This window comes from Tenacibaculum sp. Bg11-29 (assembly GCF_002836595.1).
In the GTDB taxonomy this organism is placed as follows: Bacteria; Bacteroidota; Bacteroidia; order Flavobacteriales; family Flavobacteriaceae; genus Polaribacter.
In genome coordinates this window covers 4,425,515-4,483,185 of record NZ_PJBB01000003.1, presented here as the reverse complement: position 1 = coordinate 4,483,185, position 57,671 = coordinate 4,425,515, and the positions used below count along the sequence as shown (strand labels likewise).

Genomic DNA, 57,671 nt, shown 5'->3' with positions numbered 1-57,671 from the left:
GAAGGTAATGGGTGTAGTGTTTCACCTAAGTTTGCCGAAGTTTTAGGAATAATAATTCCGGTTACCACCCAAAATATTAAGAGTGTTAAAAGAGCGCTTCTTGAGTTAGAAGATTTAAGAGATATCCACACAGAAAAATTTGTAAAAGTCCATAAATATCCAATATAAACAAGAAATAGGAGTACGATGCGAAGTTCCATATCTCTTATCACTGAATTAGTTGTTTCATTTATTCCTACGAAATAAAGTGCTGTAAAAAACGGGACTATTATTATTGAAATAATTATAAAGTAAGCCAAAACCTTACCTAAATAAATAGTTCTTATTGAAACACCTTGACTAACCAATAGCTTAAAAGTTCCTGTTTCCCTTTCTTTGGTGAAAGTTTGAAAAGTTATAAATATAATAAGGAGTGGTAATAATAATTGAAGTACCAATGCAGCGCTTAATTCACCAAAACGAATCATATTTCCGTATCCCTGTACAGGTCTGAACATGAATTCGTGAGGATAGTGAGCTTCTAAGTAAACAGAAGTTCCTGTGTATGTATCTAAACCAAAATCGAAAAGACTAAGAAGTGTTTTTTGTTTAAAAACAAAGGTTCCATAGTGTGCGGCAATATGAGGATGTTTATTTCCTTGATCTAACCATTCAGCCCTTCTCTCTTCTTGAGCAGTTTCTACCATGGTAATTTGATGTTTATAGGCAATATGACCTCCATATACAGCAAACCCCAATAGAATTATAATTATGGTAAACAAAATTTTTAAGGAACTTTGTCTGATTACACCTTTAAGTTCTTTTTTAGCAATTAAAAAGATTTGACTCTTCATTTATTTAAATTTTATTTTTTATTGGTAAGATGTAATTCTCTATATAAATATGTTGGTTAGTCTCCATGTTTTTTAGCGTGTTTTAGACTATGTATGCATATGTTTTAAGTATTTTTTTTCTAAATCTTGAAAAGAAACTTGATCAGACTCCATTAAATCAACCAAAACACCTTCTTTCATAATTCCTATATGAGTACCTGTGTCTTTGGCACGAAAAAGATCATGAGTAGCCATTAAAGTGGCAACTTTTTGTTCTTTCATTTCAAGTAAAAGTTGAGAAAATTCATTACTAGCCTTAGGATCTAAACCAGATGTAGGTTCGTCTAAAAGTAAAATTTTAGCCCCTTTTGCTCTTGCTAAAGCAATACCTACTTTTTGTCGCATTCCTTTAGAGTAACTACTAACTCTTTTTAATATGAAATCTTCTTGTAGTCCTGATTGTGAAAGTAAAAAGGCTAATTCATCCTTTTTTTGATTTCCACCTTGAAGACCACAAAAAAAATGAAGATTTTCAAGTCCTGTCATATCTTGGTACAATTGAAGATTTTCGGGAATATAGGATAGCCACTGTTTTGTTTTTTTGGGGTGTTTCTCTACATCAAAACCATTAACAAAAGCATTTCCTGAAGAAGGTGCTATAAAATTTAAAAATAAGTTTATAGTGGTAGATTTTCCTGCACCATTTGCGCCGAGCAGGCAAAAAATATCGCCTGCTCTTATTTTTAAATTCAATGAATCTAGTGCGGTAAAATCACCATATTTTTTTGTAAGATTTTCAGCTTTTAACATGTTTTTTTATTAGTTGTTTAAGTCTTCTAATCCTGTGATGAAGCCTCCGTTAGAAGTAAATAATTTACTAGATGTGTTTGAGGTAGTGTCAAAGCTGAATACGGCATTTTCATCATTCGTAGCTGTTGTAAATAGTAATTTATTATCCTTATAAGGAAGTATTATCATTCTTCGAGAACCATAGGTTGTTGGAAGCCCAGGTACAGCTCCTAAACTTGATTTATTTTGAAGGTCTAACTCAAAATATTTAAACTGTGGCTGGTTGGTTTTAAATTCATAAAAATCAGTTGCGTCTTCAACCTTTGCGGTAAAGCTTCTTCCATTGGGCATTTGGTAGATTCCGTAGCACACGTTTCCTGTAGCGTTTTGCATATCCATAAAATAGTCTGGATCAAAAGAAGTTTGTCCATTACTTATTTTTAAGAGTCCACTAGGGCTGTTACCTCCACTTAATTTAGTTCCTAAACCTTGTACATAGATGTCGCCATTAGTAGTTTTAATCATTCCTGCATTAGCTGCTTGTCCTCCAAAAACCATCCCTGTTCTCTTGTCAGATATAATTTTTTCTACCACTTTTTGGTTTAAATCAATTACGGCAACATAAGCAGAATCGTTTAAAGGTGCGAAATTGTTTTCGTAATGCAAGCCCATAAATAATTTACTATCTCGTGCAATCATATCTAAATAATAGGTACGAGTAGCTTCAGGAAACCTCTTGGTAATTGATGTTAATGCAACTTCTCCTGTAATACGCATTGTAGTAGGGTTAAAAATGATAAGCTTTGAAATACCACCAGCAACAGAAGCATAGGCAACGCTTTCGTTTTCAAAATAAACTGTAGAAAAAGTATTTGCTCCAGGAACAACAATTCGTTCCTCTTCAACAGTGTCTCCATTATCATTAAATGAGTATTTAACTAATGTAGCAGGAGCACCAAAAGGTGATGCGTACAATGCTTTGTTGTAAGAAACCGTACCTGCATTTCCATTTAACTCTAAAGCTTTCTCATTTCCTAAGGTAGAAAAAGTTAAGTCTTCAGCACCTTGTATGTAAGAGGTTTGATTAGGCCATGCACCACTTACGGTAGTAATACCAAAGTTTAAGGTAATTGGATTCGGGTCATCTTTTTTAGAAGGGGTATCATCGCTGCATCCTATCATTGTTATAGTTAATGCGACGTAAAATAATAGTGTTGTGATTTTCTTAAAAAATTGTTTTTTCATTTTTCTACTGTGTTTAATCTCTCGTTTTTTCGAGTTTAAGGGTTAATTTATTTAATAAAGGTTCTGAGTGTTATGCTAAATGCCCTTCCTGGACGTTGTGCACTAAAATTGTCGAATACTTTTTTGTCGAAAATATTGGTGATTTCTGAGGAAATCGCCCAATGATTAGAAGGGTGTGAAATAGTTACCCCTATATTCTGCGTAAATTGAGAAGGGATTGTATTTTTGAAATCTTTGTTTCCGTCTACTGCCCAATAAAGATAAAATTCATTAACATAATTGGCAGACCACCAAACTGAAATATTATTTTTTGTACTTAGAAATTTTTTTCTATGATATCGAATCTCTCCATTTCCAAATAAATAAGGAATATTAGGAAGCCTTGCGTTAAAATAACGATTGTTTACAGCTCCTGTAATACTTTTAGGAGAACGGTTTCTTAAATCTTGATAAGTCGCATTTACTTTTATATCAAGTGTTTTGAATGGGCGATAGCGTACTTCTGTATCTACACCAAGAGTACGTGATTTTAGTAAGTTTTGATATTGGGCGTAAAATTTTGATGTACGTAGCCAAATAACATTATCTGTATTGCGATAAAAAAGATTGGTATCCCAATTAATTTTTTTTGAGTTTAACTGAAAACCTAAGTTTAGATTATGACTTTGCTCTGGTTTTAAAAAAGGGTTCGGTTTTACTAATGTGAAATTACCAAAAAGCTCTATTTCATCTGGAAGTCTAGTAGCATATTCGTAAGAAGATTTTATCAGAAATTTTTTAGAAAAACGATATCTGATGGATTGTAGAAACCCGAAATTTGTTGCTTTTTGTTTGTTTGGAATGTATTTTAGGTTTTGAATTGCATAGCCGTTGGCATTCATCCAAAAATGTTTGATACCTGTATAGGTTGTTAAATTTCTTGAAAAATTATGTTCATATGCCAAACCAGTAGCATTTTTTAAAAGACGGGTAGGGTTCGCAAAAAAGTCTTCTCCATAAAATTCGGCAGCAATTGGGTCTTTACCTATTCTCTTAGACAAAGCTGAAAACATATTTAAGGTGAAATTACCTTTTAACCAAGGGCTATATTTTACATTAACTCTGTTTAGTAAGTTTTGTGAAGTGAGTTTTAAATTATTTCGCGAAGTAGAGATTTCGCCACCATCTGTTCGTTGACCAAAAACTTTACCATCCCAGGTATATATGTTTAAAGAGGTATCTATAAAATTACTTTTAGTATTGTTATAAGCTGTATACCATTTGATATCGGTATTATTTAGAATATCCTTTTTTTCATACTCTAAAGATGCTCCTAAAGTAGCTTCGTCATAAGTAACTTTTCCGTAGGGTTGCGCCATAATTGCATTATGTTGAACATCATCTTCTAGTCCCGAATAACGTATGTTAAATACGAAGCGATCAGCATAAGTTTTATCATAAACTCCTGTATAAAAATTTAATAGGTAATTTGAGAACTTATCATGAAAACGCTTAACAGTTACAGGTTTTGGATTTCCAAATTCATCAGGAATTTCAACATCTACTTTATAGTCGTTATCAGAATGGTTATAAAATGAGTGTACTCCAAACATCCAGTTTTTATTGGTGTTTATGAATTGACCATTAACATTTACTTTATGACTATTAAATGAGCCAGCTGAGTAAGAGGCATCGAAGTAATCGGAATATGATTTTCGAGTAAGAATATTTACTCCACCACCAAGGGCATCAGCACCCAGATTAACAGGAACAACACCTTTGTAAACTTCTATTTGATCTATTAAGCTTGCTGGTAATGCGTTTAAGCCTAAACCTGATCCAAAATAAGATAGTGGAATACCATCTATAAAAAAAGGTATAGATTTACCAGTCATTCCGTTTACGTAAATTTTTGCATTACTTCCAAAACCACCTGTTTGCCTAATGTTTACTCCAGGAATTTGTTTAACAATATCGCTAGTATTTGTATTCCTCTCTCGAAATTTTTTCATTTTTACTATTGATACATTAGCGGTACTTTCTCTTTTTTGTTGAGTTTTTGATTTACTTGTAATGGCTATTTCGTTGAGTTGATTTTGCTCTTGAGTTAAGCTAATCTTTACCTTAGTTACTTTAGATGTATTTACAGTTGTGTAGTTAGTTTCAAAACCTATATGAGAAACCTCTAGTGTGTAATTATCTTCTGATAATTTATTTAATTTGAAAGCACCGTTTTTATTGGTAATGGTTCCTTTGTTTGCTTTTAGTATTTGTACATGAACTCCTGCAAGAGGTATTTGTTTATGATCTGTAATTACTCCTGTAATACTCTTATTTTGAGAATACGCGTAATTACTTATTAATAGGCAGAGTAGTAGTTTTAGAACTTTCATTAAATTTTTAATATTTAGAACTTCTGTAAATTATAGAGGTTCTGTTGTTATAATTTTATTTGTTTAATGAGTCCTTGTTCTTGCATTTCTTTCAATACATCATTTTCTTTTTCAGATAGACTATCTTTATTTAGTAATCCATCAGATTTATCCCATAAGTATTTAGCTTCAGGTGAAAGCCAAAAAGCTTCATCATCATCTTTTTTTAGTAAACAATCCGATCCGTTTTTTTTATTTATAGATAGTATTTCTTGGTTTCTAATTAAAAAACTATTTGTTTCTTCTGTTAAATTAAGTGTTTCACGTTCTTCATTATAAAGTAAAAAGACTTTACCTTGATGTATTAAAATGGGTTTTGTTTCTTCGGGGTTCATTTCAAAAGCTTCAATTTCGGTTTTCATAAGTCCCTTTAAATCAATAGCCGTTCTTACGATTTTTACAGGGGTCGGTTCTTTTGAATGGTTATGAATTAAAGCTGTTTTTTCTGCTCCCTTTCCTGTAGTAGAGATAAGAGAAACCTCTTCTACCCAAAAATGATCATCAAGAGCCGTTTTAGAGTATTTTATATTTCCGTTATTGTGAATTTCAGAAATAAGAGTATATTTTCCTAAAGGACCATTTTTAGGAACGTTATAGGTAAAATAGTAATGACGTCCAGATTGTATATTTGTTAGTATTTCTACGAGTTTTTCTCGTTTGCAAGGGCCTTGAAGGTAATCTGCGATTACTAATAGGGGGATATTTTTATTTAAATATTTTGGTTTTTTAATAGATTCTATATCTTCTTTGTCTTCGGTAGAATTAGGAAAAGCAATAACATGGTTATCAAAAAGCATGGTAATATTCCCTTTAGGGTCTTTAACTCCTATTTTAACTAAAGGTGATAAGTGTGTGTCTTTTAGATGAGAGGTATTAAAATTCCAGTGTATAGTGATAGTGCTACCTGGTATGGTTCTTTTTGGAAAGATACTCATTACTTATTTTTTCAATTTTTTAATATTTTCTTTACTGTATTTTTTTGGATATACTTCAAACCATTTTTCTACTGTTTCTTCTCCTAAATAATCATAGGTTGTTGATAGGAGAAACTCTAGTTTTTCTAAATATTTTTCTCGTGATAAATCATGAGAATTTTTTAATTCTTGTTTTTTTTGATCTTTTTCGGTTTTTGTAGCAGGAAGATGATGAAAGTAAGGGGTGTTCATGTATTCTGTACTAAATTTATGATACAGAGGTGTAAATAAAATTAGGTTATGCCACATTTCATCTATAATTAGTAGATCATCAGGTATGAAGATTCCAGGGATTTGACTTATGTATAAAAATTTTAGCGTCTCTGATAAAATATCTTTTACTTCAGCTTCAGGAACATCATACATATCCATAAACCTTGATATAACATTTACGTCTTTGAACTTTAATAGATTTGTTAATTGGCTTTCAGTTAATTTCGTCATGTTTTTGTTATTTTTTTAACACTATTTTAAAAAACGGTAGAATTGCTTCTACCGCTTTAATTTTAAAACTATAGCGTGTGAAAACAGTGTCCGCAATTACTACAGTGCATACTTCCACTAGCTTGTTTTGCTTTATTAGCTAGGATTCTAGAAATTATTGATTTCTTATTTTTCATAATTATGATATTTTAAGTTGTACCTACTCTATTAATAATAACAAGGTTTTCGGTATCCCCTTTGAACCTAATGTTATAAGGTGTGAAAACAGTGTCCGCAATTACTACAGTGCATACTTCCGCTAGCTTGTTTTGCTTTGTTTGCTAATATTCTAGAAATTATTGATTTCTTGTTTTTCATGATTATAATATTTATAAGTTATATATGCCTACTCTATTAATAAGGTTTTCGGCTTCCCCTTAAAGTGCTATAAAGTATGGAAACAATGTCCGCAATTGCTACAGTGCATACTTCCGCTAGCTTGTTTTGCTTTGTTAGCTAAAATTTTAGAAATAATTGATTTCTTAGTTTTCATGACTACAATATTTAAAAAGTTATACCTACTCTATGTTATAGGGTTTTCGGCCTCCCCCTTTCGTTGCAACGTTTTTTATGCATATGAAAAATAGATAAGTACAGACCACCTAATGTTAGGTTTGTTGTTAACTTTCTTATTTTTAATATGATGTGAGTAGTGTGGTTATTAAAATAAACAATAGCGTAGCTAGCTATTTTAAATAAATTGTTTCCTTTAAATATTTATTTAAAATGTGGTGTAGCAGCTGTTTTAGCTTATTTCTAATATTTAGATAGGTTGAAAATCATTACGTGTTAACCTGTGTAAATTTTTACAATGTGGTTAGATTATAAGTGAAATTCTTGTAATAAAGAGGGAGGAGGGCGAGAAAATAATTGAGCTGAAGTAAGAGTACTTGAATTAAGAAAACTATAGTTTTTTACTTTTTCTACCTGAGTAATATATTTAATTTCTTTAAATGTATAATCTATAGCGTTAAATGGAAGTGTAGGAGTTAGGTTATGTGAAATAACATAATCGCAAGTAGTACAATCTAATGTATGGTCTTTGTCGTCTATATGAGATAGCATATGAAGTCCTGCCATTTTCATAGAAATGAAAATTACAAGAAGCAAACAAGTTATGCTATTTTTTAAACGACTATTTTTCATTAATTAATGATAATTATTATTTAGTTTTAGTCAAAAGTAGGTAATTATATTACTTAACGCAACTAAATAGCGATAAACTATTGCTATTTAGTTGCGTTATGGTTCTAAGTGCCTTGTTAATAGGTGTTTTTATGCGGTTTTATAAATTAATGTAGAATGTAAAAAAACAATTATTAAATAATATTAAGAGGTATTTACTTGAAAATAAGCATGTTTTAGTTTAATTGTGTGTTGTGAAAATACGCTTTGTAGTGAGAGTAAAATCCCTATATACAGGGGGCACTATATTTATGTATAAATGTATTTTTACGAATAGAAATAAGCAATTATAGCTTATCAATATTTAAAAATAATTTTCATGAAAAATTTTAAAAAATATTTCACTTTAGAAAAAGAAGGAATAACGCACTATTTTTTAATAACTCTTAAAAAAAAATATAACATTCTTGTTAGTGGTGTATTAGGGCAATCTCCCATCATAGAAATAAATGATTTTGAGAATAAAGAAATAGCGAAGGAAAAAGTAGATGCTATTATTCTAACGAAATTAGAAGAGGATTATAAAGAAGTAGAAGTATCAAATGAATTTTCTGTTTTTTCAATTGCAATGGAGCAATTAAAGACTGAGGATGTAGCGCAGTTTGAAAAAGGAATACTTATTTTAAAAAAGCTAGTAACTATTTATTATAATAGCGATAAACACCCTTTTGTTAAATTCTTAGGGGTTAAAATGAAAGATGAAAGTTTAGTTACTGTTTCAATACTAGATGAGTACCTTAAAAAACACATAGATAAACTATCATCTTCTTCGTTGGTTTCTATCTTTAAAATGACATTACAAAATATTTATTTTAATTTTGAAGCAACTAGTTTTGTCGTAGAAGAAATTATAAAAAGGAAAGATTTAAAAGCTCAGCTTGCTGTTGTAAAACAATTTTATAAAGCTTGTGAGTATTATGATGCAGGTCATCGATTTTGGAGTTCAACTAATCAAGATGAATTAATAGATTCTCACTTTCCTAAATTTGAATCACAGGCGTTACTTGAATTATTAGCAAAAGCTTCTGGAGATATGCTTAATAATGACGGGGGAGATGGTATGGAAGAACTTTTTACACCTGCATTATGTAATACTGAAGATATAGTTATTCAGCAAAAAATATTAGACGTTTTAGAAATTTATAAAAAAGAATATGAGGAAGAAGAATATGTTGATGAGGAGTATTTTGATGATTTATTAGGGAATATTTTAGAATTGGCTTCTGTTAATGTTGAAAAAGGTATTGAGAAAATAAATGAAAGAAAGGAGAGTAGAGCGTTTTTTTTAGAAGCGATAGAAGAAGTCAATCTATTAAAAATACAGGAATTCTTAGAGAAAGGGATAATTCCTGATAAAGGGCTTGTTAAAAAGATTATCGAAATATCATTAGAAAGCAAGAATTTATCTATTCTTAAATTATGCAAAGAAAAAGGAGTGCAGTTTAATATTGAAGATTTATTTAATAATCCAACTGAAAATGTTGAGGTATTAAAAGAATGTATTGAGTCAGATGTAGTAGATGTTATTTATATAAGTGAAAAATCAAATAAGAATCTATTATTTTTTGTTTCCGAAAATAAAATTCTTTTAGAAGCTTTACTTAAGAAAGAGGTTGATGTAAATCATCTTGATGAAGATGGCAAAACTATTTTAATGCGTATATGTTCTTATGCTAGAGGAGATAAAGAGGTGTATATAGAAGATGTAAATTTACTATTAGCTTATGAAGCAAATCCTAATGTAAGTGTAACTAGTGAAGGATGGGAAAAAGGAACAACAGCTTTACATTATGCGATAGAAAATAAAGCAGTTGAAATTACTAAATTATTAATTAACGCTTCTGCTGATGTAAACGCTATACGTGATAATGGAAATAATCCTTTAATGCTGGCGCACAAGGCAAACAATAGTGAATTGATTGATTTGTTGGTTAAGGTAGGAGCAACTGCCCCTGAAGAGGAACTTCTAAAAATTGAATTCTTAAGATGTGCTTCTCAGAAACAATGGGATAGAATTTTAGAATTAGAAAGGGATATTATTTTAGCATACCCAGAAGATTTCACTGTTGTTTTACGTTTAGCTGAAGCGCATTATTTTTCAAGATCAAATTATGAGCAAGCTGCTATTTACGCAAAAAATGCTTTACAATTAGAAGCTAATAATAGCTCTCTAAATATTTTTTTTATGAGCTCAATTAGGCTTGGGAAAATTCAAGAAACTATTGATGTGTTTTTAGCGCATAAGAAACAATTTAGCCCTGAAAGAATTTTAGCAGATAACATAATTGCAAATCTTGTTGTTGCTTATTGTGCAAGTAATCAGTTAAAAGAAGGTGTTGAAGTCTTAAGTCCTTATTTTAGTAAGGTTGAAGAATCTAGAAAGGTAAGAGGAGTTATGAGTTTTAACATAGCTTGTATGTATGCGTTGGTAAATGATACTCACGAGATGTTACCTTATGTAATAAATGCATTAGAAAGAGAGTATACTAAAGATGATTTTCTTAACGAAGGTGATTTTGCTAATTATCATACTAATGAACTGTTTTTATTTATTTTAAATCAAAACCATAAAGAAAATATAGAATTAGAGGAATGTATAGAAGATAGTGAGGCGAATACATTTAAGAAACTAAGCGTAAAAGCTTTTTATAATACTGGAACGTTCTCGTTTGAAAATGATGATCATGAGTTTACATATACAACTGGTGTTGTTGGAGAAAAAGAAAAGGTAACTAGGCGATTATATATTTCTAAAGCACAGGCTTTAACAGTGTATTTTAATAAGCTTAAAAAAATGCCTAATGAAGATAAAAACATGTATTTCTTATTAAAAGAAGATGATTCGGTACAAAATAAGGTTCTTTTAGAGTTGCCTAATCAGTTAGATTTTTTATCAGGAAATAAAATTACAGCATCGGTAGATACGCCTATCGTATTTACAACTAATGCAAAATCAGGAGATGCTTTACTTGATTTTAATGAAGGTGAAATACCAGTGATGTCTAAAAGGTTTGTTGATTTATTAAAAGAAGCTGGAGTAGATTCATTGCAAACTTTTCCTGTGTCAATAAAGAGTAAAAAGGACGAAACTGTGTGGGGAGATTATTTTGCAGTAAACTTTTTAGATGTAATAGCATGTGGTGCTTTTCCTGCATCTTTATTTAAGAAAAACAAACCTAAACACGGTGTTCGTTGTGAGTTGGCTATTGATACCGAGAAAGTTGATGACACATTATTGTTTCGTTTAAAAGAAGAATTGTCTACGATTGTTTTGCATCGTAGTGTTGCTAAATATCTTATAGATAATGATCCAGATGAGGTTGTGAAATGGGAGTTTAAAGGTGTTATTCACTAGGTTTTTATAGTGTTGTTTCTTATGAAGTTACAGCGTTTATTGTTGCAATTACTTATAGTATGAATACTCAATAAAATAAGATTAATCATTTAGGTAATTGCAACAATATTTTTATCAATAAATATTTTATAGCGGATATGTTTGTCTGTTATAAAAATATCCTCTAAATTTGCACTATAATAATAAAAGAATGTTTTCAAAATCATGTGAATATGGACTTCGGGCAGTAATATATATTGCACAACAGAGCGCACAAGATCTAAAAGTCAGTTTATCTACTATATCTGAAGCTATAAATTCTCCACAAGCATTTACAGCTAAAGTATTGCAACAACTCACAAGAAACAATATTGTTAAATCTATAAAAGGACCTTATGGAGGTTTTATTATAGAAAATGGTAAAATGGAAACGATTAAACTTAGTGATGTTGTTAAGGTGTTAGATGGAGATGCTATTTATACGAGTTGTGGTTTGGGCTTAAGTGAATGTAATGCAAAATCACCTTGTCCACTTCATTTTCAATTTGTTGAGGTTAGAAACAAATTGAAATCAATGTTAAATAACACAACGTTATTAATGCTTGTTAACGATATGAGTATTGATACATTTTTTTTAAAAAGATAAAAAAAATAAATTTAAAACGGATAAAAAGATCCGTGTATACGTTATGAAAAAAACAATCATTATAACCTTTATTTGGATTGGTTTTGTAGGTGCTATAAGTTTTATGGAATCATGGTTGAAATTTCAAGCGCCAGGTATAACAACTAAGCTTGGCTTAGGAATTGGAAGGCTTGTTTTTAAAGCTTTAAATATAATGGAGATCGTTTTTTCAATAACCATTATTGCAAGTTTGGTAATGCCTTTAAGAAAACAAAAACTACAATTTTCATATACTTTTCTCATTGTAATTTTTATAGTAATACTACAAACATTTTGGTTGTTACCTATTTTAAATGAACAAGCAGAATTAATTATTCAAGACATAGAAATAAAGAAAGGTAATTTTCATTTTGTGTTTGTTTTATTGGAGGTAATAAAAATAATATGTCTTTTCTTTTTTGGATTTAACCAGTTAAAAAAGTTAACATATAAAGTAGAATGAAAAGAAGTTTCAAGCAATAACTACTGATTACCCTGAATATTTAAGCGAATATATATGGAATCGCCCTATAAAGAATATTTAAGACTTAAATAAAACCACTGAAAAATATTTATGATATAAACATCCTGAATAGTCATTTAGCACGATGCTAAATGAAAAAATGAACTATATAACTTTTAAAATCAATCAACACTAAATAATGAATATTAATAATAAAACATTAGTAAGCAATATTGTTGCAGAAAATTATAAGTCTGCTAACATTTTTAAATCTTATGGAATAGATTTTTGCTGTAACGGAAATAGAAGTATAGAAACTGTGTGTAATTCAAATAATGTTAAGGAAAACATACTAATTAAGCAATTATCAAATTGCTTTAACACAGAAATAGATACTAACAACTATCAATCTTGGGATATTGATTTTCTTTCAGATTATATTTATAATAAGCATCATAAATATATTGAAAAGAAGGTGCCTGAAATTAAGCAATATCTAGATAAGCTATGCAAAGTACACGGTGTAGGGCATCCAGAATTATTTGAAATATATAAGTTGTTTACTGAAAGTGCGAACGATTTAACAACACATATGAAAAAAGAAGAATTTATACTGTTCCCTTATTTTAAAAAGTTGGTTGAAGCTAGTAAAAATAATACCGTAGTTTCTAGTTCACAATTTGATAGTGTTACAAGCCCAATTGCAATGATGCATGAAGAGCATGATAACGAGGGGCATCGGTTTAGAAAAATATCAGAATTAAGTAACAATTACGCACCTCCTGTAGATGCATGTACTACATACAAAGTTGCCTATCTTTTATTACAAGAATTTGAAAACGATTTACACAAGCACATTCATTTAGAAAATAATATTTTATTTAAAAAAGGAGTTGAATTAGAAAAAACTCTACAAAACTAGAAGGAAACATGAGAAAAACATGGATAGCATTTATTAGCGTTGTAACTCTTTCGTTTATAGCACTAATTTGGGTAGGAACTGAAGTATATCAAACACAACCACCTATACCTGATAAGGTTGTTGTAAAAGGATCTGGAGATATTGTTTATACAAAAGAAGATATTCAAATAGGTCAGAATGTTTGGGAATCTATTGGAGGTATGGAAGTAGGTTCTATATGGGGGCATGGAAGTTATGTAGCTCCTGACTGGACAGCAGATTGGATACATAAAGAAGCGATATTTTTACTAAAACATTGGTCTAATACTGATTTTAATACTTCGTATGATAATTTAGATGTAGAAAATAAAGCGGCGATAAAAGCTCGTTTGATTAATGATATTAAGACGAATACATTTAATAGTACTACAAAAACAGTTACAATATCAAAAGAAAGATTGGCTGCTATTAAAGCGAATGTAAAGCATTATACCTCTATTTTTTCTGATGGAAAAGAAGAGTACGCGATTCCTAAAGGTGCTTTAACAGATGTTGTTAAGTTAGAACAATTAAATGCCTTTTTATTTTGGACTTCTTGGGCAGCAAGTACTAATAGACCTAATGAAGATTACACGTACACCTCTAATTGGCCACACGAACCTTTAATTGATAATCTTATAACCAAAGATTCTCTTATATGGTCTGGATTGTCAATAGTTTTACTACTTCTTTTTATTGGTATTTTAACTTTTTATTATTTAAAGAACCATGAAAAAGGAGATATTATAACGCAGCCTGAAAAAGACCCTTTGGTAGGAATGAAATTAGTAGGTTCACAAAAAGCTGTTCTAAAATATTTTATTGTTATTTCACTTTTAATTGGGCTACAAGTAGTTCTTGGTATTATAACAGTACATTATACAGTAGAAGGGCAAGCTTTTTTTGGCTTTGACTTAGCAAGCTATTTACCTTATTCTATTACTAGAACTTGGCATACGCAATTAGCAGTATTTTGGATTGCAGCAACTTGGTTAGCTACTGGTTTATTTTTGGCGCCAATGATTTCTGGGAGGGAATTTAAATATCAAAATTTTGGAATCAATTTCTTATTTGTAGCATTACTTATTATAGTATTAGGGTCTATGCTTGGAGAATGGCTTGGAGTACACCAATTTTTAGATTTAACAACCAACTTTTTCTTTGGACATCAAGGATATGAGTATATGGATTTAGGAAGGTTTTGGCAAATATTTCTTGGTATAGGCTTAATATTATGGGTGTTTATGGTTGGAAGACATATTATTTATGCTATTAGAAAAAATGATGAATCTAAACAGTTGTTAATTATTTTATTAATATCTGTAGTGGCAATTGGTATGTTCTTTTTCTCTGGATTAATGTATGGTGAAAATAGTAGTTTACCTGTTATTAATTATTGGAGATGGTGGTTAGTTCATTTATGGGTTGAAGGATTTTTTGAAGTTTTTGCAACTGTAGTAATTGCGTTTATTTTCTCTAAAATGGAAATAATATCTGCTAGAACTGCGGGGAGAGTTTCTGTTGCGTCTGCAACCATATTTTTAGCAGGAGGTATTATAGGAACTTTACACCATTTATACTATTCAGGAACTCCAGTTCAAGCCATAGCTTTGGGTGCCACTTTTAGTGCATTAGAAGTTGTTCCTTTAACATTAATGGGGTTTGAAATTAAAGAAAGTTGGACTCTTTTAAAAAGTAAACCATGGATGCAAAGATATAAATGGCCAATCTTTTTCTTTATTGCTGTGTCGTTTTGGAATTTTATAGGAGCTGGTGTATTCGGATTTTTGATTAATCCACCAATTGCCTTATACTACATACAAGGGTTAAATACTACAGCAGTTCATGCACATACAGCCTTGTTTGGTGTATATGGAATGTTGGGGATGGGCTTCATTCTTATTTGTTTACGCTTTTATTCTAATAGAGTATGGGAAAGTAAAAAATTAAAAAGAGCTTTCTGGCTGTTAAATATAGGCTTAGTAGCCATGGTGTTATTTAGTTTATTGCCAATAGGTATAATTCAAGCATATACTTCAATTACAAAAGGATATTCTTTTGCTAGAGATGCTGAACTATTATATTCACCTGTAGTACAAACTTTAAAATGGCTTCGAATGATTGGAGATATTATCTTTTCAGGAGGGATATATTACTTCTGTTGGTTTACTATTTCTGAAACAATTTATAGCTATAAAATTAAAAATAATGTAAATTAATTTATAGGTTGTAATCAATAAGTAGTTTTGTAACTATAATAAATTTTAAACAAACCATTGCTCAGATATTAATCTGAGTGATGGTTTTTATGTTTAAACTAGGTTGTTCATTTTTTTAATTAGTGTAAGCTATAAAAACAGCTAGTCTAATAGGAGTATGACTAAACTAAAGTTAGTACTTTAAAGAGTGTCAAAAAAGTGTAAAAGAAATGTAAATAGTTACAAAAAGTCATGAAAATGTATGTTATTTACTGGTATTATGAATAAAACAAAGATTTACATATACAGTGGCTTGGCTTTTTTTCTTTTTTTAGGGCTACTACTTTCTTCATTCAATAAAAAAAACAAAGACTTTTCAGAGAAAGTTAAAATTTCTTTACGCGATGTCGGTAATCAATTATTACTCATTAATAAAGATTCTACCTCATTGGTTTTACCTGTGGTTGAATTAGCTGATTTTAAGTATGGATTGTCGTTTAAGAGTAAGCTTTCTTTTGATCCTGGTAAATTAGTTACGCTTGTTAAAGAGAGTTTAAAAAAAGTAGCATTGTCTGAATCTTATAGCGTAGAAGTTTTACAATGTTCAGATAACGAAGTTGCGTATAGCTATCAAATGAGTTTTTTAGTAGAAGATGTAATTACACCATGTGCAGGAAGACTTCTGCCCGAAAACTGTTATAATATTCAAGTTAAATTTATTAAAGAAGAAACTACTATTGTTAGTAGTCTATTATTTTTAATAGGATTGTTTCTTTTAATAATTGTTTTTGTAATAGATTTTATCTTTTTTAAAAATAAGAAAGTAGTAAATGTTGAATCTGAAGTTAAAAAACACACAGATATAGGGAGTTTTCAGTTTTATCCAGACCAAAATAAATTAGTAAAACAAGCGGTAGAAATATGTCTTTCTAAAAAAGAATGTGAGCTATTGGCTATTTTCGTGGCAAACCCGAATCAAATTATAAAAAGAGAAGAGTTAACAAAGAAGGTTTGGGAAGATAAAGGTGTTTTTGTAGGGCGTAGCTTAGATACTTACATCTCTAAATTACGAAAAAAATTAAAAGAAGATAAAACTATTAAGTTGGTAAATATTCATGGTGTTGGTTATAAATTAGAAGTGAGTTGATTAATTTACTTTAAGATTTTAAATATTTTTTTGTAAACATTTTACTGTTAGTAAGTTTTTAATTGATTGTTTGTTAGGTTGTTGTGTTTTGTTTCTGTTTACTTTATGATATAAGTCATCTTTTTTATTTTTATTTTTTTTAACTTAGAGCTATTAAGTTTAAAGTTAAATTCTCTGAGAAAAACAATGAAACCTACAATAAAAGTTACCTCTAAAACGACATATACAAGGGAAGAAGCATTAACAGCAGCATTAAATTATTTTAAAAATGATGATTTAGCGGCAAGCGTTTGGTTAAATAAATATGCACTGAAAGATTCTGACGGAAATATTTATGAACGTACTCCCAATGACATGCATGAAAGGATTGCAAAAGAAATTGCAAGAGTTGAGAAGAAGTATAAAAACCCGTTAACAGCATCAGAAATATTTGAAGTAATTAAAGATTTTAAATATATTGTTCCGCAAGGAAGTCCTATGGCAGGAATAGGAAATACGTTTCAAGTAGGCTCACTATCTAATTGCTTTGTAATTGGTAATGATGGAGATTCTGATTCTTACGGAGGAATTATGAAAATTGATCAAGAGCAAGTGCAGTTAATGAAAAGGCGTGGAGGTGTTGGTCATGATTTATCACATATCAGACCTAAAGGATCACCTGTAAAGAACTCCGCACTAACATCAACAGGAATTGTTCCTTTTATGGAGCGGTATTCAAATTCTACAAGAGAAGTAGCACAAGATGGTCGTCGTGGAGCATTAATGTTATCCGTTTCTATAAATCATCCAGATTCTGAAGATTTTATCGATGCAAAATTAGCGCAAGGAAAAGTTACAGGAGCCAATGTATCAGTTAGAATTGATGATGCATTTATGAAAGCTGTAAAAAAGGAGGAAGATTATATACAGAAATACCCGGTTTTTAGCACAACTCCAAAAGTTTCAAAGACAGTGCCTGCAAAAAAGTTGTGGAAAAAAATAGTGCATAATGCATGGAAATCTGCTGAACCAGGAATTTTATTTTGGGATACAATTATTAACGAATCGGTGCCAGATTGTTATGCCGATTTAGGATACAAAACAGTATCTACGAACCCATGTGGAGAAATACCTTTATGTCCGTACGATTCATGTCGCTTATTAGCAATTAACTTATTTTCATATGTAGAAAATCCGTTTACAGAAAAAGCTGCATTTAACTTCGAGTTATTTAAAAAGCATATTGTAATTGCTCAAAGAATGATGGATGATATTATTGATTTAGAGTTAGAGAAGATTGATAAGATATTAGAGAAGATTGAAGCAGATCCAGAATTAGACAATGTAAAAGCTACCGAAAAAAACCTTTGGTTAAATATTCGAAAAAAAGCGGATGAAGGTAGAAGAACTGGTATTGGAATTACTGCCGAAGGAGATATGTTAGCAGCTTTAGGTATAAGGTATGGAAGTGATGAGGGGAATGACTTCTCTGAGAAAGTACATAAAGTATTAGGAATAGAAACTTATAGAGCCTCTGTAAATTTAGCGAAAGAGCGAGGTGCTTTTTCAATATATAATTCAGAAAGAGAAAAAGAGAATCCGTTTATTCTACGTTTAAAAGAAGCAGATAGCAAGCTGTATTATGAAATGTTAGAACACGGTCGTAGAAACATTGCTTTGTTAACAATTGCACCAACAGGAACAACAAGTTTAATGACACAAACTTCGTCGGGTATAGAACCTGTTTTTATGCCAGTTTATAAGAGAAGAAAAAAAGTAAACCCTAATGATAAAGGTTCTCGGGTAGATTTTGTTGATGAGGTTGGAGATTCGTGGGAAGAATATGTAGTTTTTCATCATCGATTTAAACAGTGGATGGAAGTAAATAATATTGATTCTTCTAAAAATTTCTCACAAGAAGAATTAGATGTTTTAATAAAAAAATCACCGTATTATAAGGCAACCTCTAATGATGTTGATTGGTTGAGTAAAGTAACCATGCAAGGAGCAGTACAAAAATGGGTAGATCATTCTATTAGTGTAACTATAAATTTACCAAACGATGTTAGTGAAGATTTGGTAGGCGATTTGTATTTAAAAGCTTGGGAAGTTGGTTGTAAAGGAGTAACAGTTTATAGAGATGGTTCTCGTTCGGGAGTCTTAATTTCTAATGATGAAAAAAAGGAAGAAAAGAAAGGCAATGTGTTAACTTCAGTCCCGATTAAACGCCCAGAAGTGTTAGAGGCAGATGTTGTTCGTTTTCAGAATAAAAAAGAAAAATGGATTGCTTTTATTGGTTTGGTTGATGGTAATCCGTACGAGATTTTTACAGGTTTAATTGATGATGAAGATGGAATTTTAATACCGCGTTCGGTAGAGAATGGTTTAATCTTAAAAAATAGAAATGATGACGGAACTTCGCGTTATGATTTTCAGTATAAAAACAAAAGAGGATATAAAACAACAATTGAGGGCTTGTCACACAAGTTTAATCCTGAGTTTTGGAATTATGCAAAGCTGTTTTCAGGAACATTACGTCATGGGATGCCAATTGATAAAATTGTTGAATTGATTCAGAGTTTACAATTAGATAGTGAATCTATTAATACATGGAAAAATGGTGTTGTACGTGCATTGAAGCGTTATGTTGAAGATGGTACAGAAGCAAAAGGTCAGGCTTGTGATAATTGTAATTCTAATAATTTAATTTACCAAGAAGGTTGTTTAACTTGTAACGATTGTGGATCTTCTAAGTGTGGATAAAGCGTACCTACTACTAAGTGTGTTCAATAAAACAATATAAAAGTGTAGTTAAAAACAAAAGCATTTAGGAATTGACATTATGCCTAAGCATCCATTTGTATAAACGGTAATACAATGTTTGAAGTCTGGAGTAATTTGAGATAAAGGTATTGAAACAAAAGCTGTGATTAATAAGAAAGCTGTCAGTTTGGTAAAAAAAGAAGTCTTTCTTGGCTCCACAAATCCGATGTTAAGTTGGTCATAGTTGTATTCCATAAAGTAAAAATAGTAAAAACAAAATTAATTAAAAGTGTAGGTATCTCGATACCTTTAAAAACGGAAAAGATCATTGATATAATTTTGGTAAGTATAACTAGCCGTATATTAATAGCATAATATACGGTTAGCTAATAAATATTATAACGTTTTAATTTGTGTTCACTAAGTTAGAAAGTTATTAAACTTAGAGGAGTTGTTGGGGTTTAAAATGTTTCACAGCTTAAAATTAATTAGTATGTTTGAAAGAGATAGATATAAGTGTGTCTATATAATAAAAATAAACACACCAGTGTGTTTATCTATACGTCATAGCCAATAAAAAAATGAAGCAACATTACTTAAATCTTAACCTCTACTATTGGTTACCTATATGGGAATATAGAGTTCCATTACTTTTTTCAAAAATGGAAGGTTGGATTGATGAACCTTATTATTGGTTCAGTAAGTCAGATGACGAAAAACATATAACTGCATGCGTAGAGCCTAGTGGATTATGTTTTGAGGCTCTTATGGAGGAAAAAGAATGGCAAGAATGGATTGTTAATTTTAAGGAAATTGCTCAGAAAATATTAGGTTTCAAGGTTGGTGAAATAGAATTAGGAGAAGTAGGACACGAACCTGAATGGTTGAATTCGAAATTAAGGGTTTTAGAAGATATCAGATTAATTTTAGACTCAAATAGTTCATCAGAAGCTTGGAAATATTTGGAAGAAGTCAACAAAAACGAACTAACGGAAATTGAAGAACTTGAAATTGATAAACAATTTTTCAGAGGAAATTGGCATGAAATACACGATCAACTTGCCAGTGGTTTCCAATGGTCCAAACACCCATCTCTAAGTGAGTTTTTATACAAGCAAATAACCTCTAATAAAATTCCTGAATTTGATTACAAACCTGTATCAAGAAAAGCAGTTTGGGCTCTTGCTGATATAGGAACAGTACAATCAAAAAAATACTTAGATGAACTTGCAATAATAAACAATCCTGTAATTAAAGAATTTGCTCTAAAAAGAATTACTAATTGGGAAAAAGAAAAAGAAAGAAAGGGAAGAATGATTCCAAGTCAATTAAGTTTTTCGAAAAGAATTCGACTTGAGAACTATCAGGATTATGTAAATAGAATCCCTAAGAACGGAACTAATATTATTGCTTATCAAACAGATGAACATATTGTTCTTTATCAAGCTTATAAAAATTCAATTGCTAGGTACGCTGTTGAAAATCAGAAATTAGGTGGTACATCTTTTAGTTATGATCGCATGTCATGGCTAAAACCGAACTATTTATGGATGATGTATCGTAGTGGATGGGCAACAAAAGAAAATCAAGAAAGGATATTGGCTATTCGAATTCTCAAATCAGATTGGGAATTAATTCTTGAAAAAGCTGTATTATCTAATTTCAATAAAAATCTATACGATAATCATGAGGGATGGAAAACTGAGTTGAATCAAAGTGAAGTCAGAATTCAATGGGATCCAGATCATGATCCGTATGGAAACAAACTTGACAGAAGAGCAATACAAATAGGAATAAAAGGAGAAACTCTGAAGCTATTTGGCCAAGGAATGATTAAAAGTATTGAAGATATTACACCTTTTGTGAGAAAACAAAAATTATATGTTGACTTAGATGACTTAGAAAATTTAGAATTACCTAGAGAAGAAATCTATAAGGTCAATAATGAAAATATTAACATTGGAATAGAATAAAAAAAGGCTATAACAATTTGTATAATGCATATGCACCCTGTGGAATGCAAACGTACCATACAAAAAACGTTAGGTATAAGCTAAAAAGAATATAAATAAGTTCGCTAATTATGAAAAAAGACTCTTTTAGTGATCTTTCATGGATTACAGACGAAATGAAAGATGAAGTGGGTAAGCGAGATAAAATTGTAAGTGATGAAGATATAGAGGGGCTATTTTTATTAAATGACAATTCTGATTTTTCCATTGCGCTACATGAGATACTTGTAAATAGAAATGATGAAAATCAGGATTCTTTAAATCAAACCCAATTGAATTTATTTCTAAGCATGCATTTGGAAAATGCAAGTCAAGCAGATAGCATACTGACTTTTTTACAAGAATGGTTTCCTGATAAAGAAAAACAAATAATAAAATCATTAAATGAAATTGGAGCAATTAAGTCATCAGAAATAATAAAACAAGCTATTGATTTATTACCTCAAGATAGAAGTTGGTTTTATGAAAGTTCAGACGAAAATTCTGAAAAACTAATGGATAAACTTGATAGAGAATTTTCAGATTACCCAGATGGCTCAATGAGTTATCTATATCGTAAATACGCTGAGAAGAATAGAAGATATATTTGAAACAAATAAAAGCTTATCTACAATATTATATATAGTAAATAGGGCGATTAGTGTTTATTAAAAAGATCTTTGTCTATTTGCAAAGTCGCCAAATCTTTTGATTTGGCTTTAGAAAAAAAGATAAAACAAAATAAAAAGTTTTGGATACGTGCTTAATCGGAAATTAAATAATTTTAATTCCTGTACTAATCATAGCTGAGACTGTTGTATTTAATTTGAAGAAATAATGAATAAACAAGTAAAACGATTAATAATATTTAACATTACCCTTTTAGCAGTTGGGTGCTTTTTTAGTTTTACCAAAAATGAAAATAATTCTATTGAGTGTTCAAATAACGAATGCCAAGGACAATATGTCGGTATTGAATTTATTAATGGCTCTGATATCGCACATCAATTTTCTAACAAAATGTCTGTGAAAGTAGGCGATAAACTTAAAAAACTATTTAATAAGGGGGAGTATTCTCAAGTTGACTTTGATAATATAGAAATGACAACAAAAGGAATGGGTAGCGGAAATGTTATTTATTATTTAAAAATCCCTTTTATACGTGTTAATTCAAAATGTGAAGCTTACACATCATTTGATCATGTTGGTGGATGGAATCATAAACCTGCATTAAAAGCGAGAAAGCAACAGCTTGAAAAAGCTTTGATGAAAAATCATAAATTGTATATAAGTGAATTAAAAACAACACCTGAAGGATTAGAGGAATATTGGATTCAGTGGAAGAACAAAATAACTCAATCAATATGTAAGTAAACAAAGTACAACAAAACCTAAACTGTATTAAAACGCAGTTTAGCCAAAACGTTGCCATATTTCAGGATTATATATTAAGAAAAAATTAAATTATTAAGAATCTAATACAAAAAAGAGTCGATGATTTTAGTGCAATACAAATGATTAAACCATTAAAAATAATATTTATAATAATTCTCTTCCTTTTTGGTTGTAAAACCATTAAAGTAAGACAAAACAGTTTAAATAATTTAATTACTGGAAAATGAGATTTCATTAAAGCTATTGATAGTTTTGGAATTGAACATAATACTATTAGAGAAGGTAATTGGGGACCTCATTCCTATAAAGTAATAGGCTCAAATGTTGAATTCAAACCGAACAATATTTGTATAAGAGATTATGGGAAAAATAATTTTACAATTTGTAAATGGAAAATAAAAAATGATTCTATGTTCCAGTATGGAGGACAGTTTGATTCTATTTCCTATAATAAAAAATTTGAAGATTTTACTCAGAAAATAAATAAACTAAGTACAGATATTTTAATTTTAGAATTGAAACCTAATATGCTTTTTGAATATAAGAAAGAAAAACCGAAACTAATAAAATAAACCAAATAGTAATAAAAGTTATAATTGACTTTAAGTTTAATGTATTTTTATAGTGTCCACCAAATATTTTGATTTGGTTTTACAACAAAAAAGATAAAACAAAATAAAAAGTTTTGGCTAAGTGCTTAATCGGAAATCATTACTTTTAATTTCCGTACTAACCATAGTCGAGCGGTTGACAGTAATCCCTTCTTTTGTAGAAAAAACAAATAATTATTTTTAGCTAACGTTTAATTATTTGATAAAGAAGAAAATACATCTGAAAAAAATAGTCGCTAATGTTTGATTTTCAGAATGTTTAAAAATATTAGTAAGAATTAAAAAAAAATGAACTTTTTAAAATCAGAATATTTTGAGATACACAAACTAACTAAGCCTGATTTGTACAATAATCAATACCTAGATGGTAAATTTAAATTTATTAAGTTAAGTTTGACATTGGATATTGAATTTCAAATTTCAAATTTCAAATTTCAAATCTCAAATCTCAAATGAAGATAGAAATACTAAAATATCATTAGCCACATTTGAAGAATTGTTTTGTAAATTTTACCAGAAATTTGACAATACCTTCTTAGATAAATTGATTAACCAAACAATTAATAGCTTGAGCAATGATATTGGAAAGTATAAAAGAAAAAATGAAATCGATCGATTAAGAAATAGAGTAAAACTAAGTGATATCGTATTCTCTTTTGAGAGATATTTAGACTTTCATACTGACGATGATATACCACCATATTCTGAGCGCAATGAAATTATTATGAGATTTTTAGATAAGGACTTTTTGAACTCTCACGAAATAGTTGTGAAAATTGAGTCAAACGATGACTTTGCTTTTAAAGAAGCTTATTTTGAACATATATAAAAACTGCTAATAACTGAGTATATGGCGTGTCAATAGGTTAAAGCTATATTCCTTGTTGTCTAAAAAAATAATACTTCCTACAAAACACTTTAATTAACGTGTTTTTATGTTCAATATTTAAGGGAATGAATTATAAAAAAAAACTGTAGATTTATGGGTAAATACCTTCTAAATCTTCTTCTAATAATCGAGGGGTTAAAACATCTGAAGGACGTTTTTAAATTCCGAAATGATAATAATACAATTTCTTTTTAGAAGGCCTGTCTTTAGTTTTTTCATCAATCTTGAATAAGAGTTTCTCTTTTTCATCTTCACTTAGGTATTGGAATAGACTCATAAAATCAAAAATAATAAAAACAAAATAAAGAGAACCTGTAGTAATTCTAATTGTTTTTTCTATTCCTGTAAAAATTATAAAGGATGCGTGAAATAATTAAGATTATACAAATAGTAATAATTAAAGAGTAATTTAATTATGAATGTAAAATCATTAATAAATATGATTAAAAAAACCAGTACTAGAATGTAAAAATCTAGTACTGGTAAAATTAAATATATTATTAAGAAATGTATAAATGTTTCTTCTTAGTGACCTCTTTTCTATGGGGTGAGATTTACTTTATGTTTCATTTACAAATTCTATATATTTAATTATCTATATAAAAAACTATACTGTAAATATAATTTAAGAAGAGGTATGAATTTTAAATGTTAGATAAATGGCATTGAAGTATCGATTAAAAATAAAAAAGTAAGGATAAATAAATTGTAATTAAAAAAACATGCCATATAGTATATAGATAAATGAAATTGTCCAGCCTATTATGAATATTATTCCAAAAATACGAAGGAATTTTCCGTCCTTGATAGGTATATCTAAACTATCGAAAAAATCATTATAAGAGTTTGAATCATTAAAGAAAATTATTCCAGATCCACCTGCGAATATTATAATAAGACCAAGAATAACAAAGAGTATTATCATAACTTAAAAGTAAAACAAATATTAAAATAACAATAGTGAAAGCAATAATTGTAGCAATTAGAGCGACTGAAAATTGAATTAAAAACTTTTCAGAATTTAACCATTTAATTCTTTTAGGAGATTTTTAAAAGTAGAAATTAAATAAAAATAGAGGAATTAAAATAACAGTAGAATGGGAGATATAAAAAAAGCGAACCGAAGTTCGCTGATAAATTATTATGAATTGGAAAATACACATTGGCAAGAACCAAAATCCCATTCTTCATTTATATCGCAACTCTCGAGAGGGAAACACCTACGTCCTCCGTTGACAGATTTTTGCTCTGATTTGTTCAATACTGAACCTAAGTTTGAAATGTTCTTTAACATAATTTGAGTTTTTAATTTCTCAAATATAAGTTGTAAAAAATAAGATTAATAAGAAAAAACCGTAAAAAAAAGTAAGGTAAAACCTTACTTAACTAAAATTAACAAAATATAAAATAACAGTAGTAAAAGTGATAAAGTTAAAGCAATAAAAAAGAGTTCATTTCTGAACTCTTGATTTTATAAAGTTTTTTTGTCGGATAAAAAACAATATACAAAATTTAATATTTCAAAATTAAATAATTAAGAGTAAGAATGTAGGTGAAAAACCATAAAATAAGTAAGGTGTAACCGTAAAATAAATTATAAAATAACTGTACTACTTAAAGTAATTTAGTACTCCATAAGTGTCTTAAAAGTAGTATTTAGTTTATAAAGATTTAAGTTGTCTGAGAAAGTGATTTTAACTTCTTTCAGTTTTTTATCTAACTCAGATATTTTAACATCAATTTTATTTGCGTCTCCAATATTTTTACTTTTTTCAAGAACTTTTTTTAATGTTGATTGGTAGGTTGATAGAATCGATACATATTCGTTACTTAAAGACTCTATTTCATCTCTTATAAATTTCGCTTGATTTAAAGCATAGTTTGGGTATAATAAAAGATTATTTGTAAGATGAACATTATAATCTAATGGCTTTAAGTTTATTATTTGATTAACTTTTTGCTGAACCATTTTTTCAGTGTAATGTTTATTAATTAGCCCAGTAAGTGTTAGGTTTTTACCATGATTAGGTATACTGTTCGGACTTAAAGTATTTGTGCGCTCTTTAGTATATTGAGTTAGTAGTAAAATTAAACCTTCTTTTCTAATATCTAAATTACCTAGATTTTGTTCAAATTCAGTTTGCGCTTTTGCCAAACCTTCATAGTGTTCTAAGTACACTTTTAAAGATTTTTTTAATTCAATAACGTCGTCTATTGAAATGTCTTTTCCTTTAAGGGCACTACCCATAACTAGGTTTACAATAGATTTTATTGAGTTTACAACAGGAATTGCGCTAGATATTGTTTGCGCAATAGGTGATTTGATAATATTATCAACAAAAAGTAAAAATTTAGATTTTTTTACTCCGTTTACTTTCTTGTTTTTCTTAATGATATTTTTCTCAATGATATTGGCTATGTCATGAGATAAACTAAATCCTAAGTCAGAATTATTAGGGTTATTTAAACTAGAGACTTGAGTAAGGTAATCACTAGTTGCGTCTAGTTGTTTAATCGCATTTAAACTAGCGTTAGAAGCAAAAACAAATTCTGTAGTATTTATTATTTTTTTTGTTCTTTGTTCTAGCTGTTTTTTAAGACTGAAAAGTTCTGCGTCAGAGAGTTCCTTAATAATCTTGTTATTTGAAACCATTAACTCTTCAAAGTTATCAATTTTATAGGCTATGGTGTCAAGCTTTTGTTTTGTTTTTAAAAGATCAAAATAGTTCTTGTAAATTACGTTAACTGAATCTTTTAAAGTTTGACCATTTGTTATGGTGGTAGAAATTACGATTATGATTGTAATTAACTTTTTCATGTTATCGTTGTTGATTGGTTAGTTTTTGGGGATGTATAATACTTGAGTCCGTTTTAAGGAGGAAGCGAAGTTAAATTATAATATTATAAAAATCAATAATGATATTAAAGTTATAAATATCACAAAAATTGAAAAAAACTTAAACTCTAGTAATTTTTTAAAAAGTTTATAGATAGAAAATTAAGAATGCTTATTAGTTATCCTTTTTATTGAATTTTATTTTCTTACCATCTAAAGTTCCTCTATAGTATTTGTTGTTTTTAATAAGTAAAATTTCTCCATATTTCCCTTTTTTAATACTAGAGTCTACACCAAAAATTTTATGATCAAATAATTGAACAATTACTCCATTAGAGCAATGCCCTACAACTACATGTTCAGATTCTATTTTTTTTAAGATTCCTGAAATGTCAGCATCTTTTAAATTATCATTAAAATATCCACGATACCATATTAAACTTTTTTTACCATAATAGGTGTTGTAAAAATTTGTAGACTTCATTTCTTGTTTAGTCCTGTCAATAGATTTTCTCATGATTTCGTTAATATTTTCAATATTAAAATCACTCTGATCTATAAAGTGTTTAGATACACCTCCGTGAGCAAAAACAGTATTATTTATTTTTATAATAGTCGGTTTTGATCGTAGCCATCTACCGATAACTGTTTTCTTGTTATAAAGTTCATCGTAGTTTAAGTTTAGTAATTTTGAGGTGGTTTTGTATTTAGGACTTATATATCTTAAATCTTTATGAAGGATCATGTATTCATGATTTCCTAGTAAGAAATGTACACGACCACCTTTTTTTTTCGCTTGTAATTCAAGTTTGTAAATTAACCAAAGTGTTTCGTTAACCTTATCACCTCTGTCAAAAATGTCTCCAACAATAACCAAATGACCTTTACCAAAATTCCAATTTAAATTTTTGTCAATAATTTTATTATTCTTTAAAAGCTTAATTGCTAGGTCGTATTTTCCGTGAATATCACTTAATGCAGCAATTTTCTTTACTTTATTAAAAACTGATTTTTCAGAATTAAAAATGGTATCATATGTGTTTTTCTTTAAAATTTTAGAGGAAACTTTACCATTTATTATTATTTTTTCAATTAGCTCACTATTTTCTATGAAAATATATGGGCCATCTGAAAATTTAGAATTTTCATTTTTTTGACTAAAGATAGGTAAAACTGAAATGAATAATAATATTATATATGTGTAGTTTTTAATCATCGTTTTGTTTTACTTACTTTATTAAATGTCGAGTTAGCGAAGTTAATTTATAAAACTATAAGAGTCAAATTTAAAAGTTTGTATGCGTATTGAGTTAAAGATGCATTAAAGTCTATTTTTCACCAGTACTGTTATTTTTTATAACTGTTTTAGGATTGTGGTTGATTTTAAAATTACAAGAGTTCGCAATAAAGCACATTTTATTTGCTTCAGTATGTAATTCATTTGCTTTTTTACGGTGGTCATTATTTTGAATAGTTACCAATGGATTTAAGGTGACTTCTTTAAATTTACCACTACCGTTGTTCGTTTCTTCCATTACTCCAGTTGCATTATCAATATAATCGGTTACGATTATTTTATGAATGCTACATAAGTGTAAATACCAAAGCATATGGCAAGATGACAAAGATGAAAGAAAGAGGTCTTCAGGATTATATCTTGACTCATCTCCTAAAAAAGATGGGTCAGAAGAAGCTAGTATTTCATTATATTTTTCTTCTCCCGAAATAATATGATTTCTATTATACGATTTGTAATTTAGAGTTCCATTTCCTTCATTACCTGTCCATTCAACTTTAACGTTGTAATTATGATTTTTCATTTTCAGTGCTATCTAATTTATCGATTATTCTTTGTCCAAATGACGTTTTATCTAAATTTGATTCTAATGTATCTAAATGTTTTAGTATCGTAATATCTTCATCGAGTAATTCATAAATGACCTTTTTACCAATTCCCCATACTTTTTCAATTTCTGGCAAGGCATCGATTGATTTAGAAGTGATATTAAAAACTGTTTTTCTTTTGTCTTTAGTGTCCTTAGAAATTTTTAAATAACCTTTTTTCATCATTTTACTTGTTATCGTATTTACTGACTGATGTGTAAATCCCATACTCTTTGCAATTTCCATTACTGATATGTTTGGTTTTTCCTTTACAAGTATTAAAACTAAATACCAATTAGGTTCAATGTCCATATCTATTTGTTTGTACATTAACCTTGTGCTGTGACTCATTTTATCACTAATCCGTTTTAACCTCGTAGCTAAAGCGATATATCCCATTTCATTTATTAAATCTGCACTCAATTTTTTTAAATTTCCTCAAATATAAATAAAACGCAGTTAACTGCGTTTTATTTATAAGCTAAATTAACTTTTCTCTATGTAGTGAACTTGTTAAAAGTAGAAGGGAGGTAATGCAAACCATTTTCGTGTAATTTTATTACACTTTTAAATAATAAAACTTGTAGGGGGGATGAACTACGGAAATTGTTTTTTGTAAAGAGATTGTGTATCTAAAACAATTAGAAGTTATGTCTGTTTTTTAGCTAAATATATTTATAAATATTATTAACTTTTAGAGGTCAGTTGATAATTACGAATATTTTAATTGGAAGACCATGGGTAATGTCTGGTTGAGCGCAGTCGAAACCTGTTTTTTAGAGGTTAATAGTTCTCGACTGCGCTCGAACTGACAATAAGGGGTACATCACCTTATTTAAAACTAGTTACTTAATGATATGTATTTAACTACTGACTTTTTTAACTTTTTAAATTGTTTAATTTTTTTAAAGCAAATTTTGGAGCAAAACGAGATAGAAAATACAATAGTTTGACCTTGGCTATCTTTATCTCTGTTTTGTTACTTTCTAAGCCCTTTAGCATTTTTAGAACAGCTTTTTCAGGTGTGATTGCAATTTTGGGAGGCTTTCCTTTGTGCCAAGGTGTTTTTACAGCAGGAAACATAACTTCAATTACTTTAAATTTTGTGTTTTTCATTTGTACTCTTAATACTTGGGTGAAAGAATGAAGTGCTGCTTTGGTAGCATTGTAAAAAGGATAGCCAGATCTAGGTAGATAGATTAATCCACTTGTAATATTTATTAGAGTAGGGCTGTTGTTTTTTTGAATGATTGGAATTAGCTGTTTTATTAATGTTATAGGGCCTATAAAATTAATATCCATTTCTAATTTTGCTTTTTCAATAATATTATCATCATCTAAAAAATTTGTTATGTGTACGATTGCAGCATTATTAATTAAAACATTTAACTTAGAGTGATGTTTCTGTATCCAATTAACTAAATTAATACATTGTTTTTGGTCTGATACGTCACATTGAAAAATCTCGATTTCAGGAATGTTTTTTTTAACTTCAAATAGTTTCTCTTTAGATCTTCCACAAATTATTATTTTGCTGTTTTTTTTAAGAAGTTGTTTGCTTAGTTCTAGTCCAATTCCAAAGCTACCACCTGTAATAAGTATTGTGTTATTTGTTAAAATCATTTTTGATTTACTTTTGTTTTATTATTTATAATAAAACAAAAGTAAATTGGTTAATTTGGCTATGCATTGACCTGTGTTAAGTCAGCATATTTCTTCTTACTCTACTAAGAGATTCTGGTTGTATGCCAAGATAGGAGGCAATAATTGCTTGTTTTATTCTCCCTTCCATTAAAGGGAAATCTTTTAAGAAATTTTTATATCGCATTTCTGCATTTAGTAAAAGTAAATCCCTTTCTCTTTTTTCTTTTATAGAAAAGCCTTTTTCAACAAGAGAAAGTAAAAATTTTAACCAAAAACTATCAGTTTCTATCAGGTTTTTCCATTTTGTATAGGGTATTTTCAATATTTTTGAATCTTCAAGAGCTTCGATAAAAAAATGAGAATTAGATTTTGATATCATTGCAGAGTAAGAAGTAATAAAGTTATTTTCGGTAATAATTCCTTTAGTATATTCAATACCTTTTTTATCAATGTAAACATATCTAAAAAGCCCAGAAATAACAAAAGCAAGTTTCTTAGGAGTTTCTCCTTTTCTAATAAAGTATTCAGTCGAACTTATGGTTTTTACTTGTCCAATAGAAATTAGTTCATCAGCTTTATTAATAGGTAATATTTTTCTAGTTGATTGTTCTTAATTGCTACGAACATTAGTTTTTAATATTATCAAAAATAAAATCAACAAAAAATTCATTATTAGAAATTTTACACTTTAATTGTTGTTTATCTAAATAATAATGAATTTTTTTAGGGAACTCATTTTTTTGATTCTCGCATACGAAAGAAGAGTCAGAGTGCTGTGTGAATTTAAATAATGTTGGGGCTTCGTTTACACCTTCAATTTTTAAATGAAGCGTATCTTTAATTGTAATAACACTCATTTTTTCTTTAAAAATAGTATCTAAATTTTTTAAAGTGAAGCCAATTCCTGTTAAATCATTATTCCAGAAATCAAAAGTACTCTTGGCTGGTTTTTCATTGATTCGCTTCCATTTACCAATTAACCAAGTAGGTTTTTTAAGGTTTTCTTTAGAGTTACAAGAAAGTAATATGCTTATAAATAGTAATAAAATTCCGTTTTTCATAAGTGTAAAGTTTCTGTTTTTATAAAGTGTTTGCATAGTTGTATTTAATGAGTTCTTGGGGTGACGTTAATAACCGATTCCAGCCATCTTTTAATAGATATAAGGTGTTAGAAACATCTAAGATCTCTTTATACAAATGATCTGTAATAATAATTATTTTATGCGTTTTCTCTGTCTCTAGTATCTCTTTTATTTTTTTAATGTATAATGGCGATAAATGAGAAAATGGTTCGTCTAATAAAATAATTTCAGCATCAGATTTTACAATAACATAAGTTTCTATTAATCTTTTTTCGCCTCCTGAAAAATCAGAAAAAGAATGATCTTTTTGAGATTCAAAATCAGGGAAATCAATTAAAAAATCAGAAAAAGAGGTATTAAAAAAACTAAATGAGCTTTTTAAAGAAATGTTGTTAGGTATAATATGAAATTGTGGAAGGTATTTTATAAATGCTTTTTTGTATAATGGAATTAATACAGGTTTATTATCAATCCTTAGTAGCTTGCTTTTTGGTTTTAACTCACCAAATATAATTCTTAGTAACGAAGTTTTTCCAGAGCCGTTACTTCCTAAGATTCCTGTAATTTTTCCTTTTTCAGCTTTAAAATAAATTGCTTTTAATATTTCGGTAGTTCCAAAGTTTAACTCAATATTATCAATTTCTAAATAATTCATTTCATATAAATATTGGTACAAACGAGAATTGCTAAGTTTATAAAAAAAACAAACAAGTATAATTTTAGTTCTGTAATACCCATATTATAGTAAAAGTATAGCTTTTCTTTTTTTTTATCACTAATAAAGCGCTGATAACTCCAAACTAAAAAGGTTGCTGTTGTTAAAGCAATTGTAGCGAGTAACATAATATTAAATTTTAATAAAGCAAAAAGGGCTAAGGCTAGTGGGGGTAAAAAGGAGGTCTTGTAAAAAATAAAATAAAGTTTTAATGTTTTCATAGTTCGTAATTGATTTTAAATCTAATATAGTTAAATGAAATTTAAAAATAATTCCGATAAAAAATGTAAATTCGCAAACCAGAAAAGCTAGAAGATGTTAGATAAATTAAGAATTATAAAGCAACGTTATGATGAGGTTTCGGATTTAATTATCCAGCCAGATATTATAATGGACCAAAAACGTTACGCTAAGTTAAGTAAAGAATATAAAGATTTAGGTAAGGTTGTTAAGAAAGGTGATGAGTATAAAAGTCTGAATGATTCAATTGAAGAAGCTAAAGAAATTATAGCTGATGGAAGTGATCCGGAAATGACGGAAATGGCTAAGATGGAAATGGACGATGCTAAAAAGCGTATTCCTGTTTTAGAAGAAGAAATTAAATTCATGTTAATTCCTAAAGATCCAGAAGATGCTAAGAACGCGGTTGTTGAACTTAGAGCAGGAGCAGGTGGGGATGAAGCAAGTATTTTTGCAGGTGAATTATTTAGAATGTATACTAAATATTGTGAAGGTAGAGGATGGAAAGTTTCTACAGTAGATTATTCTGAAGGTACCAATGGAGGATTTAAAGAAATTCAGTTTGAAGTTTCTGGAGATGATGTATATGGAACATTAAAGTTTGAGGCAGGTGTACATCGTGTACAACGTGTACCGCAAACAGAAACACAAGGTCGTGTACATACATCAGCAGCTACTTGTATGGTTTTTCCGGAAGCAGAAGAGTTTGATGTAGTAATAAACCCAAAAGAAGTACGTATTGATTTTTTCTGTTCATCAGGTCCAGGAGGTCAGTCGGTAAATACAACATATTCGGCAGTGCGTTTAACACACATTCCTACTGGTTTAGTGGCACAATGTCAAGATCAAAAATCACAGCATAAAAATAAAGAAAAAGCTTTTAAAGTATTACGTTCTCGTTTATACGAAATGGAGTTAGCAAAGAAAAATGCTGCTGATGCTTTAAAAAGAGGAACAATGGTTACTTCTGGTGATAGATCTGCAAAGATTAGAACTTATAATTTTCCGCAAGGACGTATGACAGATCATAGAATTGGATTAACCTTATATGATTTATCAAATATTATAAATGGAGATATTCAGAAAATTATTGATGAATTAATGATGGCCGAGAATACCTCTAAACTAAAAGAATTAGGAGAAAGTATTTAATTTCATCGATTTATTATAAAATAAAAAAACTGCAAGTGAAAACTTGCAGTTTTTTTATTTTAAATAGTTAAGACTAAAGAGAGTTTTGTCTCTGTATCTATTATTAAAGTTGTTATTAGTAATTGTTGCGTAGGTATTTGGTTAAGTTTTGCTTCGAATTGTACATAATTTGTGATGGTAGTTACTTTTAAGTGTTAAGCTTAGGTTAGTTTAGAGTTAAACATTCTTCAGTATTAAAATTTTTGTCTCTTAAATTAAATTTTTGATATTTTTTTACCCTAAAATATACCATAGTATGCTACCAAAAGGGTAATCAATATTTTATAATATTAGTTGTAGGAATGTTTAGTAAAGCGTAGTTTTTTATTATAAATTAGGGTTTTTAATGAGTTTGTATAAATAAAGGTTTGTTGTTTTATGCGTAATGGAGGTGTTTTTTATGTGAATTTAAACTTTTCCGTATTTCAAGGTGGTTTTCTTAATTGTATCTTTTTTCGTATTGTTTAGGTTTCGTTTTAAGAAAAGATATTCTAATTTCACCTATTATTTAATTAGAATGTGCCTAGATTAAACATTGTTTTTTAAGAAGAAAGTATGTATCTTAGCACCGCTTTTGTTTGTTTAATTAAATAAAAGCAACTAGAAAAAGAAAATTACAAATAAATATATAACTCAAAAACAAAAAAAATATGTCTATGTACAACTATGGTATAGGTGGTAATGAAGTGAAAAAAGATGCAGGAGAAGCTATTGCTGATATCCCTTCTAACAAAACTTTATTAATTCAAAAATTAACAAACGAAGCGCCAGTAACTCCAGAAGCCGTTTATGGTCTTCAGACAGTAGAAGAAGTGTTTGAAGAATTTGCTCCAAATGTTGAAGTCGAATTTCAAGACGAACAAGGAACAGATGTAAAAGAAAAAATTAGTTTTAAAAACCTTGGTGATTTTGGATCTAAATCAATTAAAAAGAATAGCGCCTTTTTAAATAGATTAGATATTGAAAAAGAACAAAATACCAAAATAATTCGTCAACTTACCTCTAATAAAGGATTGAAGAAAGCTTTAGAAAATCCTGAAACGAGAGCAGCAATTGCTCAAGTATTACAAGACTCTTTAAGTGAAATCGAAGGAGGGAAAAGCAATCAATAGTTGAGAATTTAATAAACTAATTACAATAAATTATTATGTCAGTACAAGCAAAAGAAAAAAAGAGTGCGTCTATACAAGAAAAACAAATTCAAAATTCAAAATCTGCAGTTGAAGTATTAGCAGAATATGGAGGTTTTTCTTTTTTAGAAAATATAATCGATGGTTTCTCTAACCTTAATCCAAAAAGAAAAGCAAGAAGAAATATCTTTCTTACTGATGAACAATGGGAAACAGAAAGAAAAAATTTAACAAATAGGTTAAATATTTGGATCGACTTGTTAGGTAGCGGAAAGGATACTGAAGGAATGCGTGATATCGCAAAAGACCGTTCAGAGAAAGCAGATCTTACATTAAATGCGAATTTAAAAAAGGCGCTTAAAGCTACAGAAGACTTAGAGAGATCTTATAGATCGGTTTCGCTTTTCTATAAGAATGCAGAATCAGATAAAATAAAAAATGTTACAATACTTAACGCTGATTTAGATCAATTAAAAGATTTAGATAATACGTTATTTATTGATTATGTTGGGAATGAGTTAAAGCAAAATTTTGATCGTTTAGACCTTAGAAGTAATTACGGAATATTAAATATCCCTGGGTATTTAGGTTCGAATGCTGTAATAGATAAATGGTCGAAAATAGCATACGATAATAAAACGATGCTAGTAACAGATTTTCAAGATTTAGAATCTCCAGACGATGTTGTAGATATCTTTTTTAACGCAAATCATACGGGAGGAGATGTTTTTAAATCAAATACATTAATGTCTTGTAACTGGTTGTTAGGTAGAAAAAAAGACGATGTTGTAGGAGAAGAAGATAACTTATATGTACCACCATCATCTGCACTAGCTGGAAAAATTTACAGTACTTTAATGTCTCAAGTTGTTGCTGGAAAAAAATTCGGTGGAATTAATGAGGTTGAAAGTGTTCGTTTTGATCTTAAAAAGAGTGAGATTTCAGAATTAGAAAAAATGGGATTAGTTCCTATGGTTAATGAATATAGTAAGGTTATGGCGTTCTCTGCTAAAACATTATTTAACGGTGATAACTTAGGGTTGCAAACATACTCTGTAGTAAGAGTATTTGATCATATTACCAAGGTTCTTTTTGATTTCTTAAATAGAAAAGCTTTTGAAAACTGGACTACTCGTACAGAGGCTGATTTAAGAAGCCAAATCGTTAAGTTTTTAGACGGTGTTCAAGGACCATCTAAACTTATTGAGAAGTTTAAGGTAATGAAAATAGAACAAGATCCAAATCAAAAGGATAGAGTGTTGTTGGATATACATATCACACCATACTTCCCTGCTAAAAGTTTTGTTATTCAATTAGACGGTCATAAAGGAGATGGGCCTGAAAATGCTGAATGGCATAGTGAATATAAGCAGGAGTAATAGTAAGATAAGAATACTATTTATTTATAAACTATTATTTTAAGTAAAAGTTAAGAAGCATTTATGAGTTATTAAATTCAGTTTGTTTTATAACTTTTACTTAGATGATGGTTATACTATGTTTTTTTAAAATGAATTCGATTTTAGAAAAATATAAGTAATAAGTATTACTGGTTTTAGGTGTTTTTTGCAAATATTTTTTATGTAAACAATATAGTTTATCTATTGTTAATTTATCTTTATATAAAGAAGGTTATAAACCTTTGTTAAGGGTAGGTTGAATGTATCTTTTATTTTAGATGTTTTTTTACATAATATACTTACAGTAAATTAAAGTGAAAACTTTTTAAAGTACATCGCTTTATAGTTGTAATTCAAAGAGAGCTTTTAGGTCTTATAAATTATAATTGATTACCACACCCTTTTCCAATAATATGTTGTTTGTTTTTTAAAATATGAAGTATTATGCTATCTATTTTGAAACAAACTAGATTGTATATACTAAAATCTAAAAGCATATGAAGTATTTAAAATTACCTATAGATTTTTCTGGCATGTTACATGGAGAAATACAAAACAGGTGTTTAATAGAAGAGTCTATTGCTCAGTATATTATGATGCAAATTACTAGTAGATATGGAGAAGTTGCAGGAAGAGCAGATTTTGGATCAGATATATGGGAACTCGAATTTAATCAATTAGTGAAGATTTATGAATGGGAAGAACGTGTAAGAGTATCATTGCTAGAATCAATAGTTAAGTACGAAACAAGACTTACAGATATAAAAGTAGGTGTAAGTTTAAGTGAAATTGATACTGATATAGATTCAGAAAAGTATTCTCAAGTAAGAAGAAAAGCAGTGATAAACGTATCAGGAAACATAATACAAACAGGAATTGCTTTTAACTTTAATACATCTTTGTACGTAAGTCCTTTATCTCAGTAAAAAAGAGTTTAATGCGATGATTATAACTGGAAGTTCTAAATAGAATGCAATCATGAGAATTCAATAATAACCTAAAAGTATGGTTAATAACAATTATAAAAAAATTAAAGAACGCATGAAAATGCGCTCTATGCAGCTGTGGGGTATCGAGAATACTCAAAAAGTAGATCCAGTTGTAGAGATGTTTTTAGATGTATTCTCTTATGAGTTATCAAAAGTACATCAAGAAGTAAAAGTATCTGATGCTAAACTTTTAGAAAGAATATCAAAAATATTGGTTAATGAAAGTTGGTCATTGCCTACACCATCACATACATTACTAAGCGTTCAACCATCAGAACAGATTAGTAAAATAGAAAAAACGACTCAGTTATATTTTCAAAAAATTGTAAAGGGAGAATTAAATGACGTTTTTTTTACACCAATTAAAAAACAAACACTTTTAAGAGCTAATGTATATTGTACTGCTTTAGACAGACAGTTAATTTTTGATACAAATAAAGGATATAAACATATTATAAACTCTTATAAAGAAAGTAAAATACCAGAATATACTATTTGGGTTGGTATTGATATAGAAGAGTCTTTATTAAACGATATCACTAAAATACCAATAAGTATTTTATTAAAAGATTCTCACCTCGATCCATACCTTAAAATGAGTAAGGTGAAAGATAGTGAAGGTAATGAGCTAAACCTATATCAAGAAGTAGAAGATTTAACTACAAATAAGGAACATTATTACGCTACAATACAAAAATATTATCATGACTACTTATATACTTTAGATCTTAGTAATAGCGCTAAGAAAAGACAGAAGTTAACAGATAAATGTAAGGATTTATTTAACCAAGAAGAGATAGAAGAGTATGACAAAGAACTTTTTTGGTTAGAAATAACATTTTCAATTGCTTTTACGAAAGAAGAATTAGAAAAAATAGCTATTTCTACAAATACATTTCCTATTGTTAATAGAAAGAGATCTTACAAACAACATAGTTTAAAAAGAAATGGAAAAATAGTTTCTCTTTATTTTAATGAAAAAGAATATTTTTTAAATGCAGAATCTCTTATTGACAATCAAGGGAGAAAGTATAAAAACGCATTGAAAAACGATATAAATAATATGGAGGGAGCTTTTTCTCTTTATTATGGAGATATTGAGCAGTTTGATGAACGTAATGCAAAATCTATTTTAAGTGATGTAATACAAACCGTAAGGGAAGAAGGAAGTTCTTTCTCGGCAGTAGGCTACGATTTATTAAATAGTTACTTAGAAGACCTTAATGATAAGTTAGATACTTTAGAACGTAAAGTGAACTTTAGATTTAAAGATGTAAGTAATAATAGTGAAAAAGTTTATTTACAAACAATTCCATATAAAACATCAGACACGTATGAATGTGTTTATTGGACTACAAATGCTGGTTTGGCAAATGATATTAAGGAAGGAACTTTACTAACACAATATCAAACAATTGAATTAGAGTCAGATAGTATACGGTTACTAACCGATACTGTTGGTGGAATTGTAAAAAAAGGAGCAAAAGAAAAGATTAGTAATTTTAGATATGGGTTATTATCTAAAGATAGAATTGTTTCTAACGAAGACATTAAAGAATTTATACATGTAGCAATTGGCGATGTTCTTAAAAGTGTATCGGTAAAATCAGGAGTTGGAATATCGGTAAACAAAAAACAAGGATTAGTTAGAACTATAAATGTAGAGGTTTCATTAAATGAAGGAGGTAATTTAAGTAGTGAAAATAAAAAACGATTAGGCCATTCGTTAGAGTTACAGTTAGAAAGTAAATCTGTACACAATACGCCATATCGAGTGAATATAATATAAAAAAAATTGATGATAGAGAATAATTTTAGTGCAAGTTTAGTATCAGCAGTACGATTAGCTAAATCGTTTGCAGCTAAAGATAGGCACACAACATATGGGGTGGCACATTTAGCTCTAGCATTACTATATGAATCGACAGGAGTAAGCGACGTATTATCTAGTATGGGTAAAGATGTTGATTACTTGCAAGAATGGTTCGAAATGCGAAAAGAAATTTATGAATCAGAAGATCAAGCCGGAACAGAACCATTACCAGATAGTGAGGTAGATAAAGTATTTGAAGAGTCAGAAAGGTCAAAATTAAAATTAGGTACCGATTATATAGACGGACTTTGTGTATTTATAGCCATTCTTAGAGAAGGTGTTGTATATACAAACAAACAATTAGAAACCCTTTCTGTAACTGAAGCAGAGTTTTATAAGATATATGAATCTCCAGTTTTTTCTTCAAAAAATTTAACAGATAGCGAACAGGTTGAATTAATTGAGTCAATACCATATTGTACCAACCTTATTACTCAAAAAAATCTAGACGAAGGAACCTTAATTTTAGGGAGAGATAAAGAAATAAGAAGTATTTTAGAAAGTCTTGAACGACAAGAAAATAGAGGTGTTTTATTAGTTGGTGATTCTGGTGTTGGAAAAACAGGAATCATTAAAGGTTTAATTAAGCATATTGCAGAATCAGAAAATCCTTTGGTTTCTGAAAAGCAAATAATAGGACTTAACGCATCTAAGTTATTAGCAAATAGTACTAATGAGAGCGATGTCGCTAAGAAATTAAGTGACACTTTTGATAAAATAGGGAAATTAGAAAATTGCCTTTTCATTATCGATGACATACAAATATTAATAGAAGGAACCCAAGGGGGATCAGGAGCTGTTAGTAACTTAATTTCAGCGGAACTTAATAATGGAGGAATAAACCTTATTGCGTCTATTAATCCTGATGCCTATAGAAAAACTATTGAGAAACATTCTATTAACCGTAAGCTTGAAATTATAAAGCTCGAAGAACTAGAAATGATGGTGTTGCTTAAATGTTTAGATAATCATAGATATAAACTAACAGCATATTATCAATTAAAAATATCAGAGGAAGCTATTACCGAATCGGTACAATATTCAAAAAGATACTTTAAAGAAAATAAATTACCTTACGGGGCAATAGAATTATTAGATAGAACACTAGCGTCAGTTCATACTAGTAATGCTAATTCGCTAAAAGAAATAGAAGTATTACAAGCGCAATTAAAAAGTGTGGTTTTGGGTGAGAAAGACTCTATAACGAATCTTTATTTTTTATACCGTTTAACAACAGATAAAGTAAGTCCTGTAATACTAAATAATATTTCAAGTAAATATGATATTCTTGCTATAAAAGAAGAAGATGTATTGGTACAAAGCTTAGAAGCGTATTTAGCAGAAGCAAAAGAAATAGCAATACAACCAATTAAAGAAGTTACAGCACATGAAATTTCTGCAATGGTAGCAAGTATAACAGGAATTCCCATTGGGAAAATACAAGCAGAAGAAAAAGAACGACTCCTAAATATTGAAGAACGTTTACAAGCAAGAGTAAAAGGGCAAGACCATGCTATTACAACATTATCAGATGCTATTATAGAATCTAGAAGTGGTTTAAGTAACCCGAAACAACCAATAGGTTCATTTTTCTTCTTAGGACCAACAGGAACTGGTAAAACAGAACTTACAAAATCTTTAGCAGAGTTACTTTTTGATGATGAGAGCGCAATGATTCGTTTTGATATGTCAGAATTTAAAGAAGAACATTCAGCAGCCCTTTTATATGGAGCACCTCCAGGATACGTAGGATATGAAGAAGGAGGAATGTTGGTAAATAAAATAAGAGAAAAACCATATTCGATTATATTATTTGATGAAATTGAGAAGGCACATAGCTCTGTATATGATGTTTTTTTACAAATTATGGATGAAGGGCATATTCATGATAAATTGGGACGTGAAGGAGATTTTTCTAATGCAATAATTATTTTCACCTCTAATATTGGTAGTCAATGGATTTCAGATCAATTTGAAGAAAATAAAATACCACCTTCAAATCAATTAATAGAAGTAATGAGCGATCACTTTAGACCAGAATTTTTAGGAAGAATTACTGAGGTTGTGCCTTTTGCTCCAATTAATGAAGAAGTGGCACAAATGATTTTTGGTTTGCAATTTAAAAGCCTTCAAAAGCAATTAAAGCAGCAAAAAAACATAACTCTTAATTTATCTGAAGAAGCTTTAAAATATTTATCTAAAAAAGGATATTCAAAAAAGTATGGAGCCCGACCAATATCAGGAGTTATTCGTACATATCTTAAAAAAACAATATCAAGAATGATTGTATCAGAAAGTGTAATTTCTGATGATGTTGTATTGGTAGATTATAAAGACGATAGTTTAATCTGGGAAAAGCAATAATTCATGGTAATGGATTTGGATAACATAAAGAAAAGTGAAATTACAAGTTTTGTAGCTGAAGTATTTTATGGTGAACTTATGTTTATTTTAAAAGATTCGAAAAACAGCAATGTTTGGATACAAAATCATGGTATGAATAGTAGGGCATTTTCAAAAGACGTTCTAGATTTAACTAGTTACGATCCTTTAACGATGATACCTCAGGCGAATAGTGTTTTTATTCATTTAAGCCGTAATAGTATTTACCATCAATTACCCGAAATATTATTTCATCCATTAGTTATTAGTACGCCTTCGATGAGTAATAAAGAGGTGGTAGATGCAATACGTGAAAACCGAAAAAAAGAAGAAGAAAATATTCATTTTTTTATACCCTTTGATACTTTTTTGTTTGAAGAAAAACTAAAATTATCAAATAGGCATCTTAATATTTTTACAGATGATTATGCAAAAGAAAACTTATTTTCTTTTGCAAAAGCCATTATAAAAAAAGACATTCCATTACAAAAAGAACAATTATATAAACTTTTTCTTAATTTATGTAATTCTGAGCAATTAAAAGAAAACTTGCCAGAATTAGAAATATTATTGCGATCTATATTAGGGTTTAGCGTAGCATTAAAGTATCAGTTATGTGTAATAAATGAAAGTCCTTTTATGGCTTTAGGAGATGGGATATTAGGATATGATATAGGTACTCAAGGAGCTGTAATTAGTGAACAAGATAATATTAAAGCTGTTATGTTGCTAGAAGAGCACCAAGAATATAAAGAGTTGCAAAAAAATAGAAGTATTATTAAAAAAATATTAGAATTTTTCACTTTTTCTAATAGAGAGATTATAGTAGCGCATCAAATTCTATACAGTAATGAATTTCAATTAGGAAGAAACTACTTAGGATACGATACTATATTAGTGGCAGCTAATAAAAAAGAAAAACAAGTAAAAGTAAAAGCAAAAGAACAAAACGAAATAATATTAAGTATTTAAAATATATATACCTATAAACTAATGAATGTATTATTACTCTTTTTTTTAAAATACTTACTAGCACCACTCGTTATGATTGTTGCAACGGTCGTTTTAAATACAATTGCAAAAGGAAAAGCAGTGTTAAAGCTGAAGAAATTAATGATTTTTATTTTACTACTAGCAGTATTGTTAATACTCCCTAGTTTATTAGGGTTTTTAAAGTATGAGTTTATATGGGGAGGGTTAGTTATTTCTATATGTAGCTATTTACTTCTAGGCTTTTTATTTAATTGGTTTTCTACCACAAATTTCTTTAAAGACATAGGATTTAAAGAGAATAAGTGGTTAATGATATTAGGGTTGTTTATCGCAGTAATATTAGCATCATGGGCATACTATTTTGTTTTCTCTTGGGCAAATGAATTAGGATATGAATTATGGGCTATGTTAACTGTTTTGTGGTTTTTAGTACCGCCTTTTTATGTGTTTTCTAGAGGCATGTATTTACAAATACCAAGTCCGTTTTATAAACTATGGATTGTTAATAATGAACTTAATGATGAAGAGTATTGGAACAGTGTAGATACTTTTAGATTAATGCAGGTAACAGTAAAAGTTAAGCGATCACCAGAAGCAAAGGAATATGCTTCTTTTTCTGTAAAACTTCCAGAAGATGTAAGCTTAGGTAGATGGTTTAATCGATTTATAGACGATCAAAACATACGATTTCCAAACAATATTATAGAACTAGAAGACGGTAACGGACCTTATGGTTGGATATTATATACTAACAAGTGGTTACCAATGCCTATTTTTACTAGAATGCTCGATTTTGATGGAGATGTAATAGGTAATAAAATAAAAAACAAAACTGTTTTGTATGTACGACGTGTTTCTAAGAATAAAGAAGATGAAGTAAAAGCAACAGCAGAATAATACGAGATATATAACAATATAAATATATATCAGAGTTTAAAAAAATAAGCAGATGAAAAATAAAGAATATTTCCCTGTCAATTGGACAGACGGTGTAAAGCTAACCAAAGATCATTTTATTGAAAATTATTTTAATACAATAAACACCATTAATGATAGTGTAAAAACTAGAATGCACAGCTATGATTATGGTTTGTTAGAAACAGAAAAAGAAAATATTCCTGCGCTTGATATAGAAATTAATACACTTACAGAAGAACGATTAGTTTTGTCTTTAAATGGCTGTAATGCTATTACAAAAGCAGGATATAAAATAGCTTTTTCTAAAGAAATGTATGGAGGTGATGTACCTACTGCAAAAATAGAATCTAAAGATATAGACACTAATAGTAATTTAGAGTTTTATGTTATGGTAACAATAAACCCTTTTGAACTTTTACCGGTAGGAGAGCCTGACCCAGAAGTAATTCCATTACATCACCCATATGTATTACCAAAAGTAGGGCTTAAAATAATTCCTAAAAACCAGTTTAATAATGGTTTTATGGATGCAAGTTTCTTTCTAGCAAATAAAGTGTATTGGCGAAACGGAAATTTTGTTGTAGATAAAGATTACACACCTGCTGTATCTCGAATAGCATATTATAAGCCGTTACATGAGTTTTATAAAAACATAGGACAAGTTTTAGTAAGACTACGTAATTACTCTGTAATTATTAACAAAAAGAATAGAGACAAGCAACAGAGTAATACATTAGTACGAAATACATTTTTGTTAACGAATAAAGTAATGGATTTTGTAGGGCAACACACTTTTGAATTTAATCAAATAGGAGAAGAACAACCACCAGTATACATTGCACAGAAAATATCTATTTTGGCGAACTACTTGTCAAATGAGCTAACCATTATGGAAGAAACTGAAAAAGAAAAATTACTGCAATACTACTATGAATGGATTGATATAAAACCTTCTGTTTTTGAAACCACATTAGGAAATGTAATAGACATGAATTATAATCATCAAGAAATAAACGATACGTTAGATAAAGTAGATTATTTTATGGCTATTATGGATCGATTATGGAAAAGATTAAGTGATTTAGAATATATAGGACAACGAAAAGATAATATTGTAATTAGTGAAGAAAGTATGAGTATTAAGTCAAAACCTCAAAATAAATCTTGGTCTATAATAGATTAGTTTTAATGTATCTAAAAAAAGACTATATATCTACTAATATTTTAAAAATTATAAACGCGTGAAACCTTTAAATTATAAAAAAAGAAGAGCTTCTCAATTGCGATTTTTGCTGGTTTTTTCAATAACACTTACACTACTTTTTTGTAGTAGTTTATTTGCAATCTATACAGGGGAAAAAGGAATAAATGTTTTAGAAAAAAAACATTCAGAGTATAATGATATTTTCGAAAAACAAGCATTTATATCTTTTAAAATAGATGAAATGACGAAGTATTTGTATCGATTGAAAAATAAAAAAAGAACACTGGGGGAACATAAACAATTTCAGGGGTTAATATCTAATATGAGAACTGATGTTGAAAATGAAATTAAAAATACAACATCAGATGTAGAATATCAGTTCCAATTATATATAGAATTGCTAAGGCAAATAAAAGAGATTCAGGAAGTGGTAGATGATTATGAAAACGAATCTGAAGAATATCTATATAACAAAGAGCTGTTAGAAAAATGTAGAGAGAAGTATAGGTCAGAAGGAGGTAAGTCAAAAAAATAAAAACAAACGAATTACGTACTAGTTTTAGTGTGAGAAAATTACATAAGAAATATGAAAACAGATGCATTAGATGAATCTTTTTGGAGAAGGATAAAATTTATATTACTATTTACTTTGTCAATTATTCTATTATATATTTTGCAAACAAAATTTGTAATGAAAATACCTGCGGTTAATAATGGTGAGTTATTAAAAACAATAGGTAATTATGAAAAAATTATACAAAAGCAAAATGAATATACCGAAAAAGTAAAAAAGATTAATGAAGAATTAAAAGTAATGAAGTTTGATATACATCAGGTGCAAAAAAAAGATGAAATAAATAAAAAAATATTTGAAGTTAGATCTGTGTATAAAGAAAATAAAATGAATTCGAAATACTTTTTTGGAATTCAGTCTGCTAATATTTTGCAAATATATTTTGATACACGAGAAGAGTATAGCTCTATGAAAAAGAACAAAAAAATTATAATGGATAACCTTAATGAATGTAAGGCTAATATTTAAAATAAAATGAGGTTTAATAAAAAAATCATATTAATAATACTCGCACTTGCTGTAATCATAACATTAATTATAGCGGTATTGTTACCAAATAAATCAGCCATTGATACAATAGATTTTTCGATATATGACTCTAATGGAAATTATCACTACGAGGTAAAAGAAAAATTAAACTTTTCAGTAAATGATAGTTTAGATTTTAAAAATAGAGATATGGTATGGCATATGGGTAACGGTGATACAATAATGCGATCACATGATGTTAATTATATCTACAATAAAAAAGGAAAGTACCGTGTAACGCTAGAGGTAGACTCTAAATTTAAAATGTCTAAGTTTATAGAAGTAATATCATTAAAAAAGGAAAAAGCAATAGATTCTCTTCCTGTAATTCATGGTGTAGATGTTGGATATGTAGGAGAAGAACTTGTATTTTCATCGTATAGTCCAGGTGTAAAATCTTGGTATTGGGAATTTGGAGAAACAGGTACAGTAGATGCTTATAAAGGTCAGGTGATTTATGTTTATAAAAAGCCAGGGATATATAATGTGAAGCTAAAAACAAACACTACAAAATACCCTGTTAGCCATTTAATTCAAATTTTGCCATTATTTGAAGCAATTGAAGAATCGGAACATTTAGATTCTTTATCAATGGCACAAGAAGATATTAAAAGAAGATTGCAAACGATAGCAGATGCCTCTATAAATAATAAACGAGACTATTATAAAAGTTTAAAACATATAGAAAATAGATATACTTGTAACCAAGGAGATGAGGTAATTATAGTGATTAACGGAGCTCGATATAATGATTTGTATAGTTATTGTCAAGGATTACATTATTTAGAAGGTAAAGGTAAAAAAACCGTAATTATTAATGAAGTAGCAATAGATACTTTTAATTGCGTAAAAAAAATACAAGTAACACAAAGCATAATTAATCAATGATGCATTTAATGTATAAGAAAAAGAAGCGTTTTAACACTTTTACGATATGTTTTTTAGGGCTGTTTTTAAGCCTCTTATCAGGTGTTGTAACGCCTGCTTTTGGGCAGGTTAAGAATTACACGACTGTTAAAAAAAGGATAAAAAATAGCTTTAACTTTGAAAAAACAAAAGATAAACCAGGAAGACAAAATATCGATGAAAGTGTTTATAAAGTGTTTTCAGATAGAGCAGAAAATCTTGTTTATTTAGACCCATATTCGCAAAAATCAGGAGAAAATCAAGATTTTTTAACCCCATATTACGTCTTAGGTCAAAAAAATGATCATTTAAAAATAGCAACAGCAGCCCCTGAAATACTTGGTAAGCCAAAAGGAATGTTCTCTTTTATATTTGGCGATAACTATAGTTTTAAAGAGGGTAAAAGCGTAAAATATGTAGGCTGGATTCATAAAAACAATGTAATACACTATGCACACTCAAAACTAAGTAGATGTAATTACAAACCGTTACGTTATGTTATAGGGGTACATGATGTTAAAACGTTGTATAATAGTGCAAAATTTGTTGAAAAAGATACAGTACATCTATTTAACGACCCTTTATTTAAAGAGAAGAGTGCTAAAAAACTAATGCTAAATCAGTTTGTTTTTTTGTATAAATATAGTGTTGATAAAAAAGCAGCATTGGTTTCTAATTTGGCAAACCTTAAGTTAAAAGACTCTACCGCTAGAACAATGGGTTGGATTCCTGAGTTTTTATTAAAAAAAATAGGACAACAACAAGTATATGCTGTAAATAATTTAGATTCTTTATCTTTTTTAGGGAAAACAAAAAAAGATAAGGAACACATAAGTAAAGGTGAAGTAGGAGATGCATTTATATTTGATGTATCTAAACATCATAAAAGGTCGAAACAAGTAACAGATTCTGTATGGGCTGCAGTACCTTTAAATGTTTGGGATCACAGAGATAATAAACTTATAAATGTAGATGGAGAAGATGTTTTAATTAGAAAATTAAAAGATATAAAAAGAGATAATAAAAAAATTAACTTTCATTATGTTTTTGATTGCGGAAAAGATTTAAAGAAAAAACAACTCTTATTAATGAGTTCGTTGCAAAAAATATGGATATTAATTTCTTCAGAAGAAAAGTATAAAGGATACGAATTTACCTTTAGCGCAAGTTCATATGGCTGTGGTAAATTTTATGCCTTGCCAAAAACAAAATCTTTTTCGTTATGGATTGATTACCTTCAAAATATATTTTTAGATGTAAATAATGAAGTAGTTTCCGAAGTAAATACGGGAGGAATAGCGCAATGTTTTGAGTATGCAATTAGAGACATACCTGCGCAAAGTTTTATGAATAATATTATAATTGTTTCTGGTGAGAAACGTTTTTTTACGCCACCTAATATTAAAGAAATTACCCAGAAATTAGGTGAAACATCATCTAGAATTATTTTTTATCAATTAGAGAGCAAAGTTGACGATCAACATCAAGATTATATATTACAATCCAAAGATATTTTAAGTAAAGTAAGTACGAGTCATGCTAGCTTTATAAGATCATTTATTGTAGAAAATGATTTGATTAAAAATAAAAATACATTTACAAATATACCAGCTGTAGATAACATTTATTTATATGATGCGCCAGATAATAGTACTTACCAAGGAGGTATTACGTTTCCTCGAATAAACAAAGTATTATCGGCAACATCTTTTGATAAAACATTAGATTCAGTACTAAGCAAAACAATACACTTTAATGCTGTATTTACCGGTTCTTTAGAATACCATGCTAAAAGATTAGGATTTCTTAGAAGTAAATCTGGTAATAAAATAAAAGAAATGATTTTGAACGACAGTACCTATGCTAATAATTTAGGGACGTTGCCAAGAAATTATATGTTTGAAAAATATTATAAGAACAAAAAATATACGCAAAAAGACAATCCGAATGCTGTGCTAGGGTATTTACTTAGCAAGGAAGAATTAGAACTTGTTATAGATGGATATAAATCGTTAATACCACTGTATTCTAAAGAAGTAAAAAGAAAAGATAGAAAACGATTGTTTCGTATATATAGAAAAAACAGTAGACTTATTAATAAAAACCTGTTTGTAAAAATCTTAAGAAGAAGAAATTACATGGCAGATTTAGTTTATATAAAAACAGGGATGCCTGTAAATAGTGCGTTTTTATTAAAAACTAAAATCAAACACATTAAACGAAAAGGAAAAACTTCACATGTTGATTTTGCTAGCATAATGAAAGAGCTAAGAAAAAAAATAACGATTTTAGAAGAAACACTATCAAATAAGAAAACGAAAAAGTATAAAGACGGTAGTAAAAAAGAATATTATTTTATTTCAAACAATCAAATTCTTTAAAATGAGTACACCTACAGTTTTACCTATACACGAAGTTATATTAAAAATAATGTATAACGCCGATAGAGAAAAACCAATTGGCTTAACTAGTTCAGATATTTTATGGAAGATTGATAACCCCGAAATTACAGAACGATATGTAAGGGAAGTATTAGGTTGGTTGGTAAGAGAACGAAAGGTTAAATTATATTTAGAAAAATATAGTTTAGATAGGCATGAGTTTTTAACCCAAAAAACCAAAAATGTTGAAGAAGAAGAAGAGGTGGAAGTGTTATCCGCAGAAAAAGAAACTTTTTATATAAAGCCGTCTAAAAAAAAGATAAAAAATATAAGAAGTAAAATATTTTTTTTTACAGGAACACTGGTACTTTGTTTTGTAACTTATTTGTACGTTAATATGCTCAGAGATTATGAAGTTACAACAAAAGAAATAACCGCTAGTAGTATCGAAAAAAAGCAAACTACAATAAGAAATTTATATCTTTCAAATGAAGATGATGAAAATGAAAATGTAAATAAAAAAATAGAAAACATTGCATATTTGTTTTCTAAACAGAATAAGAATAATAAAAATATAAAAAAGGAAATAGCACGATTATATAAAGTAACAGATAGTTTACAAAAGCAACAGCAATCTAAAGTAAATATAATTCAGAAAAAATTAGATGTAAATTTAAATAAAAGCATTAATTACACGAATGGTATATTAAAGAAAATAATACTCTGTAATATATTATTTCTAGTAATAATTGTTTTTACCTTTTTTAAAGGGAAAATATAATTTTTTATTAATATATGTTTTTTTTAAAGAAAAAAACAACGTATATTTATGCAAACAAATGACAATTTAGAATTTTCTTCTTCTTTGTAAAATAAACTGTCATACTTGTATAATATAGGCGAATCTAGCCTGTGTTGTAAGTATATCTATATGGGATTTCTCCCGATGAAAACACGTTTATTTTTTTAGTTTAGAAAATTATCTATTGTTATAGAAAGTTAGTTTTATGTATTGTATAATACTAGTTAAGCTATGCATAAAACAAAAGAAAATTTTAAAAATTAATAATTAAAAAGAACAAGTATTATGGGATCATTTAGAGCATCACTAGAATTAGGAGGGAAAGAATTTGACGTATTAGCAACAGAATACGCTTTTAGTAGAGATACTGATAAGAAAGGTAAAATTGCATCTAATGTTTACGGAGGAAGAATCAATGTAACAATAGAGTCTACAGCAGATTCATCTGTAATCGAAGCGATGTTAAATAGCCAATTTAAAGCTATTGAAGGAAAAATCATTTTTAAGAAATCTGAAGAAGATTCAAAAATGAAAGAAGTTGAGTTTAAAAACGCATACATAGTATACTACAAAGAAAACTTAAACGTAAACGGAGATGTACCAATGACTATTAACTTTACTATTTCTGCAGAAGAAATGAGTATTGGTAATGCATCTATCGATAACCGTTGGCCAGTAGCATAAGTACAATTTATAAAGAGCAAGCTTTAAGGGTTTGCTCTTTTATTATTTATGAAATATTGTTATTTATAGTAGCACTTTCACTAAAAGCAGCTATTTATAAAGAAAGAAAAGAAAATTTTATTAAGATTATACGAATATCATAGTAGTATATAATAACCTGTTGTGCGTTTAAAATGGATTGGTCAATTCGAGTGCTTTTTATAATTGAAATGAGTGAAAATTTATAAGAGAACAATAAATTTCGCTATTAAAAGAGCTCTTGATACAATTTAGTGTAATTAATTACTTTTAAAAATTTACACTAAAAATATATAAATCAATACAGGTAAATAGTATACTATTTGTAGTTAACGCTACTATACGTAAAAAAATACTGTATATGAAACCCATAACAACGATTAATATAGACGGAGAAACGCTATATAACTTTGAAAAAGCAACCCTTAATCAAACAATAAATAACCACCATACCTTTTCTATAATCGTTGATTATGATAGTGTAGAAGCCGTAGGTTCTTACACGCTAGACGACTCAAAAGAATGGTTAGGTAAATCGATTGTTATAAACTTTAACGACACCGATTTTTTAGGGGTAATCACCAATGTAAAACTACAACATAACAATGGTTTTGATGGTAAACTACTTGTTAGCGGATACTCTAAAACTATTTTATTAGAAAATGGGCCGCATATGCATTCCTGGTTGCATAAAAGTTTAGATACCATTGTAAACGATACTGTTAGAGCTGCAGGCTTAACCGCTAAAATAAAACCAGTATTTAAAACCCCAATAACCTACCAAGCACAATATAAAGAAAACCACTTTCAGTTTATACAGCGTTTAGCCAAACAATACAACGAATGGTTGTATTATGATGGAGTACAATTGGTTTTTGGAAAACCATCTTTAGATTCAGCCGTTACAATAGAGTATGGAGCTGATATGGATACCCTTAATATTGCCATAGAAGCCATAGCAAGTACTGCTTCTAACTTTTCATACAATGCATTACATAATGTTAGAGATGAATCAAAATCAAGAGGAAGAGTAGATGGTTTAAATGAATTAGGTAGTTATGCCTTTGATGTATCAAAAGAACTATTTTCAATAAATACACAAGAATACTTAGCAACCAAAGCAGCAAATAAAAGCGAAATAGACACTTTTGTACATAACGAACAAGGAAGCAAAATAGCAACTGCAAATGTACTTAGTGCTACCAGTACCAAACAAGGCCTTACAGTAGGTACTGTTATAAAAGTAACAGGAGCTCAACGAGGAGTTGATGCTTTTGAAGTTAAAAATTATGGTGAATATATTATCACGAAAATTACCCATACCGCTACAGGATCGAGCGAATATGGCAATGAATTTGAGGCAATATCATCAGGTACGGAGATTTTACCAGTGCCAGAAGTTGCTCTTCCAGAAGCAGCTACACAAATAGCTACCGTACTCTCAAATGAAGATCCGAGTCAAAAAGGACGAGTAGAAGTGCAATTCCAGTGGCAAAAACACGAACTAAAAACAAGTTGGATACGTGTAATGACGCCAGATGCAGGGAGTAGTGATAATCATTCAGAAAATCGAGGACACGTATTCATACCAGAAAAAGGCGATCAAGTAATGGTTGGTTTTCGTTATAACAACCCTAACCGACCATTTGTAATGGGAAGTTTATTTCATGGTAATAACGGAGCTGGTGGTAAAACAGATAATAATTATAAAAGTATTATTACTAAAAGCGGCCATATTTTAGAATTTAATGATACGAATAAGTCAGAAAGTATAAAAATTACTGATAAAAAAGGAAATTCGATTTTTATAGATACTGCTGGTGAAACAATAACCATTAATGCTTTAAAAGATATTAATATTAATGCAGGAGAAAATTTAAATATTACTGCTGGTAAAAATATTAATGTAAATGCAGGGCAAAGCATTGAAGAAACAGCAGGCCGTAATATAACCTCAAATGCGGGGAACGATATTTTACAAACAGCATCTAAAGATATTAAAGAAAAAGCTAATAATATTAAACAAATTGCAGATAATACTTTTGATATCGTATCAAAAGAATCTACAGAATATGCAGAAAAAATAAATGTACAAAGTTTAAAAGAAGAAATAAATATGCTTAGTGCTAAAAAGGTAAATATTAATGCTAAAGAAAAATCTAACCTATTTTAAGATGGCTATTATAAAAAGAGCATTAAATATAAAAAAAATAGCATACCAGCAATATGTTATTAAAGCGAAAGAATTAAATAAAGTTTCAGATAAAGCAACGATTGAATCATCTAAAGAAAGTATTACAATTGCAGGAGCAACGAAAGTAAATATTAAGGCTGATAATAGTTAACGCTTAAAAATATAAAAATGGATGAAAATACTTCAATTATCAGTGTGATTTTATTGGTGGGAGTTATAGTATACACCCTTATTTTTAGAGCGTCATTTAAACTAAAAATGAATACTAATGTTTATTTATTATTAGTAGCATATTTTACAGCACCAATATCATTATTACTTACATTACTTGTTTTATGTTTTACGCTTTACAAAACTCATAAAGTAAAAAGTAAGTTGAATAAATTTATTTTTTGGTGGATTTTAATTAATAGTGTGTTTACTATTTTGCCTTATGCAAAAGATAAATTATCTAACAACGCACTAAGTTTTAATAGCGATGCGGCAGGAAATGCACTGGTGTCTGGTACCAAATTTATAATGCAAATAGTATTTCAGTTTATAATGTTACTCATAACAGTTGTTGTTTTTTTTATACACAAAAACTATGTTCAAAAAAATAAGCATAAATGAAAATTAAGCTTAACATACTACTTGTGTTTTTTGCATTTATATTAATAAACTGCAAAGGCAGTAATATGGATAAAAAATATAAATGGTCGGTATCTGTAAATGCACCAAAAAATTTCCCCGCAACCTTACATTATGGTTATTTAGGAGAAACAGGTATTAGAGGTAAAGGCACATTAAATAGTGGTTGGGGATTAACAGGTTCTTTTACAGGTTCTCAAGAAAAAAGAGCACTACCTAAAGAACTTCATTTAGTTTGGATTTCTTATTTAGAAAATCAATTTTATGAAGGACATTTTGAGTTAGATCATAAAAAAATAGCAAAAATATTCGAAAAAGGATTTAAAGAAGATACTGATAAGGGCGTGATAATGTCTCACGATATGTTTTTTGTTGTTAATGTAGCTCCTGGAGGTACTGTAGCTGTTTGGTTAATGGGTATTGACGGGTTTCAACGCGAAGTAGGTTTTTACCAAGCTAAAAAAACAAAAGTAGTTTGGAAAGAGTACAATCCACATGGAGAGCAAGATCGTGAAAAATCTGTTAAAATATATACCGACGCTATTCCGCCCGAAATAGTAACGCAGTATAAAGAAAATAAGTTGTCTTTTAAAAAATGGGAAACCTATAGAGAACCATTTACTTGGAGTGCAGGTCTTAAAGGTAACCCGCACATGGTATTTTTAAATGCGTACGCTTTTAATGGGGAAGAATATAGAATACACCAAAATTTTTTAAAAATTAAAGAAGATACTATATACAGTGCTTTACCTCGAAAAATAAAGATGCAATGGGAAGAGCCAGATCAAGTAAAGGAATGTTTTACGGCAACCTGTATTTTTAAAGAGAGTGATTATGCAACTATTGCAACTGCGTTTAAAGAAAATAACCATACAGGTAGTTTTGAAATAGTACCTTATGTAGAAAATAATGTAAAAAAACTAAAATTGTATTTAATAACAGGTACTAAAAAGCAAGAAATACATTTAAAAGAAAATAAAGTAAAACGAGTATTTTATAAATAAAACTATGAACGAAATTGTTTTTGAAGAATATGAAAAAATAATAAAAATAAGCATAAATGAAAATTAAATTAAATATAGTACTTGTGCTTTTTGCATTAACATTAATACACTGTAAAAGTAGTAAAATGGATAAAAAATATAAATGGTTGGTATCTGTAAATGCACCCAAAAATTTCCCAGCAACCTTACATTATGGTTATTTAGGAGAAACAGGTATTAGAGGTAAAGGCACATTAAATAGTGGTTGGGGAAAAATGGGGACCCTTACAGGTTCTCAAGAAAAAAGAGTATTACCTAAAGAGCTACATTTAGTTTGGATTTCTTATTTAGAAAATCAATTTTATGAAGGGCATTTTGAGTTAGATCATAAAAAAATAGCCGAAATATTCGAAAAAGGATTTAAAGAAGATACTGATAAAGGGGGGATAATGTCTCACGATATGTTTTTTGTTCTTAATGTAGCCCCTGGAGGTACTGTAGCTGTTTGGTTAACGGGTATTGATGGGTTTCAACGCGAAGTAGGCTTTTACCAAGCTAAAAAAACAGAAGTAGTTTGGAAAGAGTATAACCCACATGGCGAACAAGACCGTGAAAAATCTGTTAAAATATATACCGATGCTATTTCGCCCGAAATAGTAACGCAGTATAAAGAAAATAAGTTGTCTTTTAAAAAATGGGAAACCTATAGAGAACCATTTACTTGGAGTGTAGCTATTAAAGATAACCCGCACATGGTATTTTTAAATGCGTATGCTATTAATGGGGAAGAATATAGGATAGATGATGATTCCTTAGAAATAAATGAGGATAGTGTGTATGGTGCTTTACCTCAAGAATTTAGAATGCAGTGGGAAGAGCCAGATCAAGTAAAGGAAGCTTTTACAGCAGTTTGTGTTTTTAAAGAGAGTGATTATGCAACTATTGCAGCTGCGTTTAAAGAAAACAACCATACAGGTAGTTTTGAAATAGTACCTTATGTAGAAAATAATGTAAAAAAACTAAAACTGTATTTAATAACAGGTACTAAAAAGCAAGAAATACATTTAAAAGAAAATAAAGTAAAACGACTTTTATATAAATCATAATATGAGCGGAATTGTTTTTGGAGAATACAAAGAAACACGAACAGCTATAGAGCGTGGTAATAGTGTTGTAATAGGCGTTTTTTTTGACGGTACAGGTAATAACCGTAAAAATGTACGTGCTTATAAAGCTTACAAAGGCGAGGCTATAACGATGGATGCTGATGAAGATGTAGAAACCTATAAAAAGGCATACAAGAAGCATAAAGATGATGGTAATGGTGATAATAGTTATAATTCAGATGAATCTAATGTATCTCGTTTAGAGCCTCATTATGTAACAGATGATTCAAAAGTTTTTAAGCTTTATATAGAAGGTATTGGTACCGAAAATTTTGAAAGTGATGCAGGTATTGGTAGTGCTTTTGGTAAAGGAAGCACAGGGGTACCAGCAAGGGTAGAAGAAGCTTGTAAGCGAATTGTAAATGAAATTTTACCAAAGGTAAAATCAAATGGTAAAGATGAAAATAAGTTTAAACTTATAGATCAGGTATATTTTGATGTTTATGGCTTTAGCCGTGGTGCAGTAGCAGCAAGGCATTTTGTGTCGCAAGTAAAAAAAAGAGCTTCACATTTTGAATTTGTTAGTAGAGAAGAAGGAGAACTACAGGTAATTGACACTCCTGCTTATGGTTATTTAGGAAAAGCTTTAAAAAAGAAGAAAACAGCAATAAGTGTTGTGAAAATAGGTTTTGCAGGTTTGTACGATTCGGTATCAGCTTATGGTATAGATCATTCAGATGATAATAAAGATTTAGAACTAAATCAAATGTACCACGCTAATAAAACCATGCACCTAGTAGCGCAAAACGAAATTAGAAAGAACTTTAATTTAACAGGTATAGAAAGTGCAGGCGCTAAAGGATTAACAATCGGGTTACCTGGTGTACATTCTGATATTGGCGGAGGGTATAAAGAAATCATACCAAAAGAAAATACGTTGCTTTGGGATTTAAATAATGATGAAAAAGAAGCAAAAAAAATAAGAAGCAACTTTATAGCAGAAGGTTGGTATAAAGGATATGAAATAGAGATAGAAGATGGTTGGACACGTGATGAAGTATGGGGCAGAAGAAAAAAATTAACCAACAGCTATAGTGTAATAGCACTACAGCTAATGGCAGATTTTTCGACAAAACATAAGGCTAAGATTAATTTAACAACATTAAAAGAAAAATTTAAAGTTACAGGTAGTTTATTAACCGAAGTACAAAATCGCTTAGATGCAGCGCTAGCTAATAAAAGTACCAAAGGCAATTTAGCTATCGATTTATTAAAGTTTAGTAGTAAACAAAATGAAAAAGAACTTTTAGAGCAAAAAGATGAAGAAGTTGTAGCGTTGATAAAAAAAATAAAAGCCAAAGACGTAAAAGAAACGATACAAAAAAACTCTTTAATAGTAAATTATAAAATTCTGGAAGTAGCAAAAGACAATACAAGGGTGGCATTGCCTAAACGTTATATTGATGTATCTAAGTTAAAAATAAAAGAAAAAGTAGATTATACAAAACTGAGCGACACACAATTAATAAGAGCGTTACGTAATAAATATTTACACATATCTTTTACATACGAAAACCTTAAAGCATCTAGTTGGTGGCATTACACGCCTGTTATACAAGAAATATTAATGTATCAAGAGCCTATGGCACCTCGAAAAAGTGGAAACAGAAAAGTGAATAATGATACAGAATAATAAACAGTATAAGCTATGACAAATAAACGCTTCTCTTTACTAATTAATGAAGACGATAATACGGCAAACGCATTAGCTTCTCAGCCTAATAAAGAGGAGCGGGCACGTTTTACACTAAAAACAAAAGAAACTGAAAAAGAAACTGAAAAAATTCCTTTTTCGAGAAAAGTGCAGTATTGGTCGCTAGAAAAGAAAGCGTTTTTTTTACACCGTACCTATGGTTTACAAATTAATTACGATAACAAAAAAACCATACACTATTTATTAGAAGTAAAATGCGAAGGTTATAAAAAAGGAATATTTGATTATAGCTTACAACGAAAACAATTTTTTAAAGATGGTGAAGAACTGGGCGGATTTATGGAGCAACTAGCAGCACAAAGTGCTAGCTGTTTATACCCTTTAAAAGTAAAAGTTA

49 protein-coding genes (2 of these 49 running past the window's edge) are annotated in these 57,671 nt (G+C 29.2%); 34 read left to right on the top strand and 15 right to left on the bottom strand.

Translation table 11 applies throughout. The annotated features are described in order from the left end of the window. The 7 genes from CXF68_RS20145 to CXF68_RS20115 form a co-directional block, all read right to left on the bottom strand. Nucleotides 1-833 carry the 5' portion of a DUF3526 domain-containing protein gene (locus CXF68_RS20145; protein WP_101047153.1) on the bottom strand. Its footprint begins 598 nt before the window's first position, so the window shows 833 of its 1,431 coding nt (coding positions 1-833); its start codon is at nt 831-833; its stop codon lies off the left edge, out of view. 87 nt (nt 834-920) lie between these two features. After that, a complete protein-coding gene (locus CXF68_RS20140) occupies nt 921-1,622 on the bottom strand; it encodes an ABC transporter ATP-binding protein (protein ID WP_101047151.1) in 702 nt (233 codons plus the stop codon). Nucleotides 1,623-1,631: 9 nt separating this feature from the next. Then, nucleotides 1,632-2,846 carry a DUF4374 domain-containing protein gene (locus CXF68_RS20135; RefSeq protein WP_101047149.1) on the bottom strand — a complete coding sequence of 405 codons (1,215 nt, stop codon included), beginning with the start codon at nt 2,844-2,846 and terminating at the stop codon, nt 1,632-1,634. 47 nt (nt 2,847-2,893) lie between these two features. Further along, nucleotides 2,894-5,218, bottom strand: a complete 2,325-nt coding sequence (locus CXF68_RS20130) for a TonB-dependent receptor (protein WP_101047146.1) — start codon at nt 5,216-5,218, stop codon at nt 2,894-2,896. A gap of 47 nt (nt 5,219-5,265) precedes the next feature. After that, entirely contained in the window at nt 5,266-6,192 is a 927-nt protein-coding gene (locus CXF68_RS20125; RefSeq protein WP_101047144.1) for a hypothetical protein, read from the bottom strand. Nucleotides 6,193-6,195: 3 nt separating this feature from the next. Further along, nucleotides 6,196-6,675 (bottom strand): hypothetical protein, encoded by a 480-nt coding sequence (locus tag CXF68_RS20120; RefSeq protein WP_101047142.1) that lies wholly within the window; start codon nt 6,673-6,675, stop codon nt 6,196-6,198. A gap of 861 nt (nt 6,676-7,536) precedes the next feature. Next, nucleotides 7,537-7,794, bottom strand: a complete 258-nt coding sequence (locus CXF68_RS20115; RefSeq protein ID WP_157822022.1) for a hypothetical protein — start codon at nt 7,792-7,794, stop codon at nt 7,537-7,539. A 424-nt stretch (nt 7,795-8,218) separates the two neighbouring features. On the opposite strand from CXF68_RS20115, the gene CXF68_RS20110 reads away from it, so the two are divergent. The 12 genes from CXF68_RS20110 to CXF68_RS20060 all read left to right on the top strand — a co-directional run bounded on the left by CXF68_RS20110 (nt 8,219) and on the right by CXF68_RS20060 (nt 24,213). After that, on the top strand, nt 8,219-11,254 hold the full coding sequence (locus tag CXF68_RS20110; RefSeq protein ID WP_101047138.1) for an ankyrin repeat domain-containing protein: 3,036 nt from the start codon (nt 8,219-8,221) through the stop codon (nt 11,252-11,254). Between the two features lie 190 nt (nt 11,255-11,444). Further along, the gene (locus tag CXF68_RS20105) at nt 11,445-11,879 is read left to right on the top strand and encodes an Rrf2 family transcriptional regulator (protein WP_101047136.1); all 435 of its coding nucleotides are present in this window, start codon (nt 11,445-11,447) and stop codon (nt 11,877-11,879) included. Nucleotides 11,880-11,922: 43 nt separating this feature from the next. After that, nucleotides 11,923-12,360: a hypothetical protein gene (locus tag CXF68_RS20100; protein ID WP_101047134.1), complete on the top strand. Its 438-nt coding sequence runs from the start codon at nt 11,923-11,925 to the stop codon at nt 12,358-12,360. 199 nt (nt 12,361-12,559) lie between these two features. Beyond that, on the top strand, nt 12,560-13,282 hold the full coding sequence (ric, locus tag CXF68_RS20095) for an iron-sulfur cluster repair di-iron protein (protein ID WP_101047132.1): 723 nt from the start codon (nt 12,560-12,562) through the stop codon (nt 13,280-13,282). An 8-nt stretch (nt 13,283-13,290) separates the two neighbouring features. Beyond that, entirely contained in the window at nt 13,291-15,519 is a 2,229-nt protein-coding gene (locus tag CXF68_RS20090; protein WP_101047130.1) for a nitric-oxide reductase large subunit, read from the top strand. Nucleotides 15,520-15,778: 259 nt separating this feature from the next. After that, entirely contained in the window at nt 15,779-16,645 is an 867-nt protein-coding gene (locus tag CXF68_RS20085) for a winged helix-turn-helix domain-containing protein (RefSeq protein ID WP_232771690.1), read from the top strand. A 186-nt stretch (nt 16,646-16,831) separates the two neighbouring features. Then, nucleotides 16,832-19,387 (top strand): adenosylcobalamin-dependent ribonucleoside-diphosphate reductase, encoded by a 2,556-nt coding sequence (locus tag CXF68_RS20080; RefSeq protein WP_101047126.1) that lies wholly within the window; start codon nt 16,832-16,834, stop codon nt 19,385-19,387. A 581-nt stretch (nt 19,388-19,968) separates the two neighbouring features. Then, nucleotides 19,969-21,360 (top strand): DUF4291 domain-containing protein, encoded by a 1,392-nt coding sequence (locus CXF68_RS20920; protein WP_198553866.1) that lies wholly within the window; start codon nt 19,969-19,971, stop codon nt 21,358-21,360. 110 nt (nt 21,361-21,470) lie between these two features. After that, nucleotides 21,471-21,989 carry a hypothetical protein gene (locus tag CXF68_RS20070; RefSeq protein ID WP_101047124.1) on the top strand — a complete coding sequence of 173 codons (519 nt, stop codon included), beginning with the start codon at nt 21,471-21,473 and terminating at the stop codon, nt 21,987-21,989. 226 nt (nt 21,990-22,215) lie between these two features. Continuing rightward, complete coding sequence (locus CXF68_RS20065; RefSeq protein ID WP_101047122.1) at nt 22,216-22,752, top strand: hypothetical protein; 537 nt, start codon at nt 22,216-22,218, stop codon at nt 22,750-22,752. A 431-nt stretch (nt 22,753-23,183) separates the two neighbouring features. Beyond that, nucleotides 23,184-23,345 (top strand): hypothetical protein, encoded by a 162-nt coding sequence (locus tag CXF68_RS20750; RefSeq protein ID WP_157822020.1) that lies wholly within the window; start codon nt 23,184-23,186, stop codon nt 23,343-23,345. Between the two features lie 445 nt (nt 23,346-23,790). Beyond that, the gene (locus CXF68_RS20060; RefSeq protein ID WP_101047120.1) at nt 23,791-24,213 is read left to right on the top strand and encodes a hypothetical protein; all 423 of its coding nucleotides are present in this window, start codon (nt 23,791-23,793) and stop codon (nt 24,211-24,213) included. A 1,684-nt stretch (nt 24,214-25,897) separates the two neighbouring features. On the opposite strand, the gene CXF68_RS20050 is transcribed toward CXF68_RS20060, so the two are convergent. From CXF68_RS20050 to CXF68_RS20015, 8 genes are all read right to left on the bottom strand, one after another. Then, nucleotides 25,898-27,091, bottom strand: a complete 1,194-nt coding sequence (locus CXF68_RS20050) for a hypothetical protein (RefSeq protein WP_101047116.1) — start codon at nt 27,089-27,091, stop codon at nt 25,898-25,900. Nucleotides 27,092-27,284: 193 nt separating this feature from the next. Then, nucleotides 27,285-28,325, bottom strand: a complete 1,041-nt coding sequence (locus CXF68_RS20045) for a metallophosphoesterase (protein WP_101047114.1) — start codon at nt 28,323-28,325, stop codon at nt 27,285-27,287. Between the two features lie 112 nt (nt 28,326-28,437). Beyond that, nucleotides 28,438-28,929, bottom strand: a complete 492-nt coding sequence (locus tag CXF68_RS20040; protein ID WP_101047112.1) for an OsmC family protein — start codon at nt 28,927-28,929, stop codon at nt 28,438-28,440. Beyond that, entirely contained in the window at nt 28,916-29,416 is a 501-nt protein-coding gene (locus tag CXF68_RS20035) for a MarR family winged helix-turn-helix transcriptional regulator (RefSeq protein ID WP_101047110.1), read from the bottom strand. Before CXF68_RS20035 ends, CXF68_RS20040 begins: the two co-directional genes overlap by 14 nt. 456 nt (nt 29,417-29,872) lie before the next feature. Further along, on the bottom strand, nt 29,873-30,616 hold the full coding sequence (locus CXF68_RS20030) for an SDR family oxidoreductase (protein WP_101047108.1): 744 nt from the start codon (nt 30,614-30,616) through the stop codon (nt 29,873-29,875). 76 nt (nt 30,617-30,692) lie between these two features. Continuing rightward, nucleotides 30,693-31,175 carry a Crp/Fnr family transcriptional regulator gene (locus CXF68_RS20025; protein WP_255398705.1) on the bottom strand — a complete coding sequence of 161 codons (483 nt, stop codon included), beginning with the start codon at nt 31,173-31,175 and terminating at the stop codon, nt 30,693-30,695. A gap of 88 nt (nt 31,176-31,263) precedes the next feature. Then, nucleotides 31,264-31,698, bottom strand: a complete 435-nt coding sequence (locus CXF68_RS20020; RefSeq protein ID WP_157822019.1) for a hypothetical protein — start codon at nt 31,696-31,698, stop codon at nt 31,264-31,266. 19 nt (nt 31,699-31,717) lie between these two features. Then, nucleotides 31,718-32,374: an ATP-binding cassette domain-containing protein gene (locus CXF68_RS20015; RefSeq protein ID WP_101047102.1), complete on the bottom strand. Its 657-nt coding sequence runs from the start codon at nt 32,372-32,374 to the stop codon at nt 31,718-31,720. A gap of 375 nt (nt 32,375-32,749) precedes the next feature. Here CXF68_RS20015 and prfA point away from each other — a divergent pair, with 375 nt between their 5' ends. From prfA to CXF68_RS19900, 22 genes are all read left to right on the top strand, one after another. Beyond that, entirely contained in the window at nt 32,750-33,826 is a 1,077-nt protein-coding gene (gene prfA, locus CXF68_RS20005; RefSeq protein ID WP_101047097.1) for a peptide chain release factor 1, read from the top strand. A 689-nt stretch (nt 33,827-34,515) separates the two neighbouring features. After that, complete coding sequence (locus CXF68_RS20000; RefSeq protein ID WP_101047095.1) at nt 34,516-34,977, top strand: hypothetical protein; 462 nt, start codon at nt 34,516-34,518, stop codon at nt 34,975-34,977. 35 nt (nt 34,978-35,012) lie between these two features. Next, nucleotides 35,013-36,374, top strand: a complete 1,362-nt coding sequence (locus CXF68_RS19995) for a DUF5458 family protein (protein WP_157822018.1) — start codon at nt 35,013-35,015, stop codon at nt 36,372-36,374. 518 nt (nt 36,375-36,892) lie between these two features. Continuing rightward, nucleotides 36,893-37,321 carry a GPW/gp25 family protein gene (locus tag CXF68_RS19990; protein WP_101047091.1) on the top strand — a complete coding sequence of 143 codons (429 nt, stop codon included), beginning with the start codon at nt 36,893-36,895 and terminating at the stop codon, nt 37,319-37,321. A 79-nt stretch (nt 37,322-37,400) separates the two neighbouring features. Beyond that, on the top strand, nt 37,401-39,173 hold the full coding sequence (locus CXF68_RS19985; RefSeq protein WP_101047089.1) for a type VI secretion system baseplate subunit TssF: 1,773 nt from the start codon (nt 37,401-37,403) through the stop codon (nt 39,171-39,173). 9 nt (nt 39,174-39,182) lie between these two features. Further along, on the top strand, nt 39,183-41,621 hold the full coding sequence (locus CXF68_RS19980; protein WP_101047087.1) for an AAA family ATPase: 2,439 nt from the start codon (nt 39,183-39,185) through the stop codon (nt 41,619-41,621). Between the two features lie 9 nt (nt 41,622-41,630). Beyond that, entirely contained in the window at nt 41,631-42,611 is a 981-nt protein-coding gene (locus tag CXF68_RS19975; protein WP_101047085.1) for a hypothetical protein, read from the top strand. A 21-nt stretch (nt 42,612-42,632) separates the two neighbouring features. Beyond that, complete coding sequence (locus CXF68_RS19970) at nt 42,633-43,529, top strand: TssN family type VI secretion system protein (RefSeq protein ID WP_157822017.1); 897 nt, start codon at nt 42,633-42,635, stop codon at nt 43,527-43,529. Nucleotides 43,530-43,581: 52 nt separating this feature from the next. Next, entirely contained in the window at nt 43,582-44,733 is a 1,152-nt protein-coding gene (locus CXF68_RS19965; RefSeq protein ID WP_101047081.1) for a hypothetical protein, read from the top strand. 58 nt (nt 44,734-44,791) lie between these two features. After that, nucleotides 44,792-45,289, top strand: coding sequence for a type VI secretion system TssO (locus tag CXF68_RS19960; RefSeq protein ID WP_101047079.1), 498 nt, complete (start codon nt 44,792-44,794; stop codon nt 45,287-45,289). Nucleotides 45,290-45,340: 51 nt separating this feature from the next. Beyond that, the gene (gene tssO, locus CXF68_RS19955; protein ID WP_101047076.1) at nt 45,341-45,796 is read left to right on the top strand and encodes a type VI secretion system TssO; all 456 of its coding nucleotides are present in this window, start codon (nt 45,341-45,343) and stop codon (nt 45,794-45,796) included. Between the two features lie 6 nt (nt 45,797-45,802). Then, nucleotides 45,803-46,744, top strand: coding sequence for a PKD domain-containing protein (locus tag CXF68_RS19950; protein ID WP_101047074.1), 942 nt, complete (start codon nt 45,803-45,805; stop codon nt 46,742-46,744). Beyond that, a complete protein-coding gene (gene tssR / locus CXF68_RS19945; RefSeq protein WP_101047072.1) occupies nt 46,741-49,143 on the top strand; it encodes a type VI secretion system protein TssR domain-containing protein in 2,403 nt (800 codons plus the stop codon). The genes CXF68_RS19950 and tssR overlap by 4 nt, the downstream gene beginning before the upstream one ends. A gap of 1 nt (nt 49,144) precedes the next feature. Continuing rightward, nucleotides 49,145-49,924, top strand: a complete 780-nt coding sequence (locus CXF68_RS19940; RefSeq protein ID WP_101047070.1) for a DUF5457 domain-containing protein — start codon at nt 49,145-49,147, stop codon at nt 49,922-49,924. A gap of 306 nt (nt 49,925-50,230) precedes the next feature. Further along, nucleotides 50,231-50,629 carry a type VI secretion system tube protein TssD gene (tssD, locus tag CXF68_RS19935; protein WP_028887535.1) on the top strand — a complete coding sequence of 133 codons (399 nt, stop codon included), beginning with the start codon at nt 50,231-50,233 and terminating at the stop codon, nt 50,627-50,629. A 379-nt stretch (nt 50,630-51,008) separates the two neighbouring features. After that, entirely contained in the window at nt 51,009-52,820 is a 1,812-nt protein-coding gene (locus CXF68_RS19930; RefSeq protein ID WP_101047068.1) for a type VI secretion system Vgr family protein, read from the top strand. 1 nt (nt 52,821) lies between these two features. Next, on the top strand, nt 52,822-52,992 hold the full coding sequence (locus CXF68_RS19925) for a hypothetical protein (RefSeq protein WP_157822016.1): 171 nt from the start codon (nt 52,822-52,824) through the stop codon (nt 52,990-52,992). Nucleotides 52,993-53,009: 17 nt separating this feature from the next. Continuing rightward, a complete protein-coding gene (locus CXF68_RS19920; RefSeq protein ID WP_157822015.1) occupies nt 53,010-53,453 on the top strand; it encodes a hypothetical protein in 444 nt (147 codons plus the stop codon). After that, nucleotides 53,450-54,475 carry a DUF2931 family protein gene (locus CXF68_RS19915; protein ID WP_101047062.1) on the top strand — a complete coding sequence of 342 codons (1,026 nt, stop codon included), beginning with the start codon at nt 53,450-53,452 and terminating at the stop codon, nt 54,473-54,475. The genes CXF68_RS19920 and CXF68_RS19915 overlap by 4 nt, the downstream gene beginning before the upstream one ends. Before the next feature lie 56 nt (nt 54,476-54,531). Beyond that, nucleotides 54,532-55,560, top strand: a complete 1,029-nt coding sequence (locus CXF68_RS19910; protein ID WP_101047061.1) for a DUF2931 family protein — start codon at nt 54,532-54,534, stop codon at nt 55,558-55,560. A 1-nt stretch (nt 55,561) separates the two neighbouring features. Beyond that, the gene (locus CXF68_RS19905) at nt 55,562-57,253 is read left to right on the top strand and encodes a DUF2235 domain-containing protein (RefSeq protein WP_101047059.1); all 1,692 of its coding nucleotides are present in this window, start codon (nt 55,562-55,564) and stop codon (nt 57,251-57,253) included. Between the two features lie 15 nt (nt 57,254-57,268). After that, nucleotides 57,269-57,671, top strand: partial view of a hypothetical protein gene (locus tag CXF68_RS19900; protein WP_101047057.1) — the 5' end (the start) only. Its footprint extends 611 nt past the window's final position; only the first 403 of its 1,014 coding nucleotides appear in the window; the start codon lies at nt 57,269-57,271; its stop codon lies off the right edge, out of view.

Coding starts and splice junctions, on each gene's coding strand:
- CXF68_RS20140 (WP_101047151.1), bottom strand. CDS start 1,622: ATGTTAAAAGCTGAAAATCTTACAAAAAAATATGGTGATTTTACCGCA.
- CXF68_RS20135 (WP_101047149.1), bottom strand. CDS start 2,846: ATGAAAAAACAATTTTTTAAGAAAATCACAACACTATTATTTTACGTC.
- CXF68_RS20130 (WP_101047146.1), bottom strand. CDS start 5,218: ATGAAAGTTCTAAAACTACTACTCTGCCTATTAATAAGTAATTACGCG.
- CXF68_RS20125 (WP_101047144.1), bottom strand. CDS start 6,192: ATGAGTATCTTTCCAAAAAGAACCATACCAGGTAGCACTATCACTATA.
- CXF68_RS20120 (WP_101047142.1), bottom strand. CDS start 6,675: ATGACGAAATTAACTGAAAGCCAATTAACAAATCTATTAAAGTTCAAA.
- CXF68_RS20115 (WP_157822022.1), bottom strand. CDS start 7,794: ATGGCAGGACTTCATATGCTATCTCATATAGACGACAAAGACCATACA.
- CXF68_RS20110 (WP_101047138.1), top strand. CDS start 8,219: ATGAAAAATTTTAAAAAATATTTCACTTTAGAAAAAGAAGGAATAACG.
- CXF68_RS20105 (WP_101047136.1), top strand. CDS start 11,445: ATGTTTTCAAAATCATGTGAATATGGACTTCGGGCAGTAATATATATT.
- CXF68_RS20100 (WP_101047134.1), top strand. CDS start 11,923: ATGAAAAAAACAATCATTATAACCTTTATTTGGATTGGTTTTGTAGGT.
- ric (WP_101047132.1), top strand. CDS start 12,560: ATGAATATTAATAATAAAACATTAGTAAGCAATATTGTTGCAGAAAAT.
- CXF68_RS20090 (WP_101047130.1), top strand. CDS start 13,291: ATGAGAAAAACATGGATAGCATTTATTAGCGTTGTAACTCTTTCGTTT.
- CXF68_RS20085 (WP_232771690.1), top strand. CDS start 15,779: ATGAATAAAACAAAGATTTACATATACAGTGGCTTGGCTTTTTTTCTT.
- CXF68_RS20080 (WP_101047126.1), top strand. CDS start 16,832: ATGAAACCTACAATAAAAGTTACCTCTAAAACGACATATACAAGGGAA.
- CXF68_RS20920 (WP_198553866.1), top strand. CDS start 19,969: ATGAAGCAACATTACTTAAATCTTAACCTCTACTATTGGTTACCTATA.
- CXF68_RS20070 (WP_101047124.1), top strand. CDS start 21,471: ATGAAAAAAGACTCTTTTAGTGATCTTTCATGGATTACAGACGAAATG.
- CXF68_RS20065 (WP_101047122.1), top strand. CDS start 22,216: ATGAATAAACAAGTAAAACGATTAATAATATTTAACATTACCCTTTTA.
- CXF68_RS20750 (WP_157822020.1), top strand. CDS start 23,184: ATGTTCCAGTATGGAGGACAGTTTGATTCTATTTCCTATAATAAAAAA.
- CXF68_RS20050 (WP_101047116.1), bottom strand. CDS start 27,091: ATGAAAAAGTTAATTACAATCATAATCGTAATTTCTACCACCATAACA.
- CXF68_RS20045 (WP_101047114.1), bottom strand. CDS start 28,325: ATGATTAAAAACTACACATATATAATATTATTATTCATTTCAGTTTTA.
- CXF68_RS20040 (WP_101047112.1), bottom strand. CDS start 28,929: ATGAAAAATCATAATTACAACGTTAAAGTTGAATGGACAGGTAATGAA.
- CXF68_RS20030 (WP_101047108.1), bottom strand. CDS start 30,616: ATGATTTTAACAAATAACACAATACTTATTACAGGTGGTAGCTTTGGA.
- CXF68_RS20020 (WP_157822019.1), bottom strand. CDS start 31,698: ATGAAAAACGGAATTTTATTACTATTTATAAGCATATTACTTTCTTGT.
- CXF68_RS20015 (WP_101047102.1), bottom strand. CDS start 32,374: ATGAATTATTTAGAAATTGATAATATTGAGTTAAACTTTGGAACTACC.
- prfA (WP_101047097.1), top strand. CDS start 32,750: ATGTTAGATAAATTAAGAATTATAAAGCAACGTTATGATGAGGTTTCG.
- CXF68_RS20000 (WP_101047095.1), top strand. CDS start 34,516: ATGTCTATGTACAACTATGGTATAGGTGGTAATGAAGTGAAAAAAGAT.
- CXF68_RS19995 (WP_157822018.1), top strand. CDS start 35,013: ATGTCAGTACAAGCAAAAGAAAAAAAGAGTGCGTCTATACAAGAAAAA.
- CXF68_RS19990 (WP_101047091.1), top strand. CDS start 36,893: ATGAAGTATTTAAAATTACCTATAGATTTTTCTGGCATGTTACATGGA.
- CXF68_RS19985 (WP_101047089.1), top strand. CDS start 37,401: ATGGTTAATAACAATTATAAAAAAATTAAAGAACGCATGAAAATGCGC.
- CXF68_RS19980 (WP_101047087.1), top strand. CDS start 39,183: ATGATAGAGAATAATTTTAGTGCAAGTTTAGTATCAGCAGTACGATTA.
- CXF68_RS19975 (WP_101047085.1), top strand. CDS start 41,631: ATGGATTTGGATAACATAAAGAAAAGTGAAATTACAAGTTTTGTAGCT.
- CXF68_RS19970 (WP_157822017.1), top strand. CDS start 42,633: ATGAATGTATTATTACTCTTTTTTTTAAAATACTTACTAGCACCACTC.
- CXF68_RS19965 (WP_101047081.1), top strand. CDS start 43,582: ATGAAAAATAAAGAATATTTCCCTGTCAATTGGACAGACGGTGTAAAG.
- tssO (WP_101047076.1), top strand. CDS start 45,341: ATGAAAACAGATGCATTAGATGAATCTTTTTGGAGAAGGATAAAATTT.
- CXF68_RS19950 (WP_101047074.1), top strand. CDS start 45,803: ATGAGGTTTAATAAAAAAATCATATTAATAATACTCGCACTTGCTGTA.
- tssR (WP_101047072.1), top strand. CDS start 46,741: ATGATGCATTTAATGTATAAGAAAAAGAAGCGTTTTAACACTTTTACG.
- CXF68_RS19940 (WP_101047070.1), top strand. CDS start 49,145: ATGAGTACACCTACAGTTTTACCTATACACGAAGTTATATTAAAAATA.
- tssD (WP_028887535.1), top strand. CDS start 50,231: ATGGGATCATTTAGAGCATCACTAGAATTAGGAGGGAAAGAATTTGAC.
- CXF68_RS19930 (WP_101047068.1), top strand. CDS start 51,009: ATGAAACCCATAACAACGATTAATATAGACGGAGAAACGCTATATAAC.
- CXF68_RS19925 (WP_157822016.1), top strand. CDS start 52,822: ATGGCTATTATAAAAAGAGCATTAAATATAAAAAAAATAGCATACCAG.
- CXF68_RS19920 (WP_157822015.1), top strand. CDS start 53,010: ATGGATGAAAATACTTCAATTATCAGTGTGATTTTATTGGTGGGAGTT.
- CXF68_RS19915 (WP_101047062.1), top strand. CDS start 53,450: ATGAAAATTAAGCTTAACATACTACTTGTGTTTTTTGCATTTATATTA.
- CXF68_RS19910 (WP_101047061.1), top strand. CDS start 54,532: ATGAAAATTAAATTAAATATAGTACTTGTGCTTTTTGCATTAACATTA.
- CXF68_RS19905 (WP_101047059.1), top strand. CDS start 55,562: ATGAGCGGAATTGTTTTTGGAGAATACAAAGAAACACGAACAGCTATA.